Source organism: Streptomyces sp. NPDC052052, from assembly GCF_040680455.1.
Classification (GTDB): Bacteria; Actinomycetota; Actinomycetes; order Streptomycetales; family Streptomycetaceae; genus Streptomyces.
In genome coordinates, this window is the sequence record NZ_JBFAWU010000028.1 from 1 (window position 1) to 53,244 (window position 53,244).

A 53,244-nucleotide genomic window follows, 5' to 3' on the forward strand; every position below is an offset into this window, starting at 1 on the left:
GGACGCGGACGTAAACGTCGTCGCCGACCTGCCAGGCTCCGAACGGGGCTGCGAGGGTGTCGCGGATGGTGATCTGGTCGACGGAGCCGAGGACTTCGCGCCGTCCGCGTTCGGCGGCGGTCAGGGAGGCAAGGACGTCGTTGCCCTTGACCTCGGGAAAGTCCGCGACGTGCTCCAATCGGAGCCTTCCGTTGCGGACGGCGGAGATCTGGCGGCGCTTCGCGGACCCGTCGCCGGCGCCCATGCCGATGACGACCTGCGCGTAGTCGTCGCCGGAGAACGGGACCTCGGGGTCTTCGATGATGTTCACGCCGCTGGAGAAGGTGATGTCGGTTCGGCGGGCGCCAAGGCGCGGCCAGCCGAGCCGGATCCGGCGCACCGGGGCCGTCTTGGCGCTGTTCCATGAGGTTGTGCACGTGTAGTCGGGGCTAGCTTCGGCCGAGACCATGTCGTCGACGATGTCGCCGAGCGCTCGGGAGTCCCACCAGTTGCTGTCGTACCGTTCGGCTGGGGTGCCGACGGTCGACGTGGATGTGGTGGTGTCAACGACGACGCCGAGGTTCCCGTCGGCGATGGACTGGGCGTAGGCCCACACGTCGCGGATGACCTGGCACCTGTCGGCGTTCACGTAGGGGCCGCGGGCGCCGAGTTGCCCGTCCACGTCGTGCCGCTTCATCAGATACGACGACCATCCCGCTGCTTCGATCTGCAGGGCGTCGCCCTGGGGGCGGACGTCCCAGACGAGGCCGCCCCACCTGAGCTGGCCGGCGGACTCGACGTAGATGAGCGTGGTGCCCGGGTCGAGAAGGGTCGGGCTCTGGGAGAGGAGCCGCGGGGACAGGGTGCCGGTGAGGGAGCCGGGCCCATTCAGCTCGTCGCCGTACTCCAGGCCCTGCACGGGCAGGGCCAGGGAAAGCCACTCCCCCGTCAGGGCGTGCTGGGTGAGGACCCGGTCCGGTACGGGGGTCACCGGGGCGCCTCAAAGAACTCGATGTCCGCCTTCAAGGTGGTGGAGGCGTCCACGGCGACGGTGCCCGTGTTCCCGGTGGTACCTGTCGCCTGTGCACGCAGGAGCTGTGTGGTGCCGCGGTAGGCGTCGGGGATAGTCAGGGTGTCAGCGACGAAGACGGTGGCGCGACGGATCGCTGTTTGGTTGTCGTCGAGGATGACGGGCTGCAGGGAGAGAGAAGCCCCGAACGTGGCCCGGAGCGATCCGATGAAGGCTGCGACGCTGTACTTGAGCTGGGCGATGTCTACGCTGATGACCGCTTGGGTTGCCCAGTCGGGGATGGGGATGTTCCACCCTGCCGCGGTGGAGAAGTACGTGTAGGTCCCGTTGCTGTTGTTGATCCCGGTGGATGTGGTGGTGGGTGATTGGATCCACTGGCGGCGGTCTCGGCGGGGGGTTGCAATCTGCCGAATGTCCTTGATCATGGCGGTGGTGATCGTGGACGTGGATGCGGGAATGTCGATCCGGGCGAGCGGGATGCCGGTGCGTCCGTCGGGGATCGTTGTCGCGCTGGACGAGACGTTCGAGATGACCTGGAAGTAGTTGATCTGGTCGACGACGGGGTTGAGGGTGCCTTCGTACTCCGGGTCCTCCACCCGCAGGATCACCATGTCGGACCGGGCGGAGCCACCGGTCGCGGCGATCGGGACGGTGGCGGCGCCGATGTTGCACACCGAGTACGTGCCCTGGAACGCGTTGACGCGGCCGCGGACAACTCCGGACCCGTCACCGACCTGAACACTGGCGCCGGGGGTGGACAGCTGGGTGACCTTGAGGTCGGTGCCCTGCGTGATGCCTTCCGCCCCGGACACGAGGTCGCGGACCATCATGCGGAACTGCTGAGCACTGTGGGTGGCGCCGTTCGTGAGGATCGGCACGGGGAAAAGGGCCATGATGTGCGCTCCTCAGAGGGCGGTGTAGGCGTCGCGCCAGGTCAGGCGCAGGCGGGCAGAGTTCGTGTTGTCGAATCCGGTCCAGCGCATCTCGGACTGGCCCGGCGGCAGGGAGAACAGATCGATCCGGGAAGCTGCGGACAGGAGGGTGGAGGCGTTGCCGCCGGTCTCGCGCCTCACGGTGCGGTAGCCGGGCCGTGTGTCGATCTCCACCCACTGGCTTGAGCTGGTGAGGTTGAGCGTCGGCAAGGACAGCTGCCGTCCAGACGCGACGTGCGTGATGGTGACCGTGGCGACCGGTCCCGTGATCCGGATGACCGGCCACGCGTTCCCGGTGCCTCGGTTGGTGACCCAGCCGGGCCGGGTGGCGGCCGTCGTCCCGGACTGCACGAAGACCGGGGCGACGACCGGGGCCGCGAATCCTCCGCCGGTCAACCAACCGAGCGGGATCTCGGTGGTGGTGGTCTCGTCGGCGTAGAACACCGGGTCCGTCGCGATGAACTCGATGTCGAGGGGGACGTAGCCGTGGATGACCTGCTTGAACTCCGGGTCCAGCCTGCGGAGCCGGCCGTGGAGGCGCTTCACCGGGCGGCCGGGGCGCAGGATCCGCAGCGGCATCGTCGCCCCACCCGTCAGCCGCACAGCAGGGTCGTCGGCCGCGGCCTGCAGCGCGGCCACCACGTCGTGGCAGGCAGCCGGATCACCGGGGATGCGGACCGCGGCATCGAACTGGACCTGCCGGGCGGCGTAGTAGTCGGGCCCGGCGAAGGCACCGTCCATGCTGGGCTGGTCGGCGTCGTTGTCCCGGACCGGTGGCCGGCCCAGCCCCGTCGTCTCCATGACCTGCACCGATGTTCCGGCGCCCATCAGGACGCCACCGAGTTCGTACTGCCAGTCCGTGAGCTCAAGCGGCGGCACGGGCGTTCACCCCTCCCCTGCGGGCCCGGCGCACCGAGCGGCCGACCTGCGATCCGATGTCCGATGCGGACGCCCCGGTGCGGACTGCGGTGACGTTGACGTGGGTGTCGCCGCCCTCGCGGATGACGATCGGGCGGGTGGCGGACATGTCCGTGAGGCCGACACCGAACCGGGAGGCCACGTCGCGCAGCACGTTCGTGGCGGCGCGGCGCTTGGATGCGCCGAGCGGGATGTACGCCTCCCCACCGGTGGACGGCTCCGCAAAGGTCACGGCGCCGGCGCGGGTGGCGTAGATGCCCTCCCGGATCCCGCCGTCCGCGTAGCTGAGCCCCTTGTTCGCGCGACCCAGGTCGGCGAGGAACTTCGTAGCCCGGGACCCGAGCGACGACTTGATCTGACTCTTGGCCTTATTGGCGATGGTGATGATCTCGTCCTCGCCCAGGCCGGTCGTGTCCGCGACCGTGTGCAGCCCCGTCTTGCTGGTTTTGACGGCGGCGATGATGGCGACGAGCTCTTGCACCTCGTCGGACGTGAGCGCGCTGTTGCTCTTCTTCGCCGCGGCGTTCGCGCTCGAGGCCTTCTTCTTGTCCTTGACCGCGGCTGCTGCGAGTTCCTGCGCCGCGGTGTTACCCTGCGCGGCCAGCTGTGCGGCCAGGTCCCCGTACCCGCGGCTGGCCAGAGTGGCGAGGTTCTTCGTGAACGTCGCATCTGAGGCGTTCACCTTGGCGAGCTGCCGGGTGTAGTCCGTGAGTGAGGCCTTGGCGACCTTGGTCAGGTCGCGGAGGGCCTTGGCCATGTCCTCGGCGTACTTCTTCGACCCGGTGGCCATCTTGTGGGCGAGCTTGATGCCGTCCTCACCCATGCCTGCCAGGGCGTTGGCGACATCCCCGCCGAGCCGGTCGGCGACCTTCTCCAGGTCGGTGTTCCAGGCGCGGGTGGCCTTCGCGTTGCTCTTGATCTTTTTCTCGACGGCGCCGAGGTCGAAGTAGTCGACTTCCTTCGTCTTCCCCTTGACCTTGACCTTCTTGGTCTTATGCCCGGCCTGTCCGGCGTCGGAGGAGGTGTACAGGGACCCGGTCTGGGGGTCGTACGTCCAGTCGGTGACGCTGCCAGCCGCGTTCCACTGGATGCCGGCGGGGTCGCCGCCGAGGCGCCGGATCGTCTCCTCCGTGATGGCCCGGGACCGGGCGCGCTTCGACGCGGCGAGGGGGATGTACGCCTCTCCCCCGGTCTCGTCTTCCGCCCACACGCGCCACGCCCCTGCAGGGGCAATCTGTGCGACGTGCTGTTCCCTGCGGTCGTTCATACCGCCGCGGGCGTAGAAGGAGAGGACGGAGCCGTTCGCCTGGTGGGGCGCCTGCACCATGTCGGGAACGCTGTTCGCGTCCTTGTCGTACACGGTGCGCTTCACGTACGTCGTGGTGATGGTGATGGACTTGTCCTTCAGCCCATCTCGAGCTGCCCGGACCGCGCCAAGACCGGCCAGTGCCGCACCGGTGTTCGCGGTGACCTTGACCCGCCCGTCGGGCAGCGTCTCCGTCTTGTAGCCCAGGGCCTGCAGGAGCGACATCGCAGTCGCGGTCAGCGCGTTGACCGTGACGGACTTCTTGCCCGGTGTCGCCTCGATCTTCGCGATGACAGCGTTCAGACCGGCGATGGCGTCCTCACGGTCCATCTCGATCCGGGTCTTCTTGTCGTCCGGGATGTCGAGGATGCTGGCGGCAAGGGCTGTGGCCTGGGCTTTGGTGAGGCCCATCTGTACGGCAGTGTCGATGAGGGCGGTCCGGCCGCGGGCGTAGATGCCGTTGACGTACTCCCAGGACTTTCCGGACTCGCGGGCGGCGGTGGCTGCACTGTCGGTCTTTGCGCCGAGGTCCTGCAGCGCGGTCGCGGCGGCCTGGGCCTTGGGGCTGTTCAGGTCCAGTTCGCCGTTGACCATCCGCAGGGCGCCCGCGTTTTCCTTCGCGGCCTTCTGCGCGGCGTCGATCCCGGCCTCGAATCCGATCATGCCGCCGAGCGCTGCCCGGTTGACGTCGTTCAGGGCGACGATCGACTGGCGCAGCCCGTCCGTGGATGCTCTTTGCGCGTCGAGCTTCGCCTTGGTGGCCATAGCCTGGGATCCGAAGACACCCATCCCGGCCGCGGCCAGCTGCTGCTCGGCCTTCAGGGACGCGAGCGAGGCCTTGTACTCGGGGAAGAGGGCGTTGATCTCCTTGGTGGACCAGCCGGCCTTCTTCCCCGCCCGGCTGAGCAAGTCGAATCCGGCAGCGGCCTCCTTCGCGTTGCCGCTGGATGCCATCTGCGCGAGGGCCTCGTCGACACCCTTGAAGTCGTCCTTCAGGGCGTTCAACGACTCCTCGCCCTGGGAGAGGTCGTTGGCCTTGTCGCCGAACCAGTCCGCGATGTCGTCGAGGACCGGAATCCGGAAACCGAACGCCCCCTCAGAAGCCTTCTTCGCCTTGTCGGCCTCGACCTGGTACTTCTTCATCGAGTCGATGAGGCCCTCGAACCCGCCGAACGTCGCCTTGAGCTCGCCGGTCATTTGCCCGGTCAGGGCGAGCTGCTTGAGGGACGTGGTGAGCCGGTCGACGTCCGGAGGTGCGCCGCGGGCCTTGTCGGCGAGCTTGTCGATACCGATCGCGACCAGGCCGAGGACTCCCAGGCCGACCGAGACTTTCTGCAGGGCGGACATGCGCTGCACGACACCGGTGATGGCGGGGCCGACGCCGCCGAACCGGGCGGAGCGGACGAACGCGGCCAGGGATGCGGCCGCCGCGCCGCCGGACACGGCACCCACGGCTGCGATGCCCAGGGTGACGAGCTTGAGCGCCGCGTACAGCTGCAGGAATACGGACAGGGCGGGCGCGGGGACGGCGTTGACGAGCTTGGCCAGGGCGTTGGCCGCGGTCAGGACACTGACGCCCATGTCGGAGGCTGCGACCAGTAGGTGCAGTACGACCTGCGCCAGGTTGCCGAGGGTTTCGGCGACCAGGGGTCCGTTCGTGCGGGCGTAGTCGAGGAACTCGCGCAGGTTGGCGTCGATGTTCCCGGTGTTCAGGGCTTGGGTGAATCGGATGAGGGCGGTGGTGCCGCGGGCGAGGGAGTCCGTAGCGAACCGGGTGAAGGCGGCTACGAACCGGTCGAAGCCCGGGGTGTTCATGCCCCCGGCGGCAACGTTGAGGAGCCGGTCGAGTTCCTTGGATGCGCCCTTCACCAGCGGGGTGAGGCGCGGCAGGGTGGCGCCGAACAGCTGCATGCTCTTCGTGACGACGGGCATGGTGTCGCCGGCCAGTGCATCCGACCACGCCGTGTACTGGTCTTTCAGCGCGGCCAGTTCGGCGGCGGCCTCCCGGGACGCCGGAGGCATCTCCGCCAGGGTGCGCAGGTACTCCTTCTCCGCCGTCGCCGCCTCGGTGGAGGCCTGGCCGTGCTCGCGGACTGCCTTTTGGTACTTCTCTTCAGCGTCAGCGGACTCGGTGAGGGCGATGATCTGGCCGGCCACCGCTACCCCGAAGGCGCCGACGGCACTGCCTGCGGCGGCCATGCCTGCTGCGATCGGGACGGTGGCGGCGGCGATCGGGATCAAGGCGGTTGCCAGGCCGACGGCGGCCTGCATGAGGTTCCGGGTGCCGCCGGATGCGTTGTTCGTGGAGTTGCCGAGGCTGCCGGCGGAGCCGCGCAGACCGTTCATGCGCCCGCCGACCCGGCGGAGCGTTCCGTCGAGGTCGTCGAGGTCGCCGCGCAGGGCACGGGTGCGTCCGGACAGCCCGTCGAGGCGCCCGTCGGTCGTACGGGCGGCGCTGTTGAGGGCCCGGATCCCGACTGCTGCGGTCAGGGCACGGGTACGTAGTTCGTCCAGGGCGTCGGCTGCCGCGGCGGCCCGGCCGCGAAGGGTCCGCAGGGTGCGGGCCAGGTCGTTGGCGGCTTCCTCCGCCGCCCGGAGGGCCAGGGTTGCCGCAGCGCCGCGGGTGGCGAGTGCGGTCAGGGCAGTGTCGGTTCGTCCAGCGTTGGTGTGCAGGTCGCGCATTGCCGCGGCTGCAGCAGCGATCTGTGCGGGGTCGCCGTCGAAGTTGACCCGGATCCGTACCGGGCTCAGTCGCTGAATCTCGGCGATGGACGCGCGGATCGCGGCACGCCCCTGGGCGGTTTCGTCATCAAGGTGGGCGGTGATGCGTACGTCGCGCAGCGCCGCCTGCAGACGGGTCTCCGCGACCTCGGCAGCGCGGGCGAGGTCCCGGAACTGGCGGGCCGCGTCCCGGGCCTGCCCGGCCATGCGGGCGAGCCGGGCTCGGGAACGGTCGGAGGCGGACCCCAGGCCGGTGACGGCACCCTGTGCGGCACGGGATGCCGTACCAAGGCCGCGGACCTCCCGCTGCGCGTCGCGGGTGGCGGTGGCCAGGGTGCGGGCGTGGCCGGCGTTCTCCCGCAGGGTGCGTGCCAGGCTCTCGCCCTGGCCGCGCAGGTCCACGCTCAGGTTCCAGTTCGCCACCGGCCCGCCCTCCCCTCGTCGTCGTTCGTGCTGTTCAGGTCAGGTGCTGCTGTACGTCGAGTGCTGCGGCCACGGAGGCCGGGAGCAGCACGACTTTCATTCCGGCGCCCGCTTGCCCATCAGGGATGTGCTTCTGGACGCTTTGGATCTCTTCGCAGCCGAAGCAGCGACGCGTGGATGCGACGTACGCGTAGGGGTCGCCGCCGAGGTCGGGGTCCCACTCGGACTCGCGGGTACCGCACTGCGGGCACACGGTGCGCTGGTAGGCGTGGAAAGCGAGGGCTTTGGCGCGGTCCTTCGCCGTCCAGGTGCCGTCGCCCGCTCCCTTGAACTGGGAGTGCGGGATTCCGAACTCGTGGCACAGCTCCAGTTCCGCCCGCAGAAGGTCATCGGTGATCAGCCTTTTCCCAGGTCCATGCGCTCCTCGCGCTGGACCCCGAATGCGGTGTTCAGGAGCGCTTCGGCTTCGGCCTGCGACCAGGTGTCCAGGAAGGCGGCGGCGTCCTCTTCGGTGATGCCGTCGAGGGAAGACGCGGCGATCAGGACGGGGCCGAGGGTGTCGAGGTTGAACGCGTAGCCGTCGTCGGACTGGTCCTCGGTCGGCTTGTGAGCCTCGATCAGCTCCTTGTAGGTGCGCCGGTCCAAGGCCTGGAAGCGCAGCACGATTGACGCGTCATCGACGGCGGCCTGCGCCGTGGTGAGGTTCGCGGTCGCGTCGCGCAGGACCGCCTGGGCGGCTTCGTCCTCGGGGTTGCGGTCGGCCTGTTCGGTTGCCTGCTGGTGCACGAACTTGGCCTGCGCGAGGGCCTGCTTGGTCTCGTGGTCGTCGCAGATCGTCAGCTTCAGCACGGGGCGGGTGCGGTTGAGGAGCCGCTCCCGGGTGGCCGCCCAGTGGGCGTCGGCTGCGATGGCGGCGGCCGGCGGGTGGGGTGCTGTGGTCTTCTTCGCGGTGGTCATGAGGTGGGTCCTCCGTCAGGGGAAGGGGGCCCGGCCGGGCGCCGCACGGGCGCCCCTTCCCGAACACGCGTGTCGGGCCCGGCCGGGAGCTGAGGGGGGTGGGTCAGGTCGCGGCGGGCACTGCGGCGCCCTGGACCGGCCGGGAAGTGATGGAGCAGGTGACGACGAACTTCGCGGCCTCGTTGTCGGCGGTGTACTGCGGCGACTGGGAGGCGACACGGATCGGGAAGACGTCCATCGACTTGTTCGTCGGGACATTGCCCTTCCGGAAGATCACGACGTAGCCGGTGGTGCCCTTGGCGAGCATCTCTTCGATGTCGGCGTCGACCTCGTCCTCGTAGAACGTGAACGTGCTGGTCTCGGCCTTGTCGGAGCCGGGGATCGTGGAGTCGTAGGTGTCCGCCATGTTCGGCGTCTCGATCTCGTTGTTGGAGACCGTCCACCCGTCCATCGCGGCGATCTGCTCGGAGAACTCGGTACCAGCGGTGATCTCGGCACGGGTCGGGATCATGGTGGTGGCGGCGATCGTCTCGAGGAAGTAGAACTTCGACGTTCCGCGCCGCATGTACTTCTTGACCGGCATGGGATGGGCCCCTTGTCCCGGGGCCATCCGGCGGTGCGGACCGGGCCCCTTACACGTGGTGTGTGGGTGCGGCCACCTGCGTGGTGGCGTCCGCGTGGGGTCCCGCCGCGGTGCGGTAAGCGGCCTGATCGAATGTCAGGCCGAGGTCAGGTCGAGCCTGAACCGCTGTACGTAACTCATGATGGCATCGGAGGGATCATTCGTTGCCCCCGGTTCGGTATCGAGGGATCGTCCGATGACCCGGGCGCCTGGGATGACCAGCTGGTGCAGCCACAGTCCGGTTCCCGGATCACGGCCCAGGATCGCGGTACGGGCCTTGTCGGCCATCCACTCCGCCTGGTCGGCGACACCGTGCGAGTCCGGGTCGGACGGGTCCGGGCCGGACACCGACGTCACCTGGTAGACGAACGAGGCGTCTTCGTTCAGGTCGCTGAAGGGAGCCCCGGAGACCGCGGCCGGTACGGCGTACAGCAGGTAGTACGGCGGGATGGTGTCCTCCGGCTTCCGGCCCCGCCCGACAGGGAGCCCGGTCGCGGAGGCGAGGAGCGCGGACAGGGCCATCGTCACCGGCAGGCGCTGGATCATTCGAACACCTCCGCAGCAGCATCGCGCATACCGTCCTTGAGGAGGTTCTGCATGCGCGGGATGGCGGGGCCGACGTGCGGGAACGGCGGCTGGTAGAAATGCCGGCCGAGGCTGTCGGTCATGTTGTAGAACCCGAACTCGAGACGCCTGCCCTGCGGGGCGTCGGTGCCGACCGTGCACTCGGCCCCGTACGGGATTCTGCGGGTGACGGTCTGCCAAGACGACCTGTACCTACCGGTGATGACATTCGGCCCGGGGCGGCCGGACGCGGCAGCGCGGATCATGCCGCGCCCGAGTTCCGCAGCGTGCTGGACTCGCCGGGTGATGGCGGGTCCGAGGTTGTCCGCAGCGGCCTCGAGCCGGTCGGCGAGCTCGTCTGGGGTCACGCCGCGCCTCCTGCCGGGAGGTTGTTCTGGTCCAGGGGCGTCTTGCGGACCACCTCCACCGTGCTGGCCATGCCCGGGCCGGCGCACGTCCAGGCACGCCCCAGGAGGGACGTCCGCGCCGGGTCGTGAACGGCCACAACGGTCGCGATGGCGTTCTCCGGCGGCATGGGCGCCGTGAGCGGCGTCAGCAGGAAGTACGACAGCTTGGCCTGCTGTGTCCAGGGCTGCACCCCGTCGAAGGTGGCGCCTCGCTCCGTGGTGGCGCTGGCGGGGACGACCGCTCCGGGCCCCTCATATAGCACCTCACCGTCGGGGCGCTCGAGCTGGCCCGTCGTCGTGTCGAGGACGGGCTCACCGGTGGGGGGCAGCGTGATGCGGACGGTGTCGATCAGGAGGTTGCTGGAGATCCAGCGGGTGACACCGGCCAGGGCGCGGTCGAGTCCTGCCATCAGGTCCTCCCCTGTGCGCAGTCGGCGAGCTGCGCCAGTATCGCCCTGGTGATCTCGTGTTTACTGCCGTCCAGGTCGTCACGGTTCAGGGCGGCCTGGTGCAGTGCTGCGGGGTCGATGTTGGAGAGGAACGCAGCGATCTGCTGCCCCGGGTCCTGCTCGTCACCGACGACGACGTGCGCGACACCGTCGAGGATGGCGCCGCCGGTCGCGTTGGCGTAGAGGACGAGCAGGGGGATCTGTCCGACGCGCTGCTCAAGGTTGAAGCCCTGCAGACCGGCGCTGATGTCTGTGTCGCCGATACGGACCTGGGCCCCGGCGGGGTCGGCGGCGATCCGGATCGGGCGCGGTCGGTCGGCCATGCTCGGACCGGTCATGTGAGGGCTCCCAGAGTGTCGGGGCGTTCGAAGTGCGGGAGGAATTCTCGAATGCAGTGGGCGTGGGCGGTGGGGTGGGCGAGCGCGTCGTCGATGTCGCGGATGGTGCCGTCGGCCCGGTCCGGGTCCTTGTGTGACGTCCACCCGCAGTCGGCGCCGTCCCTGACCTTGACCTGGGTGCAGTTGAGCTGTTCGTACGCGGTGGCGACGGATCCGGCGTTGGCGGTGGTCACGGCCTGCCAGGAGATCGCGGCGGCTGCCCACGCTTCGACGGGGTGCCGTGCGTCGTTCGCGTAGATGACCGTGCCCAGCGGGTGCTCGTCGCGGAGGGTGTCGCGGTTGAACGTGCCGTACTCGAAACGGCTGGCGCGCGCTCGGGCGGCGTCCACTGCGGCGCGAAGGAAGGCGCGGGCCCGGCGCACCGCTTCCTGCAGGCGGCCCATGAGGTCGGCGTAGTACTGGGACGACAGGGTGGTGATGGCGGTCTGATGGCGGGCGGTCCAGGACCACATGCGGTGGGGGCGGTCGGCCCGGTCGAGCATGCCGAGCGCCCCTTCCCGGTAGGCGAGCGGCAGGTCGGTGGCCGCCCACCGTTCGGTGAACGCTCCGACGGCACGGTCGAAGTCGGCGAGGCTGCGCTGGAACGCGAGGGTGGCGGTGCGGATACGGGCGGCGGCGCTGCGGCCGGGCCGGATCGCGGCGAGCGTGTCGAGGAACTGGTTCTGGGCGGTAGTGAGGATCCGCCAGGCGGCAGTGAGCCGGCCAGTGGCGTCGCTGATGAACGCGAGGAGCCTTTGGCGCAGGGTGCGGCGTCTCAGGGGCGTAGTCATCGGCGGGGCCGTTCCACGAGGAACATCACACCGAACCCGCCAGCGTCACCGGACGGGTCATCGGGGTCGTCCGGGGCGGGTGGTTCCCCCTCTTCGAGGGCGGTGATCTGCCGCTCGTACGCCTTGATGTTCTCGACGAAGCCGACACCCACAACGCCGGTCACGGTCACGGTGGCGGGCTGGGCGCGTAGGGCGGCGAGGAGTTCGCGCAGAACCTCGAGCGCGACAGCCCGCGCGGTGCCGAGCCGGGTGTAGCGGACTTCGAGGTCGGCAAAGTCGCTGTCCTTGCCGAGCTGTGAGCTGAGCCAGGCGCGAACGTTGGCGTCCACCGGTACCTCCGAAGCGTGTGGGTGGGAAGGGGGGACGGGATGCGGGCCCGCTGGCGCCCCACCAGAGGTGGGCCCGCATCCTGTTCGGCCGCCGGTGCCCTCGTCGGCGGCCGTCCGGCCCCGGGCCGGTCAGGTGGCCGCGGGCTTGACGGCGGCCGTCTTACGGGCTGCCGTCTTCTTCGCGGCCGGCTTGGCGCCCTCGGCAGGCTCGTCCGGGGTGGACGGGGCAGCGTCGGGTTCGGTGTCAGCGTCGGCGGAGGGCTCCGAGTCGTCGCCAGAGGCGGCGTCCGGGTCGTCGCCGGTAGGGTCCCCGGCTCCCTCCGGGTCCTTCGGTGCGTTCTCCGTCTTCGCCTTCGCGAGGCGCGGGAGCTTCCCGTCGACCCAGGCGGCCGGGTTCGTCACCAGAGCGGCCAGGCGTGGCTCCGGGAGCGTTCCCGGAGCGAGTTCCACGGTCTGGTGCGTGTCCGGGTCCGTCACGTAGACGGTCCCCTTCAGCTGGGCTCCCATGGGTCACCACACCGTCGCGGCGATGTGAATGTCCGAGGTGTACATGACGGGCATGGCCGCGGCGTTGGCCTTCGTGTACACCTGGACCGGGTCGTCCTGGTAGCCGGCTGTGACGATGATGCCGGGTGCCTCTTCGGCCTCGATCGACGGGTTGGAGCCGCGGGAGAGGACCATGCCTTCTGCGGTGAGTCCGTACTGGGTTTCCCCCATGAGGCGTGCGTCGGGCGGCAGCAGGAAGAACATGTTCTCCGGCAGGGCCCGAACGTCACTTCCGCTGTCCAGCGGGATGGTGACGTCGTAGTCGACGATCGGCGGCAGTCCGTAGCGGCCGCGGACGACGTTGACCTCGTTGGGGGCGAGAACGGACGTCGGGATCGTGGACGCGGAGTTCACCGACCCGTAGTAGGCCGCCCGGTAGGAGTCGTTGCCCATGGCCAGGGCCATGCCCTGGTAGGACGTCAGCGCCCGGGCGGGGCGGGGTGCCCCGCTCTTGCGTAGGACCTCGATCCACCGCATCTCGTCGGCGAGCATGTCTGCGGTCGGGTCGGTCCACGGCACGGGGGCCGTGGGCATGTTCGCGGCCGGGACCTTGTGGTCGGCCTCCAGGGTGAGGCCGTTCTCGTTGGTGAGGGTGAACTTGCCGTCGATGAGGAGGTCGGCGGCGGCCAGTTCCATGCGGTGCTTGATGGACAGGACGTGTGCTGCGACGTCGTCGTAGACGGCGCGGATGGCCTGCTCGCTGTCCATGCCGTGGGAGATGTTCTCGAGGATCGTCTCGAGTTCACCCAGGATGTACTTCTGTCCGAGGGGAAGGATCTTGCCCTCGGTGACGATCTGGGAGATCTCGCGCGAGGCGACCTTCGTCTGTGCGTCCCACGCCCGGTAGGACGCTGCGGCAACGCGTCGGCGGGTGGTGCGGTTCTGCCACTTCACGGAGTTGACGGTGCGCTCCGGGAAGACGGTCTGGGTGAGGAGGTAGTCCTCCGGGGTCTGGATCTCGCGGACGAACGCGTTGATCTTCGTCGGGGTGATGTCGCGGAGCAGGAGCTCCAGCATGTCGTTCGGCATGTCGGTTCTCCTGATCAGACCTTGTAGACGAACTGGGTGTTGGATCCGGCAGGAACGTCGGCCGGGTCGAAGGCGACGGGGAGCTTGGCGACGTCGATCTGGCCGTGGACCATCAGCGGGGCACCGGCCTTGGTGGAGCCGGGGTAGAAGGACACCTCGGTGAAGAGGAACCCGGCGAACTTCTGGGTGCCGTCCGAGGCGGTGGCGGTGCCGCCGCCGGTGGTGGTGGCGATGGTGACGCCGGGGGTGGTGCCGCCGGTGAGGCCGGTACCAGAAGCGGTGATTGCTGCGACGTTGTCGCCGAGGTACTGGCCGCCGAACGCGAGGGTGTAGGGGCCGCCAGCATTGCCGGTGACCTTGATGTCGCCAGGGTTGACGTTGGAGAGTGCCTCAAGTGCGGACTGCACGACGGCCGCGGTGGCGTTGTACGCGATCGCAGCAGTGGTCTGTCCGGAGAACGTCAGGGTGAACGTGCCCCCGGTCGGCGCGCCGGTGATGGTGGCGGTCTGGACCTCGTTGGTGACGGCGGCGTACGGCTCGTACAGGCCGGTCGTGGAGTTCTTCCCGAGCGGGATGCCGGACTTCAGCTTCCGCTCGGGCTGGTACTTCGACGCCTCGGTCCAGTGGAGGTTCTCGTCGAACGCGGTGAGATCGAGGGTGATGCTCTGGTTGGCTTCGATGCCGAGCATGCTCATCAGCCACGGGCGGCCGACGGCGAGGGTCTCGGTGCTGGTGTACGGCTGGATGTCCACGCCGTATCCCCTTTCGCGAGTGGTCGCGGTGTGTGAGAGGGCACCTGCGTGGTGCCGTCCACGGGGGGTGAGGGCGTGGTCCCTGGTCTGCGGGTTGTGCTGGTTCAGGCGGCTTCTGGGCGTCGCAGTCCCATGCGTTCGGCGATGGCGCGGGCCTCGCTCTGGATGGCGTCCTTGCTGCTGGCCGGTGTCCGCGGCGGGGGGCCGCCTGCGGGTGCGCCACCGGGGGCCGGAGGCAGGGCCGGGAGTGCGGTCTGGCCACCGAAGAGAACGGGGCGGCGCTCCTTGAGCGCTGTGGCGGCTTCGGTGATGGCGGTGTCGTCGGCGTCGTCAGCTACGCGCAGGAGGGCGACAGCATCATCGAGGTCGTCTCCGGTGGCGCCGAGGCGGACGAGGGCGGCACGGATGCTGCTGTCGCGGTCCCTGCGCGCGGCCGCGGCTTCGCGTTCGGCAGCAGCGGCTTCGCGCTCCTCGAACTCCTTCTCGCGGCGGGCGAGATCCTCGGCGCGGCGCTGTTCCTCGCTGAGCTGCGCCTGGCGGGCTTGCTCGGCTTCCTTGAACATGTCGCCGAACTTGGAGACGTCGAAGTTGTCAGGGTCGAAGGGGATGCCGGCGGCTTCGGCAAGTTCCTTCAGGGCGTTGCGCCGTCCCTTGGCATTCTCGCGGGCCATGATCTTGCTGAAGCGGTCCTGTGTCATGGCGAGGCCGGTCTCGTGGTCGACGAGGGGCTCAGGGGGGCCGGAACGGGTGGGAGGGGTCTGCTGCGGCGAGGTGCGGGCGGCGACCTCGGCGGGGGTTGGCACCGCGGTGGGCGTCGGGTTGCCGCCGTCGTTGTAGAACACCCCGAGCCCGGTGACACCGGTGTAGGGGTGGGTCCACGCCGACTGAATGGTGGGGGTGTGGTGGTGCTGCGCGGGGCGACGCATGAGGGCAGGTCCTCCCAAGGACAGTCCAGGCCCCGCGCCTGAGATCAAGGAAAGCACGGTCCGGGTCATTCGTTGCCCCTGCTCCCTTGCTGCCCCTGTACGGCGGGATCGTCGACGGCCGTGGCCGCGGGCAGTTCGGGGAGTTGGACAGCGGGTGCGGTCGGTTCGGCCGGTGCCTGACGGCCGAGGAACTTGGCGACCTCGTCCACGTTCCCGAGGGCGTCGGCCAGCATCCGGGCCTGCTCGAAGGCGCGGGCCTGGATCTGCTCGATTTCCTTCTCCGCGTCATCAATCGGCCACCCCGCCTCGGTGAGCATGCGGATCGCGGTCTCGAGGCTGATGACCTGCGCCCCGTACGCGGTGGCGACCTGCTCGAGAACTGCGGCCTTGTCCGTAGGGGTGTACGGACCCCGGACCAGGCGGGCGGGCAGCGGGGTTACGCCCACCCAGTCGGGGTGCTGGCCGGCGAGGAACAGGCGCTGCACGAAACGGAGCAGCAGGCGGTCCTTGTGGTCGCGGGCCAGGCGCATCCCGGAGATGAGGGAGTCGAGCGGGCCGAGGGACAGCTCGAGCGCGTACCCGGAGGGCACCTTGGACGGGTCCATGGTGCCGAGGGACACAGCGGGCAGGCGGACGACGTTCGCGGCACGGTCGGCAAGGTCGTGGCCGTGCTCGCGGAGCTCACGGAGCGCGGGCGAAGTGTCGATCGCGGTCAGGCGCCCGCCCTCCCCCAGCTTGAACAAGACGCCGGGTCCGACGGGCTGGTCCGGGCGTGAGTCGGTGACGCCGGAGATACCGATCATCGGGAGGCCGGTGGTCGCGGAGGCGCGCGCGGAGTCCGTGTCGGTGGAGGCGAGTTCGTCGAAGGCCTGCAGCGCCTTCGCGAGGGACGACTGCCCCCAGTGCTCCTCGGCCGGCGGGACCGTGTTCGGGACGTGGATGATCGGGACGAAATCGATGAGGAGATCCAGGTGGTCCAGGACTTCCCCGGATCCGCTGGTCGCGAAGACAGCCTTGTCCATGGGCAGGTCGTCGACGTCGACGTTGCCCTTCAGGTCGCCGAGCTCCCACGTGGCATCGGTCAGGTAGCAGGTTCGGTAGGCGGGCTGGTCGTTCCACGGGTACATGCGGGAGATGGCCCCGCTCCCGTCGACCTGGTCGCCGCGGCCAAGGACCGGAGCCGCGGGGGCGTCTTCGGTGGGGTCCGACATGACGGGGGCACGGACGGGCCTGCCCGCACGGTCGACACCGGACGCGGTGGCCGGGCGGATCCAGTCCAGCTCGTACGTGATGCGGCGCAGGCGCGGCTTGAGTCCGCGCTTGAGGTCCTCGGGGAGCTCCCACGCGATGTGGACCCGGTCCGGGTAGTCGGCCCCGTCCCCGTCCTCGGGCAAGATCGGAAAATAAAATCCGGGGTCGTACGTCTTGATCCGGACCCGGTTCTTCGCCGGGTCCCAGTACAGGAGGTACACCCCGTCGCCGAGACCGACGGCCTTCCGCTCGCATTGCAGCATCCGCATGGGGAGGAGTTCGTCATCCGCCCAGTCGCGCAGCAGGTCCTGGACGCGCTCGGCCGCCGCGGCCGCGGTCTCGTCGCCAGTGTCGGTCTGCTCGGCGCCCGGGACGGTGATGTGCTGCTCCCTGCCCATGACGTGCGCGACGAGGGTGTCGATGAACATGGACGGGTCGCCGAACTCACGCCGCTCCCGAGCGGACGGCCCGTCCCTCAGTTCGGCAAGCTCGCCGGCCTGGTTGTTGTCGTACGCGGCCAACAGCTTGTACGCGGCGAGGCGGCGCTCGTCGGCGGCCGGCACCCAGGAGGCGTGGGCCTCGGGGAACGCCCTGCGGTTGGGCATGCCGAGCGACGGGTCGGAGTAGACCGGCTTGTAGTTCAGCCACGACCACGCGTCGATGACCATGCTCTTGAGGCCCACAGAGTTCCCTCCGTACCAGGCCCCGCGCCATGTAATCAGAGTACGGGTGGCTGATTCATGTGTTGCCCCCGTGCTGCCTCTTCCATGAAACCCGTCCCGGGAAGCCCCCATGTGCATAAGGTGATTCCGCGGTGACCTCGTGTCGCAGCGTCACATCCCCTTGCACTACACAGAGGAGGGGATATCGATGGCTGGACGCCATAGGAAACCGAGCACGAAACGAGGTGGGGCCCTGAGAACAGGGCTCGCTGTTGCATCGCTGATCGTCAGTCTGGTCCGGGTCGCTTCCGAACACGGTCTGACGTAGCGCAGCGGTCCATCCCAGGGCCACCTCGCTGGAGCCCAGGGCCAGTAACGCTGGTCCTGGGCTTCTCCTTGCCCTTACGCACTGTTCAGTGCGCTGGTCTTGCCTAGGCCAATGTAGCCGCAGATCACCAAGAAATCCTGGAGACGTCGGCGAAACTCCACCCGGGTGGGATTACTGACGCGGGAATCACATTCGACCAAATGTGGATCGGCACTTCGGTGGTCATCGGCGTCCCGTCAGCCGCTGGTCGCGGTACGAGGTGGTGCCGACGGCTGCTGCTGCGGGGTCTGCGAGCTCGGTGAGCCCGTGCACCGCGGCATCCATGCGGTCCGGGGAGTCCATGCCGGGCAGCCACGTCACCATCTGGCGTTCCAGGGTGTCGAACTCGGCGAGGTGGTGCACCTTGCCCTGCTCGTAGAGCTGCGCGATGGGTTCGGCGCGGAGTCTCTTGCCCTGTTTGGCGTTGACTTCGACGATGCGCGGCATGGGCAGTCCCCTGGTGCGCCCCTCGCGTTCGAGTTCCTGCCATGCCTGTACGAGTACCTGGCGGGTCATGTCGCCGCCGAAGTTCGTCTCTACTGTCAGCGCGTCCGCGGCAAGGTCGATGGCGGTGAGGCACGCTTCTCGGCCCCAGGCTCCTGCCCCGTAGCGGCCGGACCGGTCGGCGAGTACGTACAGTTCTCCGGCTTGGTCGCGGCCGGCTGCGACGATCCCGGTTTCGTCGTTGGCGGTGCCCGCGCCCCCGGACGGGTCGATCGCGACGACGATGCGGGTGAGGTCGACTCCGCGGAACGCGACGGGGCTGATCCTGTTCGCGGTGATCCATGCCCACTGCCAGACCCCGCCTTCAAGGGGGCGTGGCTGCTGCTGGTAGAGGGACCACCAGACGCGTTCGCCGACGGATTTCCGGATGCGGGCGTAGTCGTCGGCGGTGAACCGGTCTGGCCAGAGTGCTTCACCGGGTTGTCGGCCGAGCGGGTCGTCGGCGGTGAGGGCGATGGCGGGAAGGTCGATGACGATCCAGTCTTCGGGTTCCTCGCGCAGGAGCCGGCCGGAGAGGTCGTCGTCGTCCCAGCGAGTGTTGACCAGCAGGACTGATCCGTTGGGCTCGAGGCGGGTGAGGAGGACTGACTGCCACCAGTCCCAGACGCGGTCGCGCTGGGTGGGGCTGCTTGCGTCTTCGGAGCCTTTGAACGGGTCGTCGACGGCCGCCACGTGAGCGCCGCGGCCTGTCAGCGCCCCTCCGACACCGGCGGTAACCATGCCGCCTTCGTGGCTGTCGATGTCGAACCGGTTGGCGGCCTGGGATCCGTACTTCAGACCGATTCCGAGAGTGTGGGCGTGTTCGGTGATGGTGTTGCGGACCCAGCGGCCGTGGTCGTCGGCGAGGTGGGCGGCGTAGGAGGCGAGCATGAACCGGTGGTCGGGCTGGCGCCGGAGGTACCAGACAGGTCCCCATCGGGAGGTACGCCGCGATTTCCCCGCCCTCGGCGGCATGGTGACCATGGCTTTGATGCGCTCACCTGCGTTAATGCGCTGGTAGATGCGGTCGATGATGTCGAGGTGGGGGGCTTGCATCTCTTTGCCCTGGGTGAGGACAGCCGCGAGCGCCCCGGGTGCCCGGTCCAGGGTCATGCCGCGTTCGATGCGCATGAGCTTGCGCCGCACGTCGGGGGTTGCGCGCTCGAAGGTTCGTAGCCGCTGGTCGGGCGGAAGGGTGCGGTATTGGGCGAGGACCGCGGCCTGGTGGTCAGCTGTCGCTGTCGTCATCGTCGGCCTGGTCCTCGTCCTCTTCTTCGTCTTCCTCGTCGTGGTCGAGGGAGGGGGCGGGCGCGTCGGGCTGGTCTGCGATGTCGACGAGGGCCCGGAACTCGCTCAGTTCGCCGCTGCTGAAGGGGATGTCTCCGCCGTCGGGGCCGCTGATCTCGGTGCGGACGGGCACCTTGGTGCCGAGGAGGTCATCCAGATCGGCAACGATCTTCCGTGCCTGTTCGTGGGCCTTGAGGTCGAGATCATCGCCGGTGCCGGTGGCGGCGGGCCAGACGGACGCCAGAAGGCTCAGGAGGCGTTCCTTGCTCTCTTGCCGGTACAGGGCGACTTCGGCAGCTTCGTCGGCGGCGCGCTTCTTCATGAGGCGGTGGAAGTCTTTGCTCGCGGACTGGCGGGATGAGTAGCCGAGGGCGAGAATCCGGGGGTCGTCGAAGTTGATGCCGGCGCGTCGCAGGTGAACGAGCTTGGTGCGGCGCTCGGTGACTTCGGCGATCTTTGCTTTGGAGGCTGGCATGGCGGTGGGGCTCCCGCTGTGTGTGATTGTCAGGCCCCGCGCCTGTCTCAGATCATCCACGATGGTCGGCTTTGGGTTCCCCCTGGTGGGTAGCCGATGCAGCAGATGGTGGCCTGGTTCCGGGAGCGCCCCGGGGGGTCGTGACGAAGGTGTCGTCAGGGTGCTGGGGGCACGGCGGGGGCTGACGTGTGAGTACGGCCCCCGCCGCGGTTTCAGGTCAGTAGCGGGCGATCAGCCAGGCGATGACCAGGCCTGTGGCGAAGTCACCTACCCGGTACGCCACGCCGCACAAGAAGCTTGTGTGGACGCTCTGTCCAGGCCTGACCAGCCATTTCCGCAGGTAGCGGGCAGGGGTGGTGTGCCATCTGTCCACGCCAGCGCTGTTCTCGGGGGGCGGTTTCGCGTTACTCTGCATACGGAGTCCTTCCGTCTTGCCGATGCTTGGACACCGCGCAAGGAGCCCCCTCGACCCATGGCGTAGGAACCGTGTCGAGGAAGCGGGGCTCCTTTTGCGTTGGTGAGAAGTGTACGTACACGGAGCGTCAGTCCTGCTGTCCTACGTGGGGATTGGGCGGCACTGGGGGATGTTCCAGACATTCCGTTACCGCGTTAGCCGGATTATTTGGCACTGGGCGGCACGAGCCGACACGAGACCTTCCGAGACTCACCGAGCCTCTCCGAAACTCACGACTTTGCCGTGATCCCGATCACACTTTCCAGCCGCTCCCTCAAAGGGCGTGTCGTGACGTACGTCGGCCCCGTCAGCCGGGGGGACTGGCGGGGCCGGGTTGAGCCGCTGTGCGGTCGGGGGTTGCCGCGGGGCGGGCTCGGTGTGGGGGTTTGTGGCACGGCCCGTGGTGCGTCATCCGGGCGCGGGGACACCGTGAGACTCGGCAGTCCGGGCCGTGCAGTACAAGCGTGGCGTACGGAGGGCCGCTTGTCCGGGCTGCTATGCCCGGGGGCCCGGATCGGGTGTTCATGCGGCGAGTAGGCGGCCGGCTTCGATGGTGAACTGGGTGGCTGCGGTGAGGGCCTTGGTGCGGGCCGTCTCGAGTGCGGCCTGGTCGGGTGCGTGCCTCATGTCGTAGGTGGCTCGGGCGGCGGTGTCCGCGGCTGCGGTCAGTGCGGGCAGGAGCAGGGCTACTCGGACGCTGGGGGCGGTGATCGCGGATCGGGTGGTGTGGGAGGCGGCGCGCGCTTCGGCCCAGTTGCCGCCTTTGAGTCGTAAGTCCTCGCGGGCCCACATTGCTTGGCGGTGGTCTGCCAGGGCGGTGCCGAGGTCGGATACGGCGGTGAGGGCTTCTCGGCGGCGCGCTTCTCGGGTTGCGGCGGTGCGTTCGGTGCGCTGGATCAGGGAGGTGAGGAGGACGCCGGCGAGGGTGCCGGCGACTGCTACGAGGGATTGCCACATGGGGTGCCTCCGGGTTGAGGGTTCGGGGGTGGGTGTCGGGCAGTGCCCTGATCGGAAGGGCGGTTCCGTCGGGTTCAGGCTCCGCCGTCCCGGGCTGCGGCTTCGGCAATGGTCCGGGCGAGTTCTTCGGTGGCCCGCCGTTGTTCCTCCGCTGCTCGCTCGAGCTGGGCCTGGAGGTCCTGGGCGGCGCTGTCGTCAGACATGGGTTCTCCTTCGGGTTGGTGCTGCAGACCGGGGGTGTTGGCGCGCAGTGCCCGGCGGAGGGGACTTTGGTGCTCGGGTGTGTCGGGGTCGAGGCGGGCGACGAGGTGCCGCCCGTCGGGAAGGCGGGCGGTCACCACGTGGGTACGGGGCTCGGTCACTTGGGCAGCTGGTTCCTGGTGTGGGCGATGACGCCGCGGGTCTGGGTGTTGATGGCGCGCTGGTCGACGGTGACGCTGCCGTTGTAGTGGTGGTGGACGGGTGCGGGTGCCGCTTCGACGACGGCTTTGGCTTTGCCGATGAGGCGGCCGAGGGCGAGGACGAGCACGGTGGGGGCTCCGAAGGCGATGGCGCAGACTGTGGGGTCGGCGTACCCGGAGGCGAGCATGACGAGGGAGGTGCTTCCGCCGATCATGAGGCTGGCTGCCCCGCTGGCGAGCATGAGGGCGCTGGCGTCGGTGGCCTTCTGGCTCATGGGTGCCCGGCCGGGCTGGAGAACGGGCGGGGTGGTACCGACGACGGGGAGCGGGGTGTCGTCTCGGAAGCTGGTGGGCAGGGCTGTGGCCTGGTCCAGCGCATGGTTGAAGGCGTTGGCAATCCGGTCGATGCGCTGCTGGTCGGTCTCGGTGAGGGTGGGCTGCCCGGCCGGGGTGGCGGTGGGCTGCTTCGGGGCGGTCAGGTGGGTGTTCATGGGGTTCCTTTGCGGGGCGGCGGGCGGTGAGGGCAGATACAGAAAGCCCCCGGGTACGACCCGGGGGCTTTCCTGGTCGTGTGCTGGGTCAGTCGATGTCCGGCTCGTTGCGGGACTGCTCGTTGAAGTAGATGGCGGCGAATCGCACCGCCGAGTCCTCGCTGAGCCCGGCCTTCTTCAGGCCGGCAATGAGCTCAGCCATGTGGAGCATCGCCTCGTCCATGGGCGTCATCGTCAGGTCCGGGAACTCGTCCGGCTGCATTGGGAACCTCACCGCTCTCTGGGGCCGCGTAGGTTCCATCATCGCGCTTCACGAGCTTGTTCTGCAGGCCGAGTTTGGCGCACAGGTCACGGAAGGTCCGGTCGGACTTGTCGTAGCCGGCCCGGACCATCAGCGGGTACACCTCGGACGGTTTGACCGGTCGCCCCTGGGCCGCGAACAGCTTCAGAGCCAGTTCGTCGTTGGAGACGGGCTTGGGTGTCGATGCGGCCATTTCGATCGCGGCTTCCTGCTGCGCGGCCCGCTCGAGCTCGTCTTCGTCGATGAGGGCCGCGGTGAGGCGCGGGATGTCGGCGCTCTTGCCGGAGGAGGGCGGGGCGAGCGTGTAGCCCTCGTCGTCGGTGGCACGGCCGAGCAGAAGGTCGTACGACGCCGGTGTCTCCCAGGAGGTGTACAGCTCCCACACCGACTCGTGCATGCGGTCGGCGGTGACGTTGCCGTATGCGTCGCCTCGCAGGTTCGGGATGATCCGGGCCCAGCGCTGGGTCCAGGCGAGGCCCATGGCCTTCGCCGTGATCGGGTCCATGTCGGGTCGGATCGGGGAGAGTTCGCGCGCCGCGTCCATGAACAGGGACTGCATCCGGGTGTAGTCGTCGCTGCCCTGGTCGAATGCCTCGGCCATGGTGGCGTAGGCCTTCGCCGGGGTGGGCTGGAAGGGGCCCTTCGTTGTCGACATGTACGCCACGGTGCCCGGGTCGGTGAAGATGGCCATGTCGGGGGCGCCGGTGTCGGGGAACAGCATCTGGAGCTCGGACGAGTTGTTCGTGCGGAGTCCGATGCGTCCCGGGGTGAGCTCGTCGGCCGTGGCCGTGATGTACTCGCGGGTCGCCCTGAGCCCGGTCTCGGACACCCGCACGTTGACCGAGCGGCCTTCCTCCATGATGAAGTCGAGGCCGTCGAGGACGTCGTCGGGCATGGACTTGGTCTCGTCGACCCGGATGTGAATGGCGGGGATGTCGGGGCGGGCGGGGAGGTTGTCGACGTCTTCGTCCTCGAGGAGGTCGGCGTACTCGGTCTTGCGGGCGGCGATTGCGGCCTTGGCTGCCTGGATGACGAGGCGGCACTCGTCTTCGGTCGTGGCCGGCCAGTCGATCAGGGGGCGCCCGATGCCGTGCCGCAGGTAGGGGTTCACGAAGACCGCGCTCATCTTCGCCGAGGTGTCGAGGTCGATGACGATCGCGTCGACGCAGCGAACGAGTCCGAGGCCGAGTGTCTTCATCAGGGCGGTCTTGCCGGAGCCCTGGGCGCCGATCGCGATGAACCCTTCGTCCTTGAGGTTCAGTCCGGCTTCGTCTCCGTTGCCGACGACACCGAAACCGACCGGCTTGTTGATCGTGGTCGGGGTCAAGCGCGGGTAGGGGATCGCCCCGGACATCATGTTCTTCCGGGTGAGCGCGATGAAGACGACGTTCCGGGGGACGCTCGGGCCGCCGGCGTTGAAGGACACGCCGCCGCCCTTGGGGAGGTGGAGGGCGCCGGCGAGGGCGGCTTCGTATCCGCGGAGGGCGTCGATGTTCATGTGCGCAGGCAGTGTGATCTTCACGGTTTCGCCTGCGCCGCTTTGCCACTTGTCGACGACCGGGTCGGCGACGGCGCCCTGGATGCCGCACACGTCCTCGAGGAGGCGTGCCCACGAGTCCTGTGCGCCCTTGATCTTCTCGCCCTCTTCCAGGCGGCGGTCGAGCTCCTTCTCGGCCTCGCGGGTTCCTTCGCCCCACCGGTCCATGCCGATGTTGACGGCCGCGCCGGTCGCCCAGATCGCACCGCCGAACGCCATCTTCAGCAGGGTGGGGCCTTCGGCGAGCGTGTACGACAGCCATCCGGTCATGGACAGCCATGAGGCGGCTCGGGCGACCGTGACGCGCCGCCACGATCCGCGGGCCTTCTCGTACGCGACGGCTGCACCGGTGCAGATGACCCCGGCACCGGCGCCGGCTTCCCACGGGATGTCGGCGAGCGGGGCGACGAGCGCGGACGCGACCGCGATCTCGCTGCCCCATGCGACGAGTCGCCCGGGGGTGACGGCGTCCCTTGAGAAGTCCCATTTCTTCGGCTTGTCGGTGAGGGTCACCGGCAGTTCTGCACTGGACATGTCCTGTCTCCCTTCCTGGTTACTCGGACGACCCGCGTCGGCCGACTACATCCCATTTGGACTCCGCTCGGGCGCCCTTGCCGGCGCGCCCCTTCGCGTTCAAGCTCAGTTCGCGCTGGTGCGCCTTCCGTGCTGCCTGGATGGCCTTCTTCAGCTCGTCGGAGACGCGGCGTACCTGCCCGGCGGTGCGGGCGACGGTGTCGTCGACGACGTTCTCGGTCGGCCACGTCTTCTGCATGCGCCGGTAGAGCTTGTTGATCGAGTCGGCGACGACATCGACGCCAGCGGCCGACCCTGCGACCTCGGACAGGACGACGACCATGTGGCCGCGGTTGAAGCCCTTCATCAGGTCGATGAGCTTCTTCGTGCTGCCGTCGGAGGCGGGCACGAGCTTGCTGCCGCCCTGCCCGCCGCCCGAACCGGACGAGGAACCGGCGGGCAGGGCGAGGCGTGCGGAGTGCGCCGTGGCGATCGCAGCGCGGAGCTTCGCAGCGTCGAGCGTCCCGGGGGCGTTGCGGATGTTCCACCGCTCCTCGCCGATGCGGGGGTCGAGGACGCGGATGATGTCCTCGCGGTGCGCCTGGACGAAGACGACCATGATGTTCTCCGCCATGACGCCCGCGGTCCGGGCGGCGACGGCGGCGTTGTTGAGGTGCTTGATGACGGACGGGTGGAGGGGTGCGGTGCGCGAGAGGGCCTTGCCCGCTTCCTGCACGGCGGTGCTGAGGTTCTTGCACATGTTCGGGATGCCGGTCAGCTCCACGATGTGGTCGGCCATGTCGGCGGCATCGTCGCTGTGCAGGCCGTGGGCGAGCTGCTCCGCCATGGCGCGCAGGATCATGTACGCCGTGGTGCCTCGGAAGTCGATCTGCCGCGCGATGGCGACGCCTGCTGTGCGGGTGCCGGTCGGGGCGACCTGAATCGCGGGGTAGTTCACGGGGGTGCTCCTCGTTTTCTCTGCTGCCGCGGTCAGCGCGAGCAGCTGCTCTTCGTGGTGGAGTTCGAGGTCGATCCGGTGGTTCTCCTGGCGGATCACTTCGACCTTCACCTTGTTCGGGTCGCCCATGTCGCCGTCTCGTGCGGCTTTCTCGGCGGCCTTCTTCCCGGCGGCGATGGCCTTGCGGCGCCGCTTCTTCTCGCGCTCCTTACGGACGAGGGCGATGCGGTCCTCGTCGATCACCTCGGCGTCGATGACCTCGCTGGGCGGGCTGGAGGGCTTGGGCGGCAGGCCGTCGTCGACGATCTCGGCGTCGATGAACTCGTCGTAGTCGGCACCGCCGTTCGGGCCTTTCGGGTTCTTCGGGTCGAGTCCGTCGCGAGCGGTCGCCGACGAGACGTCGCCGCTGTTCTTCTTCCGGTCCTTCTTCGGCTTGTCACCGCGGCCTTCCCACGGCTTCGTGCTGTCGGGCTGCGGGCCCCGGTTCTTCAGCCACCCGCGCCCCTTGCTGTCCTTCGGGGTCTTCGGGTCCTTTCCGCCGTTGTTCTTGGTGTCGGCGCCGGCGCCCTTGCCTGATCCGCCGTCGGCGCCGTTGTGCTTCCCGTTCTTCGGCGCCTTGTTGGTCTTGTCGCGGTTCTTGAGCTTGCCGCTGAGGTCCTTCCCGAGCTTGCTGAGCTTGTCCGCGACCGGGTCCTTGACCTTGGGCTTCCGGTGAGTGCCGGCCCCGTCGGGCCTGGTCCCTGTTCCGGTCCCGGTGCCGCGGCCGTTCGGGGAGCGGTGTCGGCTGTCGCCCGGGTGGTTGTTCCGGCCGGTGCCGCCGCCGTTCCTGTTGCCGCCGCCGTTCCGGCCGCCGTTTCCGTTCCCGGAGGGGGTGCGTCCCGAGTTCGTGGCACCGGCGGCGTTGCGGTTGGTGTTCTCGTCGTGCTCGCGGCGCCTGCTGCGCCACATCGCCGCGGCGGCGAGGGCCGGGCCGGCGATGCCGCCAACGATGGCTCCGACCGGGCCGCCGACGAGGAAGCCGACGCCGATCGCGGCCGTCTCGCCGCTCACGCTGTGTGAGATTGCGGCGTATCCGTTTCGCAGTGAGTTATCCCTATTGCCCTGAGATCGGCTCGGGGCGGGGCGGGGCGGGGCGGTGGTGCGGGGCTGCTGAACGACCACCAGGGGGCCCTGTGAGCCGTTTTCGCTTCCGCCCCGCCCCGCCCCGCCGCCAACACCGTCACTCTGCGTGCTGATCGAGAATGCTGCCGAGTTGGGGTCGATCGGGGTAATCGTCTCCGCGCTCACCTCCCGTACCTCCTCTCGCTGAGTCCCTGCTTGGCGTCCTGAACGGGCTTGCTGGCGCCCCCGGAGGCCTCGTACGGGTACTGGCGGCGGAGGTTCTCGATGTGCTGCAGGGCCTCGTACAGCTCGTCGCGGATCTCCTCCATGTCGAGGTCCGGGAGGCAGGTCTCGGCGGTCTCGATGGCGGTGGTTCCGGTGGGGCGGATGTCGGGGCTGGTGAATGCGGACGAGAGCGGGAACGGGGTCAGGGTGGTGTGCGTCGAGGGCTCCCGCATCCCGGCCTCGGTGAAGATCTGGTTGATGTCCATTTCAGGGTGTCCTCCGGATTGCGGTGAGCGAGGCCAGTTGTTGGCTGGGAGACTGTCAGCTTAGTCATATCCCATTGCTTACGCCATAGGTTATGGCGGATTGGCGTCGGGTTCGGATCGTGGCCATGGGTGGTCTTCGCGGGTTCGGGGTGGCTGACGGTTACGGGTTGTTGCCGGTGACCTTGATGTGGACCTCCTTGTAGAGGGCCCGGATGTCGTCGGTCTTGAGCCCGTATCCGGCGTCGCGCCAGGCCTTCTCGAAGGCGTTCTGCGAGGGGGCCGGTCCGGTGCCGCGGAGGTCGAAGTAGAGGTCGAAAGCGAGGGTGCGGCGGTCCGGGGTGCCCCCGGCGGGCCCCTGGTTCGCCTGCGCCGTGCCAGGGTTCGCGCTGGGCGAGCCTGCACCGTGGCCGGAAGTGCGCCCAGGTGTGCCCTCGCTGGTCAGGGCGTCGCCGTTGTCTGTCTGGGCCTCGGGTGCGCCCTGCGGGTCGAATGAGGGGCGCAGGGCGCGAAGGGTGTAGTTCTCGGACCGGTCAGGGAGGTTCTTGAAGGCGCGCATGCGGTCGATGCGGGTCGTGATCCGGAGTTCGACGCCGTACTCGTCGAGGGTGTCGTTGAGTCCGTTGAAGGATGCGTCGCCGGCGCGCATCAGCGCCTTCTCGTAGCGGCGCTGACCCATGATCATGGGCTTACCGAGGGTGACGAGTGAGACAAGCCTGTCCTGGGCGTTCCGGCGGCTGATGGTCTCGGCGTCCGCGCCACGGGATCCGATGCCGAGCTTGGACTCGAGGCGCTTCAGGCGGTCACGCCAGGCACGGGCCAACAGCCCGTCGGACTTGATCTCAACCTTGCCGAGCTTCGCTTCGAGGCCGAGGAGCTTGTGGAGGCCGTAGGCGAGCATGACGGGGCCGACGATGCGGACGAGGGCGGTGCCGAGGTCTTCGTTTTCCTGCCGGACGACTTCCATGGCGCCGATCGCCTGGGCGAGGACGAGGACGTACGCGGCCCGGGTGGCGCCCTTGTCGTTGAATGCCCAGGCGTAGACCGAGAGGCCGAGGACGATCGCTTCGAGTACGAGGCCGACCGTCATGTGCCATGGCGACTCCATGTGGAGGCGCTTCGCGGCGAAGCGGGCGGAGGTGTTGGTGGAGAGGGCCAGGCCGGCTACGACGACGAGGCCCATGCCGAGGAAGCCGATGAGGCTGCGGCGCTTCTTGGGGTCGCTGGTCTTGTCGCGGTTGGTGCGGGTGCGGATCTTGGCGGTGATGCGGTAGCCGACGGTGAGGGTGACGGCGGTGAGCAGGATGGCCCATGCCGGGACGGGCACTTGCTCGACCGCGTTCTGCACTGAGGAGAGCATGGGCGGGTGGTCCTTCCAGGGGTCGGGGTGGGTGGTCAGGCGGCGGCAGGGGGGTTGGGGAGGCCGATCAGTCCGGCTACCTGGTCGCCAGTCAGCTTGTGCCGGTGGTCCGCGATCAGCTCTTCGGCGACGGCGGTGATCTGTGCCCAGAGGTCGTCGACCATGTCGGTAGCGGCGGACGTTGCCTGGGCCCAAGTGGTGCCGTTCTCCGGGGCGGGGCCGTCAAGGGTGATGGGGTAGTTCGCCTTGGCGAGTGCGGCGAAGGCCATGTCACGGTCGTGTGGGGCGGCGGTGACGGCAGCGGAGGCGGGGGTGAGGAGGTTGTTGTCGCGGAGGTACCGGGTGCCCGCTGCTACTCCTGCTGCGAGTTCGATGGCGAGGTTGGCGCAGAGGACGTAGCTGGTGTTCCAGGTGGTGGTGCCGGTCCAGCCCATGTATCCGTCGACGTCGATGGTGTGGACGCGGGTACGGGCGAGGCTCATACCGAAGGTCATGCCGGTGACGGCATGGGCGGCCTCGTGGTACGCGATGCTGGCGATCAGCTGGTCCTTGGTGAGGGGGTTGATGCCAGGGGTCCGTGTGTCGGGGAGGGAGTTGAAGTCGACGTACATGGCGCGCTGCGTCCTTCCTGGTCGTGGTGCGGGGTGGGTCAGGCGGCGGTGTGCGTGCCCTTCGGGGCGGTCAGGCGTCGGGTGCGTCCGCGGCGGACGAGCCCGGCGTTGAGGTAGTCGACGGCTTCGGTCTCGTCGATGCGGAGCTGGTAGCGGCCGAAGGCGAGGGCGATCAGGTCGGCAGCGGTGAGTTCCTTGGTGTCCTGTCCGTAGATCAGGGAGTCGGCGGCGCGCATGAGGCGGGCGTGACGCCAGCTGGAGCTCAGGTTCTTGAGCATCGGGTTCGGTGTCCTTCCTGTTCTGGGTGGCGGGCGGTCAGGCGGCGGGGGTGCCGGTGCAGGTGGCTGAGTGGGTGCCGTTCGGCAGGTCGGCGATGCGGGCGATCTGGCCGCCGGTCAGGTGCAGTCGCGTCGCAAGGGCGTCGGCGACGGCGGTGATGGCGTCCCAGTGCTGGGCGATGAGCTGGTCGGCGAGGTCGTGAACGACGCGGTAGTCGTTGTGGTCGGCGCCGAATCCGAAGTGCGGGTTGGCGGCGAGGAACTCGCGGCGGTCGCCGTAGGCGCCGAGCTCTACACCGACGGCTCGGCGGGGGGTCCAGAGGTCGTTCTGGCGGAGCCAGCGGTCCTCGGCGCGTTCTCCGGCGCCGAGGAAGACTGCGAGGTCTTGACCGTCGGAGAAGTTGCAGGCAAAAACGTTGCCGCCAGGGATTCCGCTGTCTGAGGGTGCTGCAGTTTTCAGAACAGCGGTCGTGGCGATCTTGGCGTAGTGGATGTAGGCGTGGCCGACGAGTGCGGCAACGGCGTGGGCGGACTCGTGGATGGCGCACATCTGGTCGCGCTGCTGGTCGGCGAGATCACCGCGGTAGACCTCGGTGCTGGCGCCGTAGTCGGGGGCGGCGTGGCGGGTGGGGTAGGGCTGGCCGTTGATCGTGATGTCGTCGTGCCACATGGCGGCCAACTCAGGGTTTGTGGTCACGAGGTTCGGTGTCCTTTCCAGGCGTAGGCGGTAGCCGTGGCGCAGATGAGTGCGGGGGTGAGTTGGTTGGTGGTGATGGCGAGGAGGGTGATGGCAAGGAAGCCGTAGCGGGCGAGGGGTGAGGTGCGGCGCATCAGGCGGTCGGCTTCGGCATGGCCCGGCAGGTCTCGGCGTGGGCCTGGGCTCGGCGCTGAGCCGAGGGGAGGGCGTTGTCGATCTTCTGGTCACGGACTTCGACGCTGTCGGTGTAGAAGACTTCGAGGTACTCCGACTCCCGCCAGGGGCAGCGCTCGCCCTGGCAAACGGCATGTAGGTCGTCTGTGTAGGCGATGTCGACGGTGGCGCCGCCGACGGTGAGGTAGCGGGCGATGACGCCCTCGGGCCAGGCGGTGGTCTGCTGCACGGTCATCGGGTTCGGTGTCCTTCCTGGTCGTGGTGCGGGGTGGTCAGGCGGTGCAGGTGGCTGAGTGGGTGCCGTTCGGCAGGTCGGCGATGCGGGCGATCTGGTCGCCGGTCAGATGCAGTCGCGTCACAAGGGCGTCGGCGACGGCGGTGACGGCGTCCCAGTGCTGGGTGATGAGCTGGTCGGCGAGGTCGTGGACGACGCGGTAGTCGTTGCGGTCGGCGCCGAATCCGAAGTGAGGGTTGGCGGCGAGGAACTCGCAGCGGTCGCCGTAGGCGCTGAGTTCGATGCCGAGTGCTCGGCGGGGGGTCCAGAGGTTGTTCTGGTGGAGCCAGCGGTCCGCGGCGCGCTCTCCGGCGCCGAGGCAGGTTGCGGAGGTCTGGCCGTCGGGGAAGTTGCAGTTGATCGTGTTCCCGTGGGATGTGCCGGTGGTGGTGGGTGTAGCGGTGACCAGTTCGGAGAGGGGCTTGATCGTTGCGCTGTGGACGCAAGCGCGGGCAACAAGGGCGGCGACGGCGTGTCCGGCTTCGTGTACGGCGGTGAGGTACTGGTGGTGGTGGACGGGCAGGTCGTCGAAGCAGTCCTCGGTGGTGGTCACGTCGTCGGGGCAGGGGTGGCGGGTGGGGTAGGGCTGGCCGTTGATCGTGATGTCGTCGTGCCACATGGCGGCCAGCTCAGGGGTTGTGGTCACGGGGTCCGGTGTCCTTTCAGGTCGTGGGGCGGGGTGGTCAGGCGGTCAGTTGTGGGTGTTCCTGAAGGCGGCCTCGTAGTCGCCGCCGGTGGCTTCGATGACGGTGTGGGCGTTCTGGGCGGCGGCCTTGACCTGCTCGACGGGGATGGTCGGGTCGGTGATGGCGGCGGTGAGGGTGTCGATGAGGTGCTGGGCGGCGGTCTGGGGGGTGTTGTTGGCCCAGAGGGCGGCGGTGTCGGTGAGGGCCTGGTGCCAGTCGCCGGTGAGGACGTGGTCGATGGAGTCGCCGAGGATCTGGCGGGCGGCGTCGCGGGCGTCGGCGTCGTCGAGGGGCTGGTACGGGGCGAGGGTGGCGTCCATGGGGGGGGTCCTTCCTGGCTGGTGCTGGCGGGTGGGTGGTGCGTGGAGTGCCCCGGGCCGGAGTCGATCCGGCGCCCTCATGGCTGGTTACCGAGGCGGTAGGAGGTCAGCGGCGGCTGCTCTTCGTGGTCTGCCTGCACTTGTGCTGGTTGACGGTCGGCTGAACGGACGTGGCCCGCTGGACCGTGGTCTGGTATCCGCAGTCACGGCACGTCAGGGAGATCGGGCCGTTGCCGACCTGGATGTAGTCGAACGCGGACATGAGGTGCTCTCCTCAGGGTCAGTTGCCGTCGATGGCGGCGGAGGCTTCGGATGCGTGCTGGTGGAGGTAGGGGTCGAGGAGCTCGTAGCGGGCGGCTGAACCGTGCTTGCGGGCCTGCTCCTGCTGGTCGATCGGCAGGGTGCGAAGGGTCGGGTTAGTGTCCGCGTCGGAGAGTTGGCCGATCAGGTAGGCGAGGGCGGTCAGGACATTGGCTTCGTCGGCCCCGGCCAGAGCGGCCAGGAGCGTCTGCGTCGCGTCGGGGTCCAAGTCGCCGACCTCGGCTGCGGCGGCTGCCTTCTGGATGCCGGTGAGGATGTCCTCGATGCCGGGCAGCAAGGAGAATCCGTCGAGGAGGTCGAGGGTGTCGGCGAGTTCCGTGTCGGAGTTCGTCTTGGTCGTCACTGCTGCCCCCGGGTGAGTTCGGCGAGGCGGGCGGCGGCTTCCTGGGCGGCGGCAAGGTCGGCGGCGGCCTGTGCGCGTGCGGCCTCCAGTGCGGCGGTCGCTGCGGCGTGGGCCTGCTGCTCTTCGGGGGTCACAGCTCTTCACCCCATTCGCCGGTGACGAGCTGCTCGAACGCAGCGAGGGAGGCCTCGGCATCCGGGGAGCTGAAGACGTCCGCGAGGTAGGACTCCACCTCGATCTGAGCGAAGTGGTCCTCGATCGCGGCGATGAGGAGCGGGTCGACGTCGAACGGCCTGTCCGCGGTCATCACGCCACCTCCCCGCGCATGACGGCCATCAGGAAGTCGTCGAGGATGATCGGTGCGGCGTCGGGGCGGGTGGAGTCGTGGAGTTCCAGGTTCCCGCCGCTCTGGACGGCCGCCTGGATGGCCTCGGTGTCCGGGGCGTTCATGTCAATCCGCGTCGGGTTCGTCATCACGCCACCGCCTTCACGACGAGGCGCTCGTTGCCGCGCTTGATGCCCGTCGCGAAGAGGCGACGCCCCAGCCCGGGAACCAGCAGCCTGGAGATGCGGTCCAAAACGTCCGCGACCGTCATCTCCGATGCCTCGGTGTCCGTGAGGAGGACGTACGCGCGGTCCGCGTCCTTGGCCGCCTCTGCCCGCGCATAGTCAGCGAGGTCGCTGGCGTCACGGATGGCCTGCTCCCGGGACTCCTTGGTGTGGTGGTTGCCGTACCGGTTGTCGTTCCAGGCCCGGAACGCCTCCCCGTCGTACTGCGCGCACTGGTACGTAAGGCGCGCGGACATGAGGAGCGTGAAGCTCAGAGTCTCGGGGGTGAAGACCCGGTTCGCCTGGCTCGGCCGGGTGAGGCGGCGGGCGAGGTCGGTGAGGAACTCGCTGCTCGGCAGCCGAACGATCCGGCTGGCGACGATGTGGCGCGGCGCCTCGGAGATGTCGGGGTCGGTGGTGGGTGCGAGTTCCGCCTGCCGGCGGATGCTTCCGGTGCTGCTTGTGCGATCCTTGTTCATGCGGATCGGCCTCCTGATTGAGCAGGTAGGGCAGGGTCTGCATCCAGGGCCCGGTGTCTCACCACCGGGCCCTTTTTGCTGCCGCCGTACTGGCGACACGAATGACACTACGCACACTTTCAGTGCGAGTCAATGCCCACAGAAAAGTTTCTGTGCCAGCTAGCACTAACGCTTCTAATGTGAGACTGTGGCCATGTCCCATAAGGAGGAGCAGTGACTAGCGGATACGCACTCACCGTGCGGTTCACCACTCGCGACGCCGACGCAGCCCAGCGGTTCGACGCCCTCGTGGCACGCACGTTGGAGGGCATCCGCAATGAGCCCGGCACGCTGGTCTACGTCGTCCACGTCCCGGAGAACGAGCCCCTGGTCCGCGTCTTTTATGAGCTGTACGCGGACTACGACGCGTTCCAGACCCATGAGGCGCAGGACCACACCAAGCGCATGCTGCGCGAGCGTGATCAGTACCTGACCAGCACCGAGGTGGAATTCCTGAACGAGATCACCGGCAAGCGGCCGGCTACGGAGGGAACATGAGCAAGCCGACAGGAAAGGAAGTTGCTCCGCAGGACCGCGCCTTTGGCAAGCGGATCTCGGATCTGCGCAAGGAGCGCGGGCTGACCCAGCAGCAGTTGGCCGCCATGCTGAACGGGCGGACATCGAGCTGGATGTCGCAGGTCGAACGCGGTATCCAGCCGGTGCGCCGCCTGGATGTGCTCCAGGAGTTCGCGGACGCACTCGGAGTGTCGACGCAGTCCCTGGACCCGAACGCGCCGATCCCCGCACTGCCGCATACGCCTGTCCAGCTCGAGTCCAACGACCTGGACGGCGCCCGGATGGCCATCTCGGGGCATCCGGCGCTGGAGGCACTGCTTGGTGCCCCGGCCGCGTCTCCAGCGTCATTGGACGATCTGGCCGGGCAGGTCGACGAGATCTGGAATCTGACTCACCAGGCCCGGTTCTCAGAGGTCAGCAGCATGGTCACCGAGCTGATCCCTGCTCTCGAGCTGGCCGTACGTACCGTTCCGCAGTCAGATCGGGCTACGGCGTACAAGCTGCTCGCCCGCGCGTACCAGGCCCTCGCTGCCGCATTCGCCCGCCAGGGCGACTCGAGGGCGTCCTGGGTGTCGGCCGACCGGGCCATCACGGCTGCGGAACTGTCGGGCGACGTCCTGCTTGTGTTCGCCGGCGTGTACCGGATGGTGCACGCGTTCGTCCGGCTCGGTGACCGGGATGAGGCGGAGCACGCCGTGCGCGGCGCCGTTGAGGCTCTGAGCCAGCAGCAGGACCTGTCTCCCGAGGGGCTGTCTGTCCTTGGGTCTCTGCACCTGGCGAAGGCGCTGGTGCACGCGCGCTGCAGCCAGCGGACGGAGGCAAGGGAGGAGATCGAGAAGGCCCGCCGGGTTGCTGCGCAGCTCGGAGAGGACCGGAACGACTACAACCTGGAGTTCGGGCCGACGAATGTGTCGATCCAGGCCGTGTCGACGGCTGTCGACCTGGGCGATGCGGGCGAGGCACTCGATGTAGGGCAGACGATCGACGCTTCTGCCCTGTCCCCCGAGCGCCGCGGAAGGCTGTTGATGGACTTGGGGCGAGCTCACGCGCAGCGGCGCCACATCGGCGACGCCGTCGACTGCCTGCTGCGCGCAGAAGAGATCTCGCCTCAGACCGTCCATAACCACGAGGCCGTCCGGAAGGCCATCAATGAGCTCGTACTGGTCTCGGGGTCCAAGGCCCCGGCCAGTCTGAAGGGCTTGGCGGAGAGGACGGGTGCCATGGAGTAGTCCCGGGCGTTAGACCCGTTGAATGACGACGGCCGACCGGCTCCACACCGGCCGACCGTCTTGTGGCCGCCGACCTGCGAAGAACAGCGACCACGTGACAGATCACCCCAGATAAGAGATGGAACCTGCCTGTGCGAAGCGTATCCAAATCTCGGTTCAACAGAGATTTCCCCTCTCGGGGAGGCGCTCAGTGAAGGACGACCTGCCCCCGTTCGTGACCTTCGCGACCGGCGCGAAACTCCTCAAGGACCTCGACCTGGTCGACAGCATCACGGTCGACGGGCTCCGCGAGATGGCCCGAAACCCGAAGAACCAGGGCTGGTGGAAGTTCGGCGACGGGCCCACTCAGACGCCCTACATCCCCGTCGGGAAGACGCGGACCATGGAGACAGGGATCTTCCTGTCGATGTTCAGGACCGGGCCCCGACGGGGCGGTCGCGGCAGGAAGCCGGAAGCGTCATGACCCGCGGCCTGAAGCGTTCCCGCACGGGCATATGCAGCCGCGGCAAGAAGCCGTGGGCGCACAGAGTCGAGCGGTCATGACCGGGTTATCTGGCCGGCACCACACCTGGCCCAGGAAAACGCAGAAGGCCGGAGAGTTCGCAGCTCCACCCGGCCTTCAAAGCGAAACAGCGGATCGCAGCCCGCTGCTCGAACGTCCCGCCTCACATCAAAGAACGAGGTCGTCCATGTCCCTGAGGGTACCTGCAGCGACGCACACCACCGCAAGCCCACGCAGCGTGATCGTCCGCACGGCGGGGGTGACGGCATGAGCCTGCTCCCGATCTTGTGGGCAATGAAGAGTGCCCCTGTCGTTGATGCCGAAGAGCGCGTCATCCTCATTGCTCTCGCCGAGACTGCGTGGAGCGACGGCACTGATGCGTTCCCGTCGAAGAAAACGCTCGCCGCGGTCTCCGTGCTCGATCCGAAGACTGTGCAGCGGCGTCTCCGGACGATGGCTGCACGGAAGCTGATCGCAGAAGGGGACCAGGCCGCTGCCGCGTACATCCCTGAGTGGTTCCGTCCGACGGTGTACGACCTGCTGATTCCGTTCTCGTGGTACCCGGACATTGAGCAGGTCAACGCGGAGCGGAAGGGCCGGGGAAAGCCCCCGCTGACTCCGGATGACCGCCCGGACATGGCTCCTGCGCCGCCGAAGAAGCACCGGGAAGACAAGGGGAAGCCCCGGAAGAAGAAGTCGGCCACACCAGGGGTGGGGACTACAAGTCCAGGGGGTGGGGACTACAAGACCCCCCCTGACACAAACGGTGAAACCGGACAGGAGGGGGGGACTACAAGACCCCCCGGGGGGGACTACAAGTCCCAGAGGGGGGGTCTACAAGACCCCCAACCCTCCCCTTCCAACCCACCCCGAGACACTCCCCGTCCTTCCTTCCCCGCGGGCACGTCCGATGCGGAGGAAGGAGGGAAGGACGGCAGCGAGAGGTCGAGTCGGAATCCAGGTGTTGATCTGCTGCTCGCGATCGGCGCGAAGGACCCCAAGTTCCTGCTGACGGGAAAGACACTGACGGATCAGGGGCTGACCGTGACGGGGATGCTGCTGGAAGGGTGGACCGAAGACCAGCTTCGGTACGTCATCGCTGGCCGCCCTTTGCCGGAGCAGGTGAAAGCGACGGTGGGAGCGATTGTTGCCCGGCGGCTGAGGGACGCCATCGCAAGTCCTCCGCCGTCAACGATTCCGACGCTTCCGGCTCAGGCGACCGATCCCTTTGGTGGCCAGTCGCCTGAGGAGACGTGGACGCCTCCGCAGTGGACAGGGCGTCAAGAGCTTGCGGTCCACGCAAAGTGCCCCGACTGTCATAGGCCGCTGCGAAACTCCGCCGAAGACGCGCTGTGCAGTGACTGCCGAAAGGATGCGAGCGCATGAGCCACCGCCCCAACAACGAGCCAACCGCGCTGTACCGGCTCTACGACTCGAACGACGCGCTGCTGTACCTCGGCATCTCCTGGAACCCTGACGCCCGCATGGAAGACCACGTCAAGGACAAGCACTGGATCCACTTTGTGGCTCGTCGAACCGTTGAGTGGTATCCCAACCGGCCGGCTGCGCTGGCGGCCGAAGCGGCAGCGACAGCCATCGAGAAGCCGTTGCATGACAGCTCGTGGCGGAAGACGCGGGTCGGTAGCAGACCTCAGTGGCGTGATCTGGAGGGTCGGAAAAGGGTTGAGGACGGACTCGCGGCCGAGATCGAGCAGGGGCAGCACTGGCTGGGGAAGGTGCTCATGTCTGGGGCTGTCGCAAAGCGGTACGACGTGTCTCGGCCGACCGCGTCAACCGCTATGGATGCCCTTCAGGGGCGCGGCTTGCTCAAGCGCTGGCATTACGGCCGATTCCGCGTTTTGAAGGGGCCGGCTAGGAAGGATCTCGAGGAGTTCGACGAGACCCGCGCAGACAGGAAGCTTCGCTGGGCTTACCAGATCTGGACCGTGGCGGAGCTTCGGGAAGCGGTAAAGGGCCTCCCCGACGACACCTTGATCAGTGCCCGGCTATCGGGTCAGCGGGTAGCGATACCAGGACAGCGCACGGAGAAGCCCGCTTCTGGGTCAGCGGGCTCAGCCGCCCCGTTCTGACTGCCCTGAAACGACGAGGCGCCCTCGGCCATCTCGGCTGGGGGCGCCTTCGTGTCGCGCGGAAACATCGCGGTGCACCATTGCGTACGCAATAGGTTATTGGGTAGCGTGCTGCACACAAGGCCGACACCGGAAACCCTTGCCGGTCACGCCGGTGCCGCCCCTTGTGCAGTCCAGCCGGAGCTGGACGACCCATCTTGCCCTGACGCCCACTCACACGGAAGGCCACCGCACTGTCCAGCTCCGGCCCCGCCCTCTACATCTTCCTGCCCGCCCTCACCGTGTTCGGCTTGCTCTACCCGGCCGGCCTCATCGCCCTCCTCGGCGCCATGCAAGCCCTGCGCTGGGTGAAGGACTGGGACAAACCCTCAACATGACCAGACGCCCCGAACTGGTACACCGGTTCGGGGCGTTCTGCTGTCCGACGATCGGGGCGGGAGGCGAGGGCGGCCGTCCGCTGCCAGGCGACCGGCCGCCCCCGCTGCTACTGCCGGTCGGTCGAGTTGTCGATGTGGATCGTGCCGTGGATTGTGCCGCCCGAGATTCCGTAGTTCTCGCCGCCGTAGACGCCGCCGGTGATGGTGCCGCCGCTCGCTTCGGCGGCCTGCTTGAAGTCGTCGGCTGTCGCGGTGTCGCTGTCGACGGTCACATTGCCGAACTTAAAGATCGCCATGGTGAGGTCTGCTTTCTGCGGGTGGTTGGGTGGGTCAGGTGGTGGGGATGCTGCGGCCCATCTGTCGCAGGCCCGCTTCGTAGGTGCTGCGGGCCGTGGATCGGGCGCCCGGGTCGTCACTGATGCGGGAGGCGAGGTCTCCCCAGGTCGCGCCGTCGATCTCGCGGGACGCGACGGTGAGGTGACGGACCCGGCGGGTCAGTTCCTGGGCCAGGGCGGCGGTCGCCCGCAGGAGGTCGGCCCGTTCGTTGGCGGTGAGGGCGGCCAGGTCGTCGTAGCTCTTGAGGCCGAGGGCGGTGAGGGCGGCTTCCATGCGGCCGCTGTCGACGGCTTGGGCGAGGTAGCCCTGGGGGTCGTCGGCGGAGTCCCACACGACGGTGGCGGCGGTGCTGGTGGTGTGCTCGATGGATACGGGCATGGTGGTCCCCCTGGAAAGTGGCGTGCGCTTTACACGCAATTACTGTGCGCTTTACGCACGCCGGTGTCAAGGGGGTGCCCCGCTGCCCCCAGAGATGCCAACCCGCCTACGCCAACGGGCATTCGACGCCCCTGACTCAGTTCGAGGGAGAGCAGCAGCCCTCTTTCACCGAAGGGCGGACATGCCCGCATACCGGAGGAGATGATCCCCTCGTGAAGAAGAAGCGCCTCACCGTCGAAGAGCACACCCAGCTCGGCCGGCACCTCGCGGCCATGCGTGACGAGCTCACCACCCTGCAGGTGCAACTGGGCCACGCGTACCCACTCACCGGCCCGGAGGCCGGCCCGGCACGCAACCTCGAGAAGGCCACGAAGGCCCTCGACGAAGCACGCAGCAGCCTCGAGAACTTCCTCTTCCGGGAACACCCCGACCAGGCCACGACCCACATCTACTACCCGGCCCCCGAGGACCGGGCCCGACCGATCCGAGCAGAAGAAGCAGCTCACCCGAGCCGTTCAGCGTGAGAAAAGGCCAATTCCGTGACTGCCAAACCCCGCCCCTCCATCGTGTCGTTCTGCCTTGACCTCCTCGAGCGGCTTGCTCTGCTCAGCGACAAGGCATCGAAGGCGTTCCGCGGAGCGTCGAAGACGTACAAGGACTTCGCCGCGGCAGGTAAGAACCTGCGTGACGTCTGCCAGCTGGTTGCCCAGTTGCGTGAAGCCGTCGTTGCCTTCTTCAGGCCCGATGGCGGGACCGCCGAAGCCTGCTAGCAACGGGACGCCCCCAGCCCGGTTCGGGTTGGGGGCGTCGTCGTACGTACGGCTACGCCGCTGTTCCCCGCCGGTGCTGGGCCTCGTCAGGGTCACCGATCGGCCGGGTCAGCGTGTCGTCCTCACCGCGGTTCCGTTCCTCGATCAGGCTGTCGTACGCCCAGTTGTCGCGGCATTGCTCGCACCGCTGTTCTCCGGGAGCGACCTGCACCAGGTCGTCAGGCTCTGCTGAGCCGTGGCACCGTCCGCACCGTCCGCCCATGGGTTCGACGGTCCGCCACGGGCAGGTTCGCAGGGAGGGGGCTTGGTGGGGCGCACGGGTGCTCAGACCCGACGTGGCACCGTTTCCTGCACCATCCGGCACGCAGGCCACGCGCTCGGTACCGTGTCCACCGGCCGGGTTCGGTTCACCACGGTGATGCGTTCGTCGCCCCGGCCTCCTGTACCCCGGATCAGCGCTCTGGCCCGGGGTACAGCCGCGTCTCCACCCACCACGCAATCCGGTCCGGCACCCTGTGCCCATGACCGACGTCTACGAGCACGCCCCGCAGGTCTGGAACGCGGCACAGCTCCGCGAGGCGCTGAAAGACCTCCCCGACGACGCACCCATCCACATCGCCGTCGCACAAGACCCCGGTGATTTCGACGGGTACCGCGAGGGTGTGCTCGTCGACGCTGAGCAGATCGAGAAGTGGTGGTCGGCGACCGCCACCGAACCGGAGCGCACCGAGATCGAGAAGGCGATCACCCTGCTCGCCGACTGGAAGCCGGGCGCGTACGACAACCTTGACTGAACCCAGGTCCTACCGGGCTGCTGTCACCCAGCGGATCCACGCCATGAGGCTCTTCGGTCGTCCGGTGGTCATGCCCGGGATCATCCCAGGCTGATGATGGCCCAGACGCGTCGCCCGTCGGGCCCGGTGTCCGTCCCGCACCCTGTCACCCCGGGCACGGCGGTGATCTGGTGGAGGACGTTGTCGCCGTCTGGGGCGTGACCGGGTGTCAGGGCGGCCTGGTGGGACAGGGCGAGGATGCACGCCTGCTGGTCCTGGTCGGACAGGTGCACGCTGATCCGGCGCCCGGAGTCGGCGACTGCGGCGGTGACGAGGAGCCCGGTGACGGTGTCGATGGCGGCCTGGGCGGGCCGGTAGCCCCACTCCCCCAGCTGCGCCGCCACCTTTCGCCGAGCGATGCCCGCAGCCCATGGGGCGGACTCCAGGTTCCAGTTCACGCCGCGGCGGTTCCGCATCCCCACCCCGCGCCGCGCGGTCCGCGCCAGCGGGGCGGGGCCGGCCGCGTGTTCGTCCGAGGTTTCGGGGCGGGGCGGGGAGATGGGTTTTTTCGGCGGGGGCGGGGTTTTCGGCGGGTACGACGGCGGGGTGGGCTGTTCGGTCACAGGTGCGCTCACGGGGGCCTCCCAGCGTCTCGGGCACATGGTGGTGCCCTGGGGTCAGGGTAGGCCGGGAGCGGGGCGTACAGGGGCTGTTGGGCACATCTGGCGGGGCGTGGTGCGGGCCCGGTGTTGACGCTCCGAGCTCGCAGGGGTGGGCGCGGGGATTGACGACGCCGAGGCCGTGGGCGCCCCGAATCCCCCGTATTCCATTGCGAACGCCATGAAATATGAGGTAGTGTGAGCCCTCTACCCGGCACCGCCAACCCGACCAGGGGCAACGCCCCGACGGATCGGCGAGACGCTGGAACACTCCTCCACGACGCCTGGAGCCTGTGATGACCGCCATCGCCCCCGCCCCCGTCGACACCACGACCAGCAACAGCGAGCTCGGCCACATCTACTGCTGCAACCCCGACCTCGCCCTCTGCGGCACCGACATCAGCGACATGGCCGAGATCGACGCAGAGGAAGAGGTCGACTGCATCGTCTGCAACGACCTCGAAGCCCACCCGTGCCCGACCTGCGCCAACTGACCCGCGGCAAGCGGCACCTGACCACCCGCACGCAAGGAGACCCCGCATGACCACCACACCCGCCGACACCCTGCGAACCGCCGCTGAGCGCGCCCGCCAGATCGGCGACCCGCTACACCTCGCCCTCGCTGGCTGGCTGGAGCGGGCGGCCGACGCGTCGGACTGCCACGGCCTCGGCGACGGCGGTATTGTCGCAACGCTGGTACACCCCGCGCTTGCCGTAGCCCGGCAAATCCCCGGCACTACGACCGCACCCGCCGACCAAACCGCCGAGGCGCACCGTCTGGCCCTGTCCGAGGCGCTCGGGCTCGGCACCAGCGCCCCGTGGGACGCCATCCGCGACCGGGCCACCGAACTCCACGAGGCGTCCGAGGACTGGTCGATGCCTGACGCCCGACCCGGCACCACCGATTACACCCGTCAGCAGCAGCCCACCCCCGCCGTGGCCCGGCAGATCCTCGGCACCACGGCCGAGCAGTCGGAGGCCGAGGACGAGTCCTGCGGCAGGTTCGTGCCGGACACACCTCGCGCACCCGGCTTGTGTGCATCTTGCGGCGACGCACGGGGATGGCACAGCCGCATGGCCGTCCTGCCCGCACCCGTCGACCGGGCCGCCGTACTCCGCGAAGCCGCCAACGGCCTCGCCGCGCTCGGCCCGCTGGACAACCTCGTGTCGGCACCCGCCGCCTGGACCGAGGCCATCGAGACGCTGCGCCACATGGCCGACCAGATCGCCGAGGACGACCGCCGCCGTTTGACCGACGAGGCCGCCGCCGGGGTGCAGCAGCCCGCCGCCCCCGCCGCGACCGGAGACCAGTCGTGACCGCCGTCCTCCTTATCACCGCCGCCGCCACCCTCACCGCCGTCATCACCACCCAGACACGCCACCTCCGCCGCGCCGCACGCAAGGACCGAGCATGACCGACCGCCTGCTCCACCTCGTCGACCGTGCCCGCCGCGGCGTCGCACTTGATGCCGAGCTGGACCAACTTGCCGCCGGGATCACCGAGCAGGCCGCCCGCATCACGACGCTGGAGCACGTCGCCGCAGGCAACAAGCGCCACGTGCAGCTGATCGTGCCCGAGCTGGACCAACTCACCACCCGCGCCGAGAAGGCCGAGCGGGCCGTCGACCACCTCACCGACCGACACCGAGGCGCCGAGGCCCGCATCGACGAGCTGGAGCAGCAGCTTGCCGAGGCCGACGCGGAGACCACCGAGGTCCTTGAGCACAACGACGCCACGTGCGAGGCCGTTGCCGCCCGCGACCAGGCGGAGGCCGCCATCGAGCGCGTGCGGGAGCTCCACCCACGCTGGGACGCCGACCCCGCAAGCTGCGCGCACTGCCACGACAGCTACGGCACACCTCTCCGCTACCCGTGCCCCACCATCACCATCCTCGACGGGCAGCAGTCCGTGACCGGGGAATTTGACGGATCGTGAACCTCTCCCCAAAGGAGAGTGGGGGAATGGTGGGAAGAGCGTAGAAATACGGGCCGTGCTGCGAAGCGTTCCGACACCACACATCGGAATACCGGCGAGTATCCCTACGCTCTTCCCGCAACCGCTGTCCGCGGCGCATGCACACAACCGTTGGCCAAGAGCTTGCAGGCCAGCGACTGCGTCCCGCCCCAGCATGCCGCGCTTTCAGCGTTTTATCTTCGCGCAGTTTTTATTACAAAAACCGACGTAACTAATTACACTTCCACCGCTGAACTCGGCAGCACCACGGGGGGATTGCCCGCACATGTACAAGAAGGCCTTGAAAGCACTCCTGACCGAACGGCGCGCCCTTATCAACCCGGAAGCCGTCGGCCTGACCGGGCCCAGCAAGCAAGGCCGGCGCGCTCCGGGCCTGTCGCAGCACCAGGTCGACCAGCTCCTCAACCGCGGCAGGAACACCTGCAACCGGCTTGAGAATGGGCAGATCCGCAACCCGGATGCTGACCTGCTCCGGGACGTCGCCCACCTCTACGGGCTGAACGAGCAGGAGTGGGTCAGCCTGTGCCGGTACGCGGGCATCGGTGACCCGCCCGGTCCCCTCACCCTCCACTCCGGGAAAGAAGTCCCCGGGGTGTGGCAGGAGGCGGTCGACGGGATGTCGCACATGGCGTACGTGACGGACGCGTCGTGGGACATGCTCGCCTACAACGCCGCGTTCGCCCGGCTGTTCCCCGGTGGCCGCGTCCCTACGAACACCATGCGGTGGATGCTGCTGGACCGGGATGGGCGGAACACCCTGACCGACTGGGCCAACGCCTGGGCCCCGTTAGTGCTCCCCCAGCTGCAGGCCGCGATCGCCCACCGTCCCGACGACGACATCCTCCGCCAGATCGAGAAGGAAGTTGCCGCCGACCCGGACTGTGCCCCGATCTGGGAGGCCGGCGGTGCCCACATCCACCCCGACGGCGACGAACGCCCCCTCCACCATGCGATCGACGGGCCCGGGTGGGTCACCATGTGCGCCGCCCAGCCCATGACCGCCCCCGGAGCCCGCCTCATCGTCCTCGTGTTCCACCCCGGCACGCAGCGCGCTCACGCCCGCACCCCCATGCTCCGAGCCCGCTGACCCACCGGTGAACGGTCCCCCTCACCACCCTGAGGGGGACCACCCCAAAACCGACCACCCTCCCTGTTCCCGGCAATGCATCGATCAGGGTCAATACCCGGCCCCACGTGCCATACGGTGAGCGCACCCCCACCGCCGCCGCACCAGCCTGCCCGCCGGAGGATGCCGTGCCCGTCGCCTACATAGCCCGCCCGTACACCGTGCTCCCCGACCACAAGGTCACCACCGGCGAAATCCTCGACGACATCCGCGCCCACCATGCCGACCATCCGCGCCTGGCCGCGATCCTCCGCATCGTCGCGAACACCGGTGTCGCGACAAGGTACTTCACCCGGCCTCTCGACTCCCCCACCGTGTCCGGCACCGCGGACATCGAGGAACGGGCCGCGGTCGCGTTCGCGGACGCCCTCGGCATGGCCGAACAAGCAGCCCGCACCACCCTCGACGCGCACGGCCTCACCGCGGCGAACGTCGACGCGGTCATCACCACGCACTCCACCGGCTGGGCCGTCCCCAACCTGGACATCCACCTCATCGACCGGCTCGGCCTGCACCCCCACGTCCGCCGCATCGCCCTCACGACGATGGCGTGCGCCGGCGGCACCCAGGCCCTGATCCGCGCCGTCGACATGGTTGCTGCACGGCCCGGCTCCACCGTCCTCGTCGTCGCGGCCGAAGTCATCTCGAGCGTCTACAACCACGCCGACACCGGTGTCGAGCACATGATCTACAAAGCCCTCTTCGGGGACTCCGCCGCCGCAACCCTCGTCACCAGTCGCCCCCTCAGCCCCGGCCTCGCCGTCGACAGCCCGTACGACACGTACGAACACGTCCTCCCGAACAGCCTCACCCGGTACCAAGGACGCCTCACCGCGACCGGGTTTCACTTCGACAGCACCAAGGAAGCCCTCACCGCGGCGGACGACGTCCTACCCGACCTCCTCCACTGGATCGGGCCCCGCATCGTCGACTTCGCCACCATCCACCCCGGGAGCGGGCGCATCATCGCCGACACCGCCTCCGCCCTCGGCCTCGACACCCACGACACCCGACACAGCACGGACACCCTCACCGACGAAGGCAACCTCGGCGGAGTATCCGTGCTGAGGGTCATCGAGCGCACCCACACCGACCCGCCCCCAGCCGACGCCCACGGCCTGGTCGTCGCCTACGGGCCCGGCTTCACCACCGCCGCACTCCGCGGCACCTGGACAACCTGACCCACACCGCGGCCGCGAAGTCGACCGAGGCGCGGCACCCCACCGCCGGACTACGGCCAGCACAAATGACTAACTGTCACCCCCCTTCCCCCAGCTGGGACCATGAGGGCCCGTCAGCCCCGACCAGCTGGAGACCTCACCGTGCCCGCGCGCGAGGTGACGCCGTGCAGACGCCGAGGCGGCGGCGAGCCAGGCCGGTCCGTGCTTGGTCTGCTGCCGCAGCGTCTCCAGCAGGTCCCCCAGCCAGGTTGAAGCCGTGATGCGCTCCTGCCCCGGCCCCCTACGTGCGCCTGTTCAGTCCGCCATGTTCCTGCAGGTGAGGTAGAGCACGACGGGCATGCTTTCCCCCTTGTCGAGCACCAGGGCCCAGGTCCACCCCTGGGTGTCAACCACGAAAGACACCACGCCCTCCGCGAGGGGGTGAACGATCTTCGGCGCGATCTCCTGCTCAATCTGCCGCTCCATCTGAGACAGGATCACCTTGGCGTTGTCCCGTTGAAGCCGAGTTTCTGCGTACGCCGTGGCGTAGGTATACAGAGCGCGTTGGGTGATGTGGAGAGGTGCGTCCTGGCTGCCGAGGACGCCTCGTATCCACTTAGTCAGGTTGTGTCCGGCAGTTTTAGGCATGGAAACGCGGGACTTGACTCCCTCCTTGACCTGCGCCCATGTGCGTTCGACGTGCTTCGTTTGGTACATCTTGACGGCCGCACGGTCGGGGGACAGGAGGAGTAGGTATCCCTCCTTCTTGAACATCAGCCGGTACCAGCCGTCTTCCGACTGGTCGATCTGGCCGGAGATCAGCAGATCCTCCAGGAGGCTTCTGATCTGGACCTCGGCTTCGTCCATCGAGCAGGAGTGTCGGGCGGCGAACAGCTTGCGTGCGGCGAAGGTGACGGCCACGTTGTGCGCCTCGTCGAGATCAAGGGGAGCCGAAACGGGTGTCCATGCCTGGCCGTTCAGGCTCGCTTTGAACCAGCGGGTACCGGTGACTCCAACCGTCGGTTGCGGCTGAGTGAACCCCGCACACTTACCGCACCACCCGTCAAGACGAGGGGTCATGTTCACGCAAGGGGAGCCATCGACGTTGTACCGCCGACAGACGCGGCGGGAAGCGGGAGCGGCAGGCTTGGCAGTCATGGTCGTGGTCCTCACTGATTGGTGGCGTGGTCAGCAAGCCGGTCGATCGCGGCCTTGGCGGCGGGGGCATTTCCGACGAACCCGCCCCCGCGCCCGCGCCCGTACGCGACCGGCATCTGTCCGGCCCGGGCAGGGATCAGGATGGAGCCGATGAACGCGTCGTCAGTGGGCTGGTCGCCCTTGAACAGCCACAGGTAGGCGACGCCGGCCAGAGGGTTCCTGATTGTGCGCGGCACGGCACCGAGGGCAGCGCCCACCGGCCCGCCACCCAGACGCGGAACCGCAACTCGTGCGAGGCGCCTTGCACCCGGTCATCGTCGCCACACGTTCACCTTCTCCGTCGACAGCAGCGGAGCCCCCTCCGGACCCTTCATGTGTGCGGGCACCCACGTTTGTCGGCGCAACGACCGCTCCGGCCCATGCGCCTGGTTCCGCCAGTGCCCGGAAACGATCCACCTGTTCCGGTACGTGCGCTGGTCCGTGCCCGCATCCGGGTCGCGGTCCTGCGGAACGTACTGGCGACGCAGCGCCACCACGCTTACGCCTGAGTCCGGCGTCCCGGCACGGCGCAGAGCCCGAGCATCCGACCGGTGCGGTTCCTGCTCGGTCCGGTCCACCAGCTGCGGCTGCTGCATCAGGTGCCACGACGCGGCCAGCGCCGCCACGATGGCCCTGGACGGGGCCATCCCTTCATGCGGCGGCAGGTCATCGAGCGGAACCGGCTCGCTCGTCACGGGAAGCCGAACCTCGCGGATCCCGATCAAGGGCGGTACGGCCTCCGGGTTCGGTACCGACGCACCACCCAGGAACTGCTCGGCCGTCATCAGGTGCCACACGACGAGGGTCTCGTCCGGCCCCGGCCCCCATGCCAGGGCGGCAACCGGGCCATGCATTGCGGGGTGGACCTGCACCATGCCCAGGCCACCGTCGAACACGATCAGCCCACACGGCGACGGCCTGTCCGCGGTCGCCCACCGGGCTGCCGCCAGCTGCTCGCCGGCGTGCATGGCCAGGGCGGTCATGTCCTCGCTGGCCCAGTACAGGTCTGCGGCCTTCAGGTGCCGGGCCATGAGCCCGGCCACACCCTCCGTGCCCGTCACGAACGGGTTGGGGCGACTCATCAGCCCGTCCATGCGGCGGATGGTCTGCGCCCTGGCCTTCGGCAGGCCACGCGGTCGAAGGATCACGAGGCACCTGCCGGAGCCGTGCGGCGAACACCGCGGAACCGACGAGCCCAGGACCGCAGACGGCGCCGCGTACCGTCACCGCCGCCACCGTTCCACCACTTCCACGCAAAAAACCCGGCAGCAGCAGCTGAAATGGACGCTGCCACGGTGTTTCCCGTCAGGAACCCGCTTGCCCCAACCAGTACTTGTGAGACGGCCAAGAGCCCGTAGACCTGGTAGTCCGACAACCGATTGAAGGCCGCAGCCACTAACCCGGCGACGATCACGATGATCCCCGCCAGGTTGAGTAGATAGGTCAGCACGCTAGTCCTTCCGGTCACGCGGCGGTTGAGGCGGTGCGGTTGCCCTTGCCAAGGCGCTTGGCCAGGGCGTCGCGGACCTCGCCCGTCCGGAAGTAGGACTGGATGCGGCCGGAGTCCGGGTTGGGTCCGTGGTAGAAGGCCTTCACGCCGAGCCTCGACATTGCCCTGGATGCGGCCTTGTCCGGCTCCTTCGCGGTCGACTTCAGTTCGTCCCGTCCGATGTCCTCCAGCGTCACCGGGTCGTGCCACTCGATGATCTCGTCCAGGTCGATGCCCTCGATGCAGCCAGCAAAGTCGAGGCGCCCGTCGTCGTCGACCGGGTAGTCGTCGAACTCGCCGTCCTCCGGGTGGGCCGGTCCGATGAACTCGTCACCGCACAGCGAAACGCTGTCCGGCAGGGCCCGCTCGATCGCGGCCCGATACGCCTGCTTGATCTCGTCCAGGGCGCCGGACTTCTCCAGGAGCTCCCGCCAGTCGGAGTCTCCGCCGTTGATGCAGTCGAGGACATCGGCATCCGGGCTGGTGGAGTACTGGTTGACCTTGTTGGTCCAGGTGCCGTAGCTGGTCGTGGTGTAGCTCATGACGATGACTCCTTCGTGATGTCGGTGGCGTTTCAAAGGGCGGCGACGGCGGCACGGACGCCGGCGAAGATGCGGGCGACGAGGTCGACGTAGTTGCGCTCACCGTCGAGGTAGCGGATCTCATACGCGTCGGCGCCATGGTGCTGGACGTAGAGGCGGCCGTCGGCGACGTCGAAGTACACCTTGCTGACGGCTCCAAGGAGGTCGTAAGCGCGGCCGTTGGCGATACCGCGGCCGCCGAGGGAGGCGGAGGAGATGCTGCCGGTGCCGTACCGGGTGACCTCGATGCCCGCGTACTCGGTCCAGTCGTTCAGGTAGATCCGGTGGTAGTTGCCGCGGATCCACTCGTTGCCGCCGATGGCCTTGATGTTGTCGGCGGTGAGGACGACCTTCTTGGCCTTGCGGGCGACCCGGCGGGCGCCGATCTCGATGCGGTGGGCGAGGGAGGCGGCGTCGATGACCCACCGGCCGGCGACCTTGGTGGCGGCGATGATGCCGCGGCGGGCCCAGTCGCGGATGGTGGCGACGGTGACCTTGGCCTCGGTGGCGGCGGTGGTGGTGTTCATCGGGTTCCCCTGTCCCTTGGCGATGACCCAATAATGCCGTACGTACGGCGTTATGCGCAAGGGGGTTACCCGAAAGAGTGACTGCCAATCAGAAACCGCAGGTCAACGCGACGAACACCCGCAGCTCACCGCATCCGAACCGCCGTCAGCACCCCGTGCCGCCCCGACCAGGCCAGCACCTCCACCGCCAGATCCGACTCCACCCGCGGGTACACCGCGCCCCGGGCAGGGGCAACGAACCGCCCACCAGGGCACAGCATGGAAGCATGAACCCTTCCCGTAGCGACGAAGCCCCCGCGATCCTCGGCGCCCTCAAATCCACGCCCGCACCCACGGCCTGCCACAGAAACGCGAAGTGCGCGCCGCAGTATCCCGCCGCGCCATCGCGCAGTTGTGGCCCAACAAGTCCCTGTCGACCCGTGAGATCGGCCGCAGAGTCGGCATGACCCTGACCGGAGTCCGGTACCACGCCCAGGTGATGGGCCTGCCCGCTCGAGACCGGTAGGACCCGCAACAGACGTACACCCCCGCCCGGCCATGAAGCCGAACGGGGGCGCAGCTTTCAGCAATCAGCGCCTTCGCGGCAACTGCAGCGCGTTCCGCCACCTGTTGATCGTCACCCTGGATACACCCAGCTCGTCCGCGACCTCTGCGGTTGTCATCCCGGGTGTCACCCACAGCTCCCGCAGACGTCCAGCGACTTCATCCGTCAGCCCAGACCGCCCCCCAGGACGAGGGCGCTGCCTGGCCGCTTCCACCGCCGCCAAGAGTCGCTCGTGCTGTGGAGCCCGCAGGTACAGCGTGGACTGCGACATGCCGGCCAGCTGGGCAGCACGAGCAAGGGTCGCGCCCTCTTCGATGTGCGCGGCGGCTGCGTCCAGCTGAGCGTCCGCGACGGGGGCTTTACGTAGATCCTTTCCCGTCGCCGTGGTAAGCCAGTCCAGCAGGGCGACTACCACCGCGTCGAAAGCAGGATCCCCACGCCACGTGGTCGCGGTGGAGGGAGGTAAGCCGATGGCCTTTGCCGCAGCAGACTGGTCTCCTCCCGACCGAGTCAGAGCAGCAAGCCAGTCTCCGCGGCGGGCCGCAGCCTGCACAGCCTTGGGCTTCCCGTCCAGGGCAGCCCGCAGCTCGCCGTCCGCCCGCGCCGCTTGAGACAGCGACTGCGGTGTAACCCCTGCCTCTTCGGCGGCCTCTGCAGCAGTCTTTCCGGCCCGCAGGAATCCCAGCACCTCGGCACGCTGGTCGGTACTCAGCCCGCGCCGACCACCGGTCTCCTGGTTGTGCGCGGCGCGGCACCGAGGGCATCGCCCACCGGCCCGCCACCCAGACGCGGAACCGCAACTCGTGCGAGGCGCCTTGCATGCAGTCATCGTCGCCACACGTTCACCTTCTCCGCTGAAATTGAGAGGAGCTCCCGCCGGGTCACCAGGCGGGAGGAATCGTCACCGGTCCGCACACGGCGATCAACTGTCCGCGTAGGCGATGGACAGCCCAGGCACTTCCTGGGCGATGCGCGCGACTACCGCGCGGTGCCAGGAAGCAGGGAAAGGGATCTCCGGGTGCGCGGCGTGGTACTCCTCATCCGTCCGGTACGTGAGGACGCCCGGCTCCGGCATGTCGAGGAGCTGAGCGACGACTCCGGAGATGAACTCTCCGGTCCGTGCTTCCAGGTCCTCAATCTCCAGACGCACGCCGTCGGGGATGGCGTACTTGCCGGCCTCCCAGGCGCGCACGGTACGCCCGGAGACGCCGAGGTGGCCGGCGAGCCAGTCCCCGGTGAGGCCCAGGAACTCGCGGACGACGCGGAACTCTGCCGGGGACATCCGCTCGTCCTCCGGCATTCCGGCCGGGTCGGTGTACGTCCTGTTGGTCTGCTCAGGCATGACAGTCTCCAAAGGGGGCGGGCCCGCCCCGTGGTGGGGACGGGCCCGCGGTGCGTGCAACGGAAGGTCAGTTCGTGGCGACGACGCGGCGGACCTTGATGGTGTAGCCGGTGTCGACGGCGTCCCACGAGCCGACCGTGTCCCAGCCCAGCTCGCTGAGGCGGGCCTCGGCGGCGTTCTGCGCCACCTTGTGGTCCTCGCAAGCCGCGGCCAGGGATACCGGCAGGGATACCGGGGCCAGGGGCTCGCCCGTGACCTGGTCGGTGTCGTCGTAGTCGAGGATGCCGACCTCGACGCCCTCGCCGTGGATGAGGCAGCCGGCGTCGAGGGTGAGCCATGCGGTGGCGGTGACCTTCTCGGCCTCGTCGGTGGTGGTGTCGTGAGTCTCGACGATCGCCCAGTACGCCTGGCTGTCGAAGTCGTCGATGCTGGTCAGGTTGCCGTCGTGGGCTGCGATCAGGTCGTCCACGATGCCATCGACGTTGAAGTCCTCGATGTGGTCGCCGAGGGTGAGGGAGACCTGGTGGGCGATGTCCTGACGGTTCATGGTCCGGTTCCTTCCGGTGGGGTCTGGGGCTGTTCCCCTGACCTCATGACAACAACAGTAGCTTCCTATTTTAGGAAGCGCAAGGGGTGTCGCCCTGAAGAGTGACTAGCAATCAGAAACCGCAGGTCAGAACGCAGGCAGCAGCGGGTCAGGGCGCGCCAAGCACCCGGTCCGGCCGGCACACGTCGCAGGGTGTGGCCCCGTCGACGAGGGCGGTCACCGCTTCCTCCCGGCTGACGGGGCGCAGCTGTCTTCCCATGGCCCAGCAGTCCCCGCGGTGCACCTCGTGAGGGGTGCGGGCGCCGTCGGTGATGCCCCACTCCGGGGTTCGCGGTCGCGGCGTCGGGCTTTGCTGCCCCTCGGGCCGCGGCGTCCCGCGCTCGCGCCGCTCGTCGACCGCCCGTGACCCCTGCTCGCGCCGCCCCTGCCCCTGTCCCTGCCGTTCCTGGGCCTCAAGCTCGCGGATCCGGGCACGGGTCTGGCGCAGCTGCCAGTCCAGCCACTCCTCCAAGGCGTGCAACTTGTCCAGGCGGGACACTTCAGGGTCGGGCACAACTACGCCGCCTGGTCCTCGGGCTCGGGCTCGTGTACGCGCTTGAGCGCCATCCTCGCCTCCATCACACCGTCATTGAGCGTCGCCCAGTGCGGGTGCGTGCTCACCTCGACGCTCAGCCGGAGCAGCTCCGCCTCGAAGCGCCGGACCTCCGCGGCCTGCTCCTCCGTGTACCCGGGGCTGTCCGGCTTCGCCGACACGTAGTTGCTGTGGAGCTGCTTGTCGTGCTCCCACCCGGGCATCGGCTCCGCCGACCACGGCAGCGTCTTGCTGTACTCGTCGTACTCGGCACGGGTCTGGTGGAGGGCGAGCTGGGCTGCGCGGAGATCGGCGGGGAAGTTGTACGTGGGCACACGAGAATGCTACGCCTGTTCGAATACGGGCTGCGGCTGACGCGCCGGGATCCTCACCTCAAAACCGAATCAGGGCTTGCATGTATCGATCGATACTCGTATCGTTCGATACATGAGGAACCGGGAAGTCATTGACGCCATCTCCGAGAAGATCGCCGCCAAGCTCAGTGAAGCCGTAGGGCACACCATCCCCGCCGTCACCACCGCCCAGCTGGAGGCCAGCCCGGCCGATGCCCGGCTCGGCACCCTCTACATGTCTCACCTCACCGCGGACGCCCTGACAGCGCTGGACTACCACGACGGGCACTCGTTCAGCGGAGGAGCAGGGAAGCCGGACAACGTCTTCCGGGCCATGGATCTCCTGAGCGAGTACATCTGGCGGAGCAGCCAGCCGATCGAGGGAGGAGACCGGGCCCCCGAGCCCGGCCGCGGCTACGACCGCCCCGACGAGGGACCCATCAGCGCTTCCGAATCCCGGACCCGGGAAGAGGAATGGGTGCTCGAACGCATCCACCCGTCCTACCTCCCCGACACGCAAGACGGCACGGAGCGCACTGCCGAGCGCATCGAAGAGACCGAACGCGCCCTTGCCGCAGCCTGGGACTGGACCGAGGAAACCACCCCGCTCCTCCGGGATGTTGCCGAACAGTCCCGCGCCCGATTCGCCGAGCGGTTCGCCCCCGCCGACTTCGAACCGACCGGCACCGGCGCGGAAGCAGTGGCAGAGCGAAGGCTCGCGGGGTGGGCGGCCCTGCGGGACATGCGCGATGCCCTTGTTCGCCAGGCCTTGGCGGACGGGGTGACCAAGAGTCGAATCCAGCAGATCACCGGAATCTCGCGGAGCACGATTGATCGCATCCCTGGGGTCGGTAGCACCAGCGCCTGACTCCGGCACGAAGAAGCACCCTTGGACGCGGGCGGGCAAGCCGACCGCAAGACCACCGAGCAGTGAGGACCACGACCATGACCGACTCCCTAGCCGCCCGCGCAACCGCCTCCCAGGTGACCCGGATTCAAACTGAACTGGCCCGTAACGCACAGAGATTGTCCGAGGACCTGGCACGCTTTGCACAGGACGTCGACAGGGGTATCGCCTGCGGCGACATGCCTCAGATCGCCAACGGAGTCCAGAAGCTCCTCCTCCAGGCGACTCGCCTGGACGCGATGCGGGAACTGAGCGAGCTGTACGCCGCCGAGCAGTAGTCGCACATCACGGCGCCCCCGACCAAGGTGAAGTTGGTCGGGGGCGCCGCCGTGTCAGGATATCGGCCCTTCCAACCCCGCCCCCCTGCCACAATGGGCTTG

69 protein-coding genes are annotated in these 53,244 nt (G+C 68.5%); 16 read left to right on the forward strand and 53 right to left on the reverse strand.

Annotated elements, in window-relative coordinates:
* From AB0L71_RS27955 to AB0L71_RS28150, 40 genes are all read right to left on the reverse strand, one after another.
* On the reverse strand, nt 1-970 hold a 970-nt coding region (locus AB0L71_RS27955), incomplete at its 3' end, for a hypothetical protein (RefSeq protein ID WP_365248026.1).
* On the reverse strand, nt 967-1,902 hold the full coding sequence (locus AB0L71_RS27960; RefSeq protein ID WP_365248028.1) for a hypothetical protein: 936 nt from the start codon (nt 1,900-1,902) through the stop codon (nt 967-969). The genes AB0L71_RS27955 and AB0L71_RS27960, both read right to left, overlap by 4 nt.
* A 12-nt stretch (nt 1,903-1,914) precedes the next feature.
* Nucleotides 1,915-2,820 carry a hypothetical protein gene (locus tag AB0L71_RS27965; protein WP_365248030.1) on the reverse strand — a complete coding sequence of 302 codons (906 nt, stop codon included), beginning with the start codon at nt 2,818-2,820 and terminating at the stop codon, nt 1,915-1,917.
* On the reverse strand, nt 2,807-7,309 hold the full coding sequence (locus AB0L71_RS27970; protein ID WP_365248032.1) for a hypothetical protein: 4,503 nt from the start codon (nt 7,307-7,309) through the stop codon (nt 2,807-2,809). The genes AB0L71_RS27965 and AB0L71_RS27970 overlap by 14 nt, the downstream gene beginning before the upstream one ends.
* Before the next feature lie 396 nt (nt 7,310-7,705).
* Nucleotides 7,706-8,266 carry a hypothetical protein gene (locus AB0L71_RS27975; protein WP_365248034.1) on the reverse strand — a complete coding sequence of 187 codons (561 nt, stop codon included), beginning with the start codon at nt 8,264-8,266 and terminating at the stop codon, nt 7,706-7,708.
* Nucleotides 8,267-8,369: 103 nt separating this feature from the next.
* Nucleotides 8,370-8,849: a hypothetical protein gene (locus AB0L71_RS27980; RefSeq protein WP_365248036.1), complete on the reverse strand. Its 480-nt coding sequence runs from the start codon at nt 8,847-8,849 to the stop codon at nt 8,370-8,372.
* 135 nt (nt 8,850-8,984) lie between these two features.
* Nucleotides 8,985-9,434 carry a hypothetical protein gene (locus AB0L71_RS27985; RefSeq protein WP_365248038.1) on the reverse strand — a complete coding sequence of 150 codons (450 nt, stop codon included), beginning with the start codon at nt 9,432-9,434 and terminating at the stop codon, nt 8,985-8,987.
* A complete protein-coding gene (locus tag AB0L71_RS27990) occupies nt 9,431-9,820 on the reverse strand; it encodes an HK97 gp10 family phage protein (protein ID WP_365248040.1) in 390 nt (129 codons plus the stop codon). Before AB0L71_RS27990 ends, AB0L71_RS27985 begins: the two co-directional genes overlap by 4 nt.
* The gene (locus tag AB0L71_RS27995) at nt 9,817-10,269 is read right to left on the reverse strand and encodes a DUF6093 family protein (RefSeq protein WP_365248042.1); all 453 of its coding nucleotides are present in this window, start codon (nt 10,267-10,269) and stop codon (nt 9,817-9,819) included. Before AB0L71_RS27995 ends, AB0L71_RS27990 begins: the two co-directional genes overlap by 4 nt.
* On the reverse strand, nt 10,269-10,646 hold the full coding sequence (locus tag AB0L71_RS28000) for a hypothetical protein (RefSeq protein ID WP_365248044.1): 378 nt from the start codon (nt 10,644-10,646) through the stop codon (nt 10,269-10,271). Before AB0L71_RS28000 ends, AB0L71_RS27995 begins: the two co-directional genes overlap by 1 nt.
* Nucleotides 10,643-11,476 (reverse strand): hypothetical protein, encoded by an 834-nt coding sequence (locus AB0L71_RS28005; protein ID WP_365248046.1) that lies wholly within the window; start codon nt 11,474-11,476, stop codon nt 10,643-10,645. The genes AB0L71_RS28000 and AB0L71_RS28005 overlap by 4 nt, the downstream gene beginning before the upstream one ends.
* Nucleotides 11,473-11,805 (reverse strand): hypothetical protein, encoded by a 333-nt coding sequence (locus AB0L71_RS28010; protein WP_365248048.1) that lies wholly within the window; start codon nt 11,803-11,805, stop codon nt 11,473-11,475. Before AB0L71_RS28010 ends, AB0L71_RS28005 begins: the two co-directional genes overlap by 4 nt.
* 129 nt (nt 11,806-11,934) lie before the next feature.
* A complete protein-coding gene (locus AB0L71_RS28015; RefSeq protein WP_365248050.1) occupies nt 11,935-12,312 on the reverse strand; it encodes a hypothetical protein in 378 nt (125 codons plus the stop codon).
* A gap of 3 nt (nt 12,313-12,315) precedes the next feature.
* A complete protein-coding gene (locus AB0L71_RS28020; RefSeq protein ID WP_365248052.1) occupies nt 12,316-13,380 on the reverse strand; it encodes a major capsid protein in 1,065 nt (354 codons plus the stop codon).
* 14 nt (nt 13,381-13,394) lie between these two features.
* On the reverse strand, nt 13,395-14,132 hold the full coding sequence (locus AB0L71_RS28025) for a hypothetical protein (RefSeq protein ID WP_365248054.1): 738 nt from the start codon (nt 14,130-14,132) through the stop codon (nt 13,395-13,397).
* 104 nt (nt 14,133-14,236) lie between these two features.
* Entirely contained in the window at nt 14,237-15,058 is an 822-nt protein-coding gene (locus AB0L71_RS28030; protein ID WP_365248056.1) for a hypothetical protein, read from the reverse strand.
* 65 nt (nt 15,059-15,123) lie between these two features.
* Nucleotides 15,124-16,992, reverse strand: a complete 1,869-nt coding sequence (locus AB0L71_RS28035; RefSeq protein WP_365248058.1) for a hypothetical protein — start codon at nt 16,990-16,992, stop codon at nt 15,124-15,126.
* Between the two features lie 529 nt (nt 16,993-17,521).
* Nucleotides 17,522-19,069, reverse strand: coding sequence for a terminase family protein (locus tag AB0L71_RS28040; RefSeq protein ID WP_365248060.1), 1,548 nt, complete (start codon nt 19,067-19,069; stop codon nt 17,522-17,524).
* Entirely contained in the window at nt 19,050-19,583 is a 534-nt protein-coding gene (locus AB0L71_RS28045; protein WP_365248062.1) for a hypothetical protein, read from the reverse strand. The genes AB0L71_RS28040 and AB0L71_RS28045 overlap by 20 nt, the downstream gene beginning before the upstream one ends.
* Before the next feature lie 217 nt (nt 19,584-19,800).
* Nucleotides 19,801-19,956: a hypothetical protein gene (locus AB0L71_RS28050; RefSeq protein ID WP_365248064.1), complete on the reverse strand. Its 156-nt coding sequence runs from the start codon at nt 19,954-19,956 to the stop codon at nt 19,801-19,803.
* 603 nt (nt 19,957-20,559) lie between these two features.
* Complete coding sequence (locus AB0L71_RS28055; RefSeq protein ID WP_365248066.1) at nt 20,560-20,994, reverse strand: protein kilB; 435 nt, start codon at nt 20,992-20,994, stop codon at nt 20,560-20,562.
* A 74-nt stretch (nt 20,995-21,068) separates the two neighbouring features.
* A complete protein-coding gene (locus AB0L71_RS28060; protein ID WP_365248068.1) occupies nt 21,069-21,197 on the reverse strand; it encodes a hypothetical protein in 129 nt (42 codons plus the stop codon).
* A 155-nt stretch (nt 21,198-21,352) separates the two neighbouring features.
* The gene (locus AB0L71_RS28065; protein WP_365248070.1) at nt 21,353-21,886 is read right to left on the reverse strand and encodes a hypothetical protein; all 534 of its coding nucleotides are present in this window, start codon (nt 21,884-21,886) and stop codon (nt 21,353-21,355) included.
* 194 nt (nt 21,887-22,080) lie between these two features.
* A complete protein-coding gene (locus AB0L71_RS28070) occupies nt 22,081-24,258 on the reverse strand; it encodes a hypothetical protein (RefSeq protein WP_365248071.1) in 2,178 nt (725 codons plus the stop codon).
* 19 nt (nt 24,259-24,277) lie between these two features.
* Nucleotides 24,278-26,245 carry a hypothetical protein gene (locus AB0L71_RS28075; protein WP_365248073.1) on the reverse strand — a complete coding sequence of 656 codons (1,968 nt, stop codon included), beginning with the start codon at nt 26,243-26,245 and terminating at the stop codon, nt 24,278-24,280.
* 233 nt (nt 26,246-26,478) lie between these two features.
* The gene (locus tag AB0L71_RS28080; protein ID WP_365248075.1) at nt 26,479-26,787 is read right to left on the reverse strand and encodes a hypothetical protein; all 309 of its coding nucleotides are present in this window, start codon (nt 26,785-26,787) and stop codon (nt 26,479-26,481) included.
* A gap of 160 nt (nt 26,788-26,947) precedes the next feature.
* A complete protein-coding gene (locus AB0L71_RS28085; RefSeq protein ID WP_365248077.1) occupies nt 26,948-28,144 on the reverse strand; it encodes a hypothetical protein in 1,197 nt (398 codons plus the stop codon).
* 35 nt (nt 28,145-28,179) lie between these two features.
* Nucleotides 28,180-28,755, reverse strand: a complete 576-nt coding sequence (locus AB0L71_RS28090) for a hypothetical protein (RefSeq protein ID WP_365248079.1) — start codon at nt 28,753-28,755, stop codon at nt 28,180-28,182.
* A gap of 38 nt (nt 28,756-28,793) precedes the next feature.
* Entirely contained in the window at nt 28,794-29,033 is a 240-nt protein-coding gene (locus tag AB0L71_RS28095) for a hypothetical protein (RefSeq protein ID WP_365248081.1), read from the reverse strand.
* Between the two features lie 37 nt (nt 29,034-29,070).
* The gene (locus tag AB0L71_RS28100) at nt 29,071-29,730 is read right to left on the reverse strand and encodes a hypothetical protein (RefSeq protein ID WP_365248083.1); all 660 of its coding nucleotides are present in this window, start codon (nt 29,728-29,730) and stop codon (nt 29,071-29,073) included.
* On the reverse strand, nt 29,727-29,864 hold the full coding sequence (locus AB0L71_RS28105; protein ID WP_365248085.1) for a hypothetical protein: 138 nt from the start codon (nt 29,862-29,864) through the stop codon (nt 29,727-29,729). The genes AB0L71_RS28100 and AB0L71_RS28105 overlap by 4 nt, the downstream gene beginning before the upstream one ends.
* Nucleotides 29,864-30,139, reverse strand: coding sequence for a hypothetical protein (locus tag AB0L71_RS28110; protein WP_365248087.1), 276 nt, complete (start codon nt 30,137-30,139; stop codon nt 29,864-29,866). The genes AB0L71_RS28105 and AB0L71_RS28110 overlap by 1 nt, the downstream gene beginning before the upstream one ends.
* Nucleotides 30,140-30,176: 37 nt before the next feature.
* Nucleotides 30,177-30,824 (reverse strand): hypothetical protein, encoded by a 648-nt coding sequence (locus AB0L71_RS28115; protein ID WP_365248089.1) that lies wholly within the window; start codon nt 30,822-30,824, stop codon nt 30,177-30,179.
* Between the two features lie 45 nt (nt 30,825-30,869).
* Entirely contained in the window at nt 30,870-31,184 is a 315-nt protein-coding gene (locus AB0L71_RS28120; RefSeq protein WP_365248091.1) for a hypothetical protein, read from the reverse strand.
* A 106-nt stretch (nt 31,185-31,290) separates the two neighbouring features.
* Nucleotides 31,291-31,446, reverse strand: coding sequence for a hypothetical protein (locus AB0L71_RS28125; protein ID WP_365248093.1), 156 nt, complete (start codon nt 31,444-31,446; stop codon nt 31,291-31,293).
* An 18-nt stretch (nt 31,447-31,464) separates the two neighbouring features.
* Nucleotides 31,465-31,848 carry a hypothetical protein gene (locus tag AB0L71_RS28130; protein ID WP_365248095.1) on the reverse strand — a complete coding sequence of 128 codons (384 nt, stop codon included), beginning with the start codon at nt 31,846-31,848 and terminating at the stop codon, nt 31,465-31,467.
* Entirely contained in the window at nt 31,845-31,982 is a 138-nt protein-coding gene (locus AB0L71_RS28135; protein ID WP_365248097.1) for a hypothetical protein, read from the reverse strand. The genes AB0L71_RS28130 and AB0L71_RS28135 overlap by 4 nt, the downstream gene beginning before the upstream one ends.
* Nucleotides 31,979-32,155, reverse strand: a complete 177-nt coding sequence (locus AB0L71_RS28140) for a hypothetical protein (protein WP_365248099.1) — start codon at nt 32,153-32,155, stop codon at nt 31,979-31,981. Before AB0L71_RS28140 ends, AB0L71_RS28135 begins: the two co-directional genes overlap by 4 nt.
* Entirely contained in the window at nt 32,155-32,322 is a 168-nt protein-coding gene (locus AB0L71_RS28145; protein ID WP_365248101.1) for a hypothetical protein, read from the reverse strand. The genes AB0L71_RS28140 and AB0L71_RS28145 overlap by 1 nt, the downstream gene beginning before the upstream one ends.
* The gene (locus AB0L71_RS28150; RefSeq protein WP_365248103.1) at nt 32,322-32,876 is read right to left on the reverse strand and encodes a hypothetical protein; all 555 of its coding nucleotides are present in this window, start codon (nt 32,874-32,876) and stop codon (nt 32,322-32,324) included. The genes AB0L71_RS28145 and AB0L71_RS28150 overlap by 1 nt, the downstream gene beginning before the upstream one ends.
* 213 nt (nt 32,877-33,089) lie before the next feature.
* On the opposite strand from AB0L71_RS28150, the gene AB0L71_RS28155 reads away from it, so the two are divergent.
* The 5 genes from AB0L71_RS28155 (at nt 33,090) to AB0L71_RS28175 (ending at nt 37,252) form a co-directional block, all read left to right on the forward strand.
* Complete coding sequence (locus tag AB0L71_RS28155; protein ID WP_365248105.1) at nt 33,090-33,413, forward strand: antibiotic biosynthesis monooxygenase; 324 nt, start codon at nt 33,090-33,092, stop codon at nt 33,411-33,413.
* Nucleotides 33,410-34,660, forward strand: coding sequence for a helix-turn-helix transcriptional regulator (locus AB0L71_RS28160; RefSeq protein WP_365248107.1), 1,251 nt, complete (start codon nt 33,410-33,412; stop codon nt 34,658-34,660). Before AB0L71_RS28155 ends, AB0L71_RS28160 begins: the two co-directional genes overlap by 4 nt.
* 190 nt (nt 34,661-34,850) lie before the next feature.
* Entirely contained in the window at nt 34,851-35,123 is a 273-nt protein-coding gene (locus tag AB0L71_RS28165; RefSeq protein ID WP_365248109.1) for a hypothetical protein, read from the forward strand.
* A 306-nt stretch (nt 35,124-35,429) separates the two neighbouring features.
* Nucleotides 35,430-36,548 (forward strand): hypothetical protein, encoded by a 1,119-nt coding sequence (locus AB0L71_RS28170; RefSeq protein WP_365248111.1) that lies wholly within the window; start codon nt 35,430-35,432, stop codon nt 36,546-36,548.
* Entirely contained in the window at nt 36,545-37,252 is a 708-nt protein-coding gene (locus AB0L71_RS28175; protein ID WP_365248113.1) for a GIY-YIG nuclease family protein, read from the forward strand. Before AB0L71_RS28170 ends, AB0L71_RS28175 begins: the two co-directional genes overlap by 4 nt.
* Before the next feature lie 484 nt (nt 37,253-37,736).
* On the opposite strand, the gene AB0L71_RS28180 is transcribed toward AB0L71_RS28175, so the two are convergent.
* Both AB0L71_RS28180 and AB0L71_RS28185 read right to left on the reverse strand, forming a co-directional pair.
* Nucleotides 37,737-37,925: a hypothetical protein gene (locus AB0L71_RS28180; RefSeq protein ID WP_365248115.1), complete on the reverse strand. Its 189-nt coding sequence runs from the start codon at nt 37,923-37,925 to the stop codon at nt 37,737-37,739.
* A 34-nt stretch (nt 37,926-37,959) separates the two neighbouring features.
* Complete coding sequence (locus AB0L71_RS28185) at nt 37,960-38,343, reverse strand: hypothetical protein (RefSeq protein WP_365248117.1); 384 nt, start codon at nt 38,341-38,343, stop codon at nt 37,960-37,962.
* A 212-nt stretch (nt 38,344-38,555) separates the two neighbouring features.
* Between AB0L71_RS28185 and AB0L71_RS28190 the strand changes: the two genes are divergently transcribed.
* From AB0L71_RS28190 to AB0L71_RS28200, 3 genes are all read left to right on the forward strand, one after another.
* Complete coding sequence (locus tag AB0L71_RS28190; protein ID WP_365248118.1) at nt 38,556-38,867, forward strand: hypothetical protein; 312 nt, start codon at nt 38,556-38,558, stop codon at nt 38,865-38,867.
* A gap of 15 nt (nt 38,868-38,882) precedes the next feature.
* Nucleotides 38,883-39,113 carry a hypothetical protein gene (locus tag AB0L71_RS28195; protein ID WP_365248120.1) on the forward strand — a complete coding sequence of 77 codons (231 nt, stop codon included), beginning with the start codon at nt 38,883-38,885 and terminating at the stop codon, nt 39,111-39,113.
* Nucleotides 39,114-39,634: 521 nt separating this feature from the next.
* A complete protein-coding gene (locus AB0L71_RS28200) occupies nt 39,635-39,907 on the forward strand; it encodes a DUF6225 family protein (RefSeq protein ID WP_365248122.1) in 273 nt (90 codons plus the stop codon).
* Nucleotides 39,908-39,987: 80 nt separating this feature from the next.
* Here the strand turns inward: AB0L71_RS28200 and AB0L71_RS28205 are convergent, their stop codons facing one another.
* Nucleotides 39,988-40,521, reverse strand: a complete 534-nt coding sequence (locus AB0L71_RS28205; RefSeq protein WP_365248124.1) for a hypothetical protein — start codon at nt 40,519-40,521, stop codon at nt 39,988-39,990.
* A 320-nt stretch (nt 40,522-40,841) separates the two neighbouring features.
* On the opposite strand from AB0L71_RS28205, the gene AB0L71_RS28210 reads away from it, so the two are divergent.
* The 5 genes from AB0L71_RS28210 to AB0L71_RS28230 all read left to right on the forward strand — a co-directional run bounded on the left by AB0L71_RS28210 (nt 40,842) and on the right by AB0L71_RS28230 (nt 44,827).
* Nucleotides 40,842-41,039 (forward strand): hypothetical protein, encoded by a 198-nt coding sequence (locus tag AB0L71_RS28210; protein ID WP_365248126.1) that lies wholly within the window; start codon nt 40,842-40,844, stop codon nt 41,037-41,039.
* Between the two features lie 46 nt (nt 41,040-41,085).
* Complete coding sequence (locus AB0L71_RS28215) at nt 41,086-41,862, forward strand: hypothetical protein (protein ID WP_365248128.1); 777 nt, start codon at nt 41,086-41,088, stop codon at nt 41,860-41,862.
* Between the two features lie 94 nt (nt 41,863-41,956).
* Nucleotides 41,957-42,481: a hypothetical protein gene (locus AB0L71_RS28220; protein WP_365248130.1), complete on the forward strand. Its 525-nt coding sequence runs from the start codon at nt 41,957-41,959 to the stop codon at nt 42,479-42,481.
* A gap of 304 nt (nt 42,482-42,785) precedes the next feature.
* Nucleotides 42,786-43,607, forward strand: coding sequence for a helix-turn-helix transcriptional regulator (locus tag AB0L71_RS28225; RefSeq protein WP_365248132.1), 822 nt, complete (start codon nt 42,786-42,788; stop codon nt 43,605-43,607).
* A 167-nt stretch (nt 43,608-43,774) separates the two neighbouring features.
* Nucleotides 43,775-44,827 (forward strand): PhlD, encoded by a 1,053-nt coding sequence (locus AB0L71_RS28230; protein ID WP_365248134.1) that lies wholly within the window; start codon nt 43,775-43,777, stop codon nt 44,825-44,827.
* 294 nt (nt 44,828-45,121) lie between these two features.
* Here the strand turns inward: AB0L71_RS28230 and AB0L71_RS28235 are convergent, their stop codons facing one another.
* From AB0L71_RS28235 to AB0L71_RS28260, 6 genes are all read right to left on the reverse strand, one after another.
* Entirely contained in the window at nt 45,122-45,964 is an 843-nt protein-coding gene (locus tag AB0L71_RS28235) for a hypothetical protein (protein ID WP_365248136.1), read from the reverse strand.
* Between the two features lie 11 nt (nt 45,965-45,975).
* A complete protein-coding gene (locus AB0L71_RS28240) occupies nt 45,976-46,200 on the reverse strand; it encodes a hypothetical protein (protein ID WP_365248138.1) in 225 nt (74 codons plus the stop codon).
* A 75-nt stretch (nt 46,201-46,275) separates the two neighbouring features.
* Entirely contained in the window at nt 46,276-47,151 is an 876-nt protein-coding gene (locus tag AB0L71_RS28245) for a hypothetical protein (RefSeq protein WP_365248140.1), read from the reverse strand.
* A complete protein-coding gene (locus AB0L71_RS28250) occupies nt 47,148-47,453 on the reverse strand; it encodes a hypothetical protein (protein ID WP_365248142.1) in 306 nt (101 codons plus the stop codon). The genes AB0L71_RS28245 and AB0L71_RS28250 overlap by 4 nt, the downstream gene beginning before the upstream one ends.
* Nucleotides 47,454-47,467: 14 nt before the next feature.
* A complete protein-coding gene (locus AB0L71_RS28255) occupies nt 47,468-48,034 on the reverse strand; it encodes a hypothetical protein (RefSeq protein WP_365248144.1) in 567 nt (188 codons plus the stop codon).
* Between the two features lie 32 nt (nt 48,035-48,066).
* Nucleotides 48,067-48,600 (reverse strand): helix-turn-helix domain-containing protein, encoded by a 534-nt coding sequence (locus AB0L71_RS28260; protein ID WP_365248146.1) that lies wholly within the window; start codon nt 48,598-48,600, stop codon nt 48,067-48,069.
* A 355-nt stretch (nt 48,601-48,955) separates the two neighbouring features.
* On the opposite strand from AB0L71_RS28260, the gene AB0L71_RS28265 reads away from it, so the two are divergent.
* Entirely contained in the window at nt 48,956-49,105 is a 150-nt protein-coding gene (locus tag AB0L71_RS28265; protein WP_365248148.1) for a hypothetical protein, read from the forward strand.
* Nucleotides 49,106-50,066: 961 nt separating this feature from the next.
* Here AB0L71_RS28265 and AB0L71_RS28270 read toward each other — a convergent pair.
* The 4 genes from AB0L71_RS28270 to AB0L71_RS28285 all read right to left on the reverse strand — a co-directional run bounded on the left by AB0L71_RS28270 (nt 50,067) and on the right by AB0L71_RS28285 (nt 51,939).
* Complete coding sequence (locus AB0L71_RS28270; protein ID WP_365248150.1) at nt 50,067-50,486, reverse strand: DUF1870 family protein; 420 nt, start codon at nt 50,484-50,486, stop codon at nt 50,067-50,069.
* A gap of 67 nt (nt 50,487-50,553) precedes the next feature.
* A complete protein-coding gene (locus AB0L71_RS28275; protein ID WP_365248152.1) occupies nt 50,554-51,033 on the reverse strand; it encodes a hypothetical protein in 480 nt (159 codons plus the stop codon).
* Between the two features lie 148 nt (nt 51,034-51,181).
* Complete coding sequence (locus tag AB0L71_RS28280; protein ID WP_365248154.1) at nt 51,182-51,586, reverse strand: DUF6233 domain-containing protein; 405 nt, start codon at nt 51,584-51,586, stop codon at nt 51,182-51,184.
* Between the two features lie 2 nt (nt 51,587-51,588).
* Nucleotides 51,589-51,939 (reverse strand): hypothetical protein, encoded by a 351-nt coding sequence (locus tag AB0L71_RS28285; RefSeq protein ID WP_365248156.1) that lies wholly within the window; start codon nt 51,937-51,939, stop codon nt 51,589-51,591.
* A 112-nt stretch (nt 51,940-52,051) separates the two neighbouring features.
* Between AB0L71_RS28285 and AB0L71_RS28290 the strand changes: the two genes are divergently transcribed.
* Nucleotides 52,052-52,825, forward strand: coding sequence for a hypothetical protein (locus AB0L71_RS28290; protein WP_365248158.1), 774 nt, complete (start codon nt 52,052-52,054; stop codon nt 52,823-52,825).
* Nucleotides 52,826-52,902: 77 nt separating this feature from the next.
* Nucleotides 52,903-53,142 carry a hypothetical protein gene (locus AB0L71_RS28295; RefSeq protein WP_365248160.1) on the forward strand — a complete coding sequence of 80 codons (240 nt, stop codon included), beginning with the start codon at nt 52,903-52,905 and terminating at the stop codon, nt 53,140-53,142.
* Nucleotides 53,143-53,244 lie beyond the last annotated feature (102 nt).

Bases quoted from the DNA above. Each gene is read 5' to 3' on its own strand.
- AB0L71_RS27960 (WP_365248028.1), bottom strand. From the start codon at position 1,902: ATGGCCCTTTTCCCCGTGCCGATCCTCACGAACGGCGCCACCCACAGT.
- AB0L71_RS27975 (WP_365248034.1), bottom strand. From the start codon at position 8,266: ATGACCACCGCGAAGAAGACCACAGCACCCCACCCGCCGGCCGCCGCC.
- AB0L71_RS27980 (WP_365248036.1), bottom strand. From the start codon at position 8,849: ATGCCGGTCAAGAAGTACATGCGGCGCGGAACGTCGAAGTTCTACTTC.
- AB0L71_RS27985 (WP_365248038.1), bottom strand. From the start codon at position 9,434: ATGATCCAGCGCCTGCCGGTGACGATGGCCCTGTCCGCGCTCCTCGCC.
- AB0L71_RS27995 (WP_365248042.1), bottom strand. From the start codon at position 10,269: ATGGCAGGACTCGACCGCGCCCTGGCCGGTGTCACCCGCTGGATCTCC.
- AB0L71_RS28000 (WP_365248044.1), bottom strand. From the start codon at position 10,646: ATGACCGGTCCGAGCATGGCCGACCGACCGCGCCCGATCCGGATCGCC.
- AB0L71_RS28005 (WP_365248046.1), bottom strand. From the start codon at position 11,476: ATGACTACGCCCCTGAGACGCCGCACCCTGCGCCAAAGGCTCCTCGCG.
- AB0L71_RS28015 (WP_365248050.1), bottom strand. From the start codon at position 12,312: ATGGGAGCCCAGCTGAAGGGGACCGTCTACGTGACGGACCCGGACACG.
- AB0L71_RS28020 (WP_365248052.1), bottom strand. From the start codon at position 13,380: ATGCCGAACGACATGCTGGAGCTCCTGCTCCGCGACATCACCCCGACG.
- AB0L71_RS28030 (WP_365248056.1), bottom strand. From the start codon at position 15,058: ATGCGTCGCCCCGCGCAGCACCACCACACCCCCACCATTCAGTCGGCG.
- AB0L71_RS28040 (WP_365248060.1), bottom strand. From the start codon at position 19,069: ATGACGACAGCGACAGCTGACCACCAGGCCGCGGTCCTCGCCCAATAC.
- AB0L71_RS28045 (WP_365248062.1), bottom strand. From the start codon at position 19,583: ATGCCAGCCTCCAAAGCAAAGATCGCCGAAGTCACCGAGCGCCGCACC.
- AB0L71_RS28055 (WP_365248066.1), bottom strand. From the start codon at position 20,994: ATGTGGCAATCCCTCGTAGCAGTCGCCGGCACCCTCGCCGGCGTCCTC.
- AB0L71_RS28060 (WP_365248068.1), bottom strand. From the start codon at position 21,197: ATGTCTGACGACAGCGCCGCCCAGGACCTCCAGGCCCAGCTCGAGCGA.
- AB0L71_RS28065 (WP_365248070.1), bottom strand. From the start codon at position 21,886: ATGAACACCCACCTGACCGCCCCGAAGCAGCCCACCGCCACCCCGGCC.
- AB0L71_RS28070 (WP_365248071.1), bottom strand. From the start codon at position 24,258: ATGTCCAGTGCAGAACTGCCGGTGACCCTCACCGACAAGCCGAAGAAA.
- AB0L71_RS28080 (WP_365248075.1), bottom strand. From the start codon at position 26,787: ATGGACATCAACCAGATCTTCACCGAGGCCGGGATGCGGGAGCCCTCG.
- AB0L71_RS28085 (WP_365248077.1), bottom strand. From the start codon at position 28,144: ATGCTCTCCTCAGTGCAGAACGCGGTCGAGCAAGTGCCCGTCCCGGCA.
- AB0L71_RS28090 (WP_365248079.1), bottom strand. From the start codon at position 28,755: ATGTACGTCGACTTCAACTCCCTCCCCGACACACGGACCCCTGGCATC.
- AB0L71_RS28095 (WP_365248081.1), bottom strand. From the start codon at position 29,033: ATGCTCAAGAACCTGAGCTCCAGCTGGCGTCACGCCCGCCTCATGCGC.
- AB0L71_RS28105 (WP_365248085.1), bottom strand. From the start codon at position 29,864: ATGCGCCGCACCTCACCCCTCGCCCGCTACGGCTTCCTTGCCATCACC.
- AB0L71_RS28110 (WP_365248087.1), bottom strand. From the start codon at position 30,139: ATGACCGTGCAGCAGACCACCGCCTGGCCCGAGGGCGTCATCGCCCGC.
- AB0L71_RS28120 (WP_365248091.1), bottom strand. From the start codon at position 31,184: ATGGACGCCACCCTCGCCCCGTACCAGCCCCTCGACGACGCCGACGCC.
- AB0L71_RS28125 (WP_365248093.1), bottom strand. From the start codon at position 31,446: ATGTCCGCGTTCGACTACATCCAGGTCGGCAACGGCCCGATCTCCCTG.
- AB0L71_RS28140 (WP_365248099.1), bottom strand. From the start codon at position 32,155: ATGACCGCGGACAGGCCGTTCGACGTCGACCCGCTCCTCATCGCCGCG.
- AB0L71_RS28145 (WP_365248101.1), bottom strand. From the start codon at position 32,322: ATGACGAACCCGACGCGGATTGACATGAACGCCCCGGACACCGAGGCC.
- AB0L71_RS28150 (WP_365248103.1), bottom strand. From the start codon at position 32,876: ATGAACAAGGATCGCACAAGCAGCACCGGAAGCATCCGCCGGCAGGCG.
- AB0L71_RS28160 (WP_365248107.1), top strand. From the start codon at position 33,410: ATGAGCAAGCCGACAGGAAAGGAAGTTGCTCCGCAGGACCGCGCCTTT.
- AB0L71_RS28170 (WP_365248111.1), top strand. From the start codon at position 35,430: ATGAGCCTGCTCCCGATCTTGTGGGCAATGAAGAGTGCCCCTGTCGTT.
- AB0L71_RS28175 (WP_365248113.1), top strand. From the start codon at position 36,545: ATGAGCCACCGCCCCAACAACGAGCCAACCGCGCTGTACCGGCTCTAC.
- AB0L71_RS28180 (WP_365248115.1), bottom strand. From the start codon at position 37,925: ATGGCGATCTTTAAGTTCGGCAATGTGACCGTCGACAGCGACACCGCG.
- AB0L71_RS28185 (WP_365248117.1), bottom strand. From the start codon at position 38,343: ATGCCCGTATCCATCGAGCACACCACCAGCACCGCCGCCACCGTCGTG.
- AB0L71_RS28200 (WP_365248122.1), top strand. From the start codon at position 39,635: ATGACCGACGTCTACGAGCACGCCCCGCAGGTCTGGAACGCGGCACAG.
- AB0L71_RS28210 (WP_365248126.1), top strand. From the start codon at position 40,842: ATGACCGCCATCGCCCCCGCCCCCGTCGACACCACGACCAGCAACAGC.
- AB0L71_RS28215 (WP_365248128.1), top strand. From the start codon at position 41,086: ATGACCACCACACCCGCCGACACCCTGCGAACCGCCGCTGAGCGCGCC.
- AB0L71_RS28220 (WP_365248130.1), top strand. From the start codon at position 41,957: ATGACCGACCGCCTGCTCCACCTCGTCGACCGTGCCCGCCGCGGCGTC.
- AB0L71_RS28225 (WP_365248132.1), top strand. From the start codon at position 42,786: ATGTACAAGAAGGCCTTGAAAGCACTCCTGACCGAACGGCGCGCCCTT.
- AB0L71_RS28235 (WP_365248136.1), bottom strand. From the start codon at position 45,964: ATGACTGCCAAGCCTGCCGCTCCCGCTTCCCGCCGCGTCTGTCGGCGG.
- AB0L71_RS28255 (WP_365248144.1), bottom strand. From the start codon at position 48,034: ATGAGCTACACCACGACCAGCTACGGCACCTGGACCAACAAGGTCAAC.
- AB0L71_RS28260 (WP_365248146.1), bottom strand. From the start codon at position 48,600: ATGAACACCACCACCGCCGCCACCGAGGCCAAGGTCACCGTCGCCACC.
- AB0L71_RS28270 (WP_365248150.1), bottom strand. From the start codon at position 50,486: ATGCCTGAGCAGACCAACAGGACGTACACCGACCCGGCCGGAATGCCG.
- AB0L71_RS28275 (WP_365248152.1), bottom strand. From the start codon at position 51,033: ATGAACCGTCAGGACATCGCCCACCAGGTCTCCCTCACCCTCGGCGAC.
- AB0L71_RS28290 (WP_365248158.1), top strand. From the start codon at position 52,052: ATGAGGAACCGGGAAGTCATTGACGCCATCTCCGAGAAGATCGCCGCC.
- AB0L71_RS28295 (WP_365248160.1), top strand. From the start codon at position 52,903: ATGACCGACTCCCTAGCCGCCCGCGCAACCGCCTCCCAGGTGACCCGG.